58 protein-coding genes and 1 tRNA gene (1 of these 59 running past the window's edge) are annotated in these 57,671 nt (G+C 43.1%); 47 read left to right on the plus strand and 12 right to left on the minus strand.

Features of this window, described 5'->3' with window-relative positions; translation table 11 throughout:
• The first annotated feature begins 373 nt into the window (after positions 1-373).
• The 3 genes from Q1Q15_RS17210 (at position 374) to Q1Q15_RS17220 (ending at position 4,326) form a co-directional block, all read left to right on the plus strand.
• A complete protein-coding gene (locus Q1Q15_RS17210; protein WP_300462674.1) occupies positions 374-1,084 on the plus strand; it encodes a PEP-CTERM sorting domain-containing protein in 711 nt (236 codons plus the stop codon).
• A 453-nt stretch (positions 1,085-1,537) separates the two neighbouring features.
• Complete coding sequence (locus Q1Q15_RS17215) at positions 1,538-3,067, plus strand: radical SAM protein (RefSeq protein WP_300462677.1); 1,530 nt, start codon at positions 1,538-1,540, stop codon at positions 3,065-3,067.
• Entirely contained in the window at positions 3,064-4,326 is a 1,263-nt protein-coding gene (locus Q1Q15_RS17220; protein WP_300462679.1) for a CinA family nicotinamide mononucleotide deamidase-related protein, read from the plus strand. Before Q1Q15_RS17215 ends, Q1Q15_RS17220 begins: the two co-directional genes overlap by 4 nt.
• Here the strand turns inward: Q1Q15_RS17220 and Q1Q15_RS17225 are convergent.
• The gene (locus Q1Q15_RS17225; protein WP_300462682.1) at positions 4,285-5,046 is read right to left on the minus strand and encodes an alpha/beta hydrolase; all 762 of its coding nucleotides are present in this window, start codon (positions 5,044-5,046) and stop codon (positions 4,285-4,287) included. The genes Q1Q15_RS17220 and Q1Q15_RS17225 overlap by 42 nt on opposite strands.
• Positions 5,047-5,271: 225 nt before the next feature.
• Here Q1Q15_RS17225 and rlmD point away from each other — a divergent pair, with 225 nt between their 5' ends.
• On the plus strand, positions 5,272-6,660 hold the full coding sequence (gene rlmD / locus Q1Q15_RS17230) for a 23S rRNA (uracil(1939)-C(5))-methyltransferase RlmD (protein ID WP_300462685.1): 1,389 nt from the start codon (positions 5,272-5,274) through the stop codon (positions 6,658-6,660).
• Positions 6,661-6,710: 50 nt separating this feature from the next.
• Here the strand turns inward: rlmD and Q1Q15_RS17235 are convergent, their stop codons facing one another.
• Entirely contained in the window at positions 6,711-8,612 is a 1,902-nt protein-coding gene (locus Q1Q15_RS17235; RefSeq protein WP_300462688.1) for a GNAT family N-acetyltransferase, read from the minus strand.
• A 362-nt stretch (positions 8,613-8,974) separates the two neighbouring features.
• Here Q1Q15_RS17235 and Q1Q15_RS17240 point away from each other — a divergent pair, with 362 nt between their 5' ends.
• A complete protein-coding gene (locus tag Q1Q15_RS17240) occupies positions 8,975-11,407 on the plus strand; it encodes a glycogen/starch/alpha-glucan phosphorylase (protein WP_300462691.1) in 2,433 nt (810 codons plus the stop codon).
• 102 nt (positions 11,408-11,509) lie between these two features.
• On the plus strand, positions 11,510-12,139 hold the full coding sequence (locus Q1Q15_RS17245; protein ID WP_300462694.1) for a TetR/AcrR family transcriptional regulator: 630 nt from the start codon (positions 11,510-11,512) through the stop codon (positions 12,137-12,139).
• Between the two features lie 2 nt (positions 12,140-12,141).
• Here the strand turns inward: Q1Q15_RS17245 and Q1Q15_RS17250 are convergent, their stop codons facing one another.
• Both Q1Q15_RS17250 and Q1Q15_RS17255 read right to left on the minus strand, forming a co-directional pair.
• Positions 12,142-12,681, minus strand: a complete 540-nt coding sequence (locus tag Q1Q15_RS17250) for a hypothetical protein (RefSeq protein WP_300462697.1) — start codon at positions 12,679-12,681, stop codon at positions 12,142-12,144.
• A gap of 175 nt (positions 12,682-12,856) precedes the next feature.
• Positions 12,857-15,139 carry a tetratricopeptide repeat protein gene (locus tag Q1Q15_RS17255; protein ID WP_300462699.1) on the minus strand — a complete coding sequence of 761 codons (2,283 nt, stop codon included), beginning with the start codon at positions 15,137-15,139 and terminating at the stop codon, positions 12,857-12,859.
• Positions 15,140-15,232: 93 nt separating this feature from the next.
• On the opposite strand from Q1Q15_RS17255, the gene Q1Q15_RS17260 reads away from it, so the two are divergent.
• The 20 genes from Q1Q15_RS17260 to Q1Q15_RS17355 all read left to right on the plus strand — a co-directional run bounded on the left by Q1Q15_RS17260 (position 15,233) and on the right by Q1Q15_RS17355 (position 31,013).
• Positions 15,233-16,081 (plus strand): hypothetical protein, encoded by an 849-nt coding sequence (locus Q1Q15_RS17260; protein WP_300462702.1) that lies wholly within the window; start codon positions 15,233-15,235, stop codon positions 16,079-16,081.
• A gap of 17 nt (positions 16,082-16,098) precedes the next feature.
• Positions 16,099-17,532 carry a tetratricopeptide repeat protein gene (locus tag Q1Q15_RS17265; RefSeq protein ID WP_300462705.1) on the plus strand — a complete coding sequence of 478 codons (1,434 nt, stop codon included), beginning with the start codon at positions 16,099-16,101 and terminating at the stop codon, positions 17,530-17,532.
• Positions 17,533-17,553: 21 nt separating this feature from the next.
• The gene (locus Q1Q15_RS17270; RefSeq protein WP_300462708.1) at positions 17,554-18,360 is read left to right on the plus strand and encodes a tetratricopeptide repeat protein; all 807 of its coding nucleotides are present in this window, start codon (positions 17,554-17,556) and stop codon (positions 18,358-18,360) included.
• A gap of 76 nt (positions 18,361-18,436) precedes the next feature.
• Positions 18,437-19,594, plus strand: a complete 1,158-nt coding sequence (locus Q1Q15_RS17275; RefSeq protein ID WP_300462711.1) for a hypothetical protein — start codon at positions 18,437-18,439, stop codon at positions 19,592-19,594.
• 74 nt (positions 19,595-19,668) lie between these two features.
• Positions 19,669-21,420, plus strand: coding sequence for an AAA family ATPase (locus Q1Q15_RS17280; protein ID WP_300462714.1), 1,752 nt, complete (start codon positions 19,669-19,671; stop codon positions 21,418-21,420).
• A 516-nt stretch (positions 21,421-21,936) separates the two neighbouring features.
• Positions 21,937-22,164 carry a hypothetical protein gene (locus tag Q1Q15_RS17285; RefSeq protein WP_300462716.1) on the plus strand — a complete coding sequence of 76 codons (228 nt, stop codon included), beginning with the start codon at positions 21,937-21,939 and terminating at the stop codon, positions 22,162-22,164.
• Entirely contained in the window at positions 22,158-22,364 is a 207-nt protein-coding gene (locus tag Q1Q15_RS17290; protein ID WP_300462719.1) for a hypothetical protein, read from the plus strand. The genes Q1Q15_RS17285 and Q1Q15_RS17290 overlap by 7 nt, the downstream gene beginning before the upstream one ends.
• A 579-nt stretch (positions 22,365-22,943) precedes the next feature.
• Entirely contained in the window at positions 22,944-24,182 is a 1,239-nt protein-coding gene (locus Q1Q15_RS17295; RefSeq protein ID WP_300462722.1) for a site-specific integrase, read from the plus strand.
• Positions 24,183-24,293: 111 nt separating this feature from the next.
• On the plus strand, positions 24,294-25,328 hold the full coding sequence (locus Q1Q15_RS17300) for a hypothetical protein (RefSeq protein WP_300462725.1): 1,035 nt from the start codon (positions 24,294-24,296) through the stop codon (positions 25,326-25,328).
• Between the two features lie 172 nt (positions 25,329-25,500).
• Positions 25,501-25,794 carry a hypothetical protein gene (locus Q1Q15_RS17305; RefSeq protein ID WP_300462727.1) on the plus strand — a complete coding sequence of 98 codons (294 nt, stop codon included), beginning with the start codon at positions 25,501-25,503 and terminating at the stop codon, positions 25,792-25,794.
• A gap of 115 nt (positions 25,795-25,909) precedes the next feature.
• Positions 25,910-26,347 (plus strand): hypothetical protein, encoded by a 438-nt coding sequence (locus Q1Q15_RS17310; protein ID WP_300462729.1) that lies wholly within the window; start codon positions 25,910-25,912, stop codon positions 26,345-26,347.
• A complete protein-coding gene (locus Q1Q15_RS17315) occupies positions 26,326-26,625 on the plus strand; it encodes a hypothetical protein (RefSeq protein WP_300462730.1) in 300 nt (99 codons plus the stop codon). Before Q1Q15_RS17310 ends, Q1Q15_RS17315 begins: the two co-directional genes overlap by 22 nt.
• A gap of 63 nt (positions 26,626-26,688) precedes the next feature.
• Positions 26,689-26,961 carry a hypothetical protein gene (locus Q1Q15_RS17320; protein ID WP_300462731.1) on the plus strand — a complete coding sequence of 91 codons (273 nt, stop codon included), beginning with the start codon at positions 26,689-26,691 and terminating at the stop codon, positions 26,959-26,961.
• 253 nt (positions 26,962-27,214) lie between these two features.
• A complete protein-coding gene (locus Q1Q15_RS17325) occupies positions 27,215-27,745 on the plus strand; it encodes a hypothetical protein (protein WP_300462734.1) in 531 nt (176 codons plus the stop codon).
• Positions 27,746-27,821: 76 nt separating this feature from the next.
• Entirely contained in the window at positions 27,822-28,058 is a 237-nt protein-coding gene (locus Q1Q15_RS17330) for a hypothetical protein (RefSeq protein ID WP_300462736.1), read from the plus strand.
• On the plus strand, positions 28,051-28,653 hold the full coding sequence (locus Q1Q15_RS17335) for a hypothetical protein (protein ID WP_300462739.1): 603 nt from the start codon (positions 28,051-28,053) through the stop codon (positions 28,651-28,653). The genes Q1Q15_RS17330 and Q1Q15_RS17335 overlap by 8 nt, the downstream gene beginning before the upstream one ends.
• A gap of 232 nt (positions 28,654-28,885) precedes the next feature.
• The gene (locus Q1Q15_RS17340; RefSeq protein WP_300462740.1) at positions 28,886-29,434 is read left to right on the plus strand and encodes a hypothetical protein; all 549 of its coding nucleotides are present in this window, start codon (positions 28,886-28,888) and stop codon (positions 29,432-29,434) included.
• A gap of 111 nt (positions 29,435-29,545) precedes the next feature.
• Positions 29,546-29,770, plus strand: coding sequence for a hypothetical protein (locus Q1Q15_RS17345; protein WP_300462742.1), 225 nt, complete (start codon positions 29,546-29,548; stop codon positions 29,768-29,770).
• 43 nt (positions 29,771-29,813) lie between these two features.
• Positions 29,814-30,125, plus strand: coding sequence for a hypothetical protein (locus Q1Q15_RS17350; RefSeq protein ID WP_300462745.1), 312 nt, complete (start codon positions 29,814-29,816; stop codon positions 30,123-30,125).
• A 75-nt stretch (positions 30,126-30,200) separates the two neighbouring features.
• A complete protein-coding gene (locus Q1Q15_RS17355; protein WP_300462748.1) occupies positions 30,201-31,013 on the plus strand; it encodes a hypothetical protein in 813 nt (270 codons plus the stop codon).
• A 334-nt stretch (positions 31,014-31,347) separates the two neighbouring features.
• On the opposite strand, the gene Q1Q15_RS17360 is transcribed toward Q1Q15_RS17355, so the two are convergent.
• A tRNA-Lys gene (locus Q1Q15_RS17360) sits at positions 31,348-31,423 on the minus strand.
• Positions 31,424-31,584: 161 nt separating this feature from the next.
• Between Q1Q15_RS17360 and hemL the strand changes: the two genes are divergently transcribed.
• The 12 genes from hemL (at position 31,585) to Q1Q15_RS17420 (ending at position 43,699) form a co-directional block, all read left to right on the plus strand.
• Positions 31,585-32,868, plus strand: a complete 1,284-nt coding sequence (hemL, locus tag Q1Q15_RS17365) for a glutamate-1-semialdehyde 2,1-aminomutase (protein WP_300462749.1) — start codon at positions 31,585-31,587, stop codon at positions 32,866-32,868.
• A gap of 6 nt (positions 32,869-32,874) precedes the next feature.
• Positions 32,875-34,257 (plus strand): UDP-N-acetylmuramate:L-alanyl-gamma-D-glutamyl-meso-diaminopimelate ligase, encoded by a 1,383-nt coding sequence (mpl, locus tag Q1Q15_RS17370; protein WP_300462752.1) that lies wholly within the window; start codon positions 32,875-32,877, stop codon positions 34,255-34,257.
• Positions 34,254-34,463 carry a hypothetical protein gene (locus tag Q1Q15_RS17375; protein ID WP_300462756.1) on the plus strand — a complete coding sequence of 70 codons (210 nt, stop codon included), beginning with the start codon at positions 34,254-34,256 and terminating at the stop codon, positions 34,461-34,463. Before mpl ends, Q1Q15_RS17375 begins: the two co-directional genes overlap by 4 nt.
• Positions 34,450-34,887 carry a bacteriohemerythrin gene (locus tag Q1Q15_RS17380; protein ID WP_300462759.1) on the plus strand — a complete coding sequence of 146 codons (438 nt, stop codon included), beginning with the start codon at positions 34,450-34,452 and terminating at the stop codon, positions 34,885-34,887. Before Q1Q15_RS17375 ends, Q1Q15_RS17380 begins: the two co-directional genes overlap by 14 nt.
• 208 nt (positions 34,888-35,095) lie before the next feature.
• Positions 35,096-36,457 (plus strand): cytochrome c biogenesis protein ResB, encoded by a 1,362-nt coding sequence (locus tag Q1Q15_RS17385; protein ID WP_300462762.1) that lies wholly within the window; start codon positions 35,096-35,098, stop codon positions 36,455-36,457.
• A gap of 4 nt (positions 36,458-36,461) precedes the next feature.
• A complete protein-coding gene (ccsB, locus tag Q1Q15_RS17390) occupies positions 36,462-37,295 on the plus strand; it encodes a c-type cytochrome biogenesis protein CcsB (protein WP_300462764.1) in 834 nt (277 codons plus the stop codon).
• A 195-nt stretch (positions 37,296-37,490) separates the two neighbouring features.
• Entirely contained in the window at positions 37,491-38,162 is a 672-nt protein-coding gene (gene qrcA / locus Q1Q15_RS17395) for a menaquinone reductase multiheme cytochrome c subunit QrcA (protein ID WP_300462767.1), read from the plus strand.
• 46 nt (positions 38,163-38,208) lie between these two features.
• Positions 38,209-40,338, plus strand: coding sequence for a menaquinone reductase molybdopterin-binding-like subunit QrcB (gene qrcB / locus Q1Q15_RS17400; RefSeq protein WP_300462770.1), 2,130 nt, complete (start codon positions 38,209-38,211; stop codon positions 40,336-40,338).
• A gap of 32 nt (positions 40,339-40,370) precedes the next feature.
• Positions 40,371-41,231 carry a menaquinone reductase iron-sulfur cluster-binding subunit QrcC gene (qrcC, locus tag Q1Q15_RS17405; RefSeq protein ID WP_300462773.1) on the plus strand — a complete coding sequence of 287 codons (861 nt, stop codon included), beginning with the start codon at positions 40,371-40,373 and terminating at the stop codon, positions 41,229-41,231.
• 33 nt (positions 41,232-41,264) lie between these two features.
• Positions 41,265-42,521 (plus strand): menaquinone reductase integral membrane subunit QrcD, encoded by a 1,257-nt coding sequence (gene qrcD / locus Q1Q15_RS17410; RefSeq protein WP_300462775.1) that lies wholly within the window; start codon positions 41,265-41,267, stop codon positions 42,519-42,521.
• Between the two features lie 28 nt (positions 42,522-42,549).
• Positions 42,550-42,708 (plus strand): hypothetical protein, encoded by a 159-nt coding sequence (locus Q1Q15_RS17415; RefSeq protein ID WP_300462776.1) that lies wholly within the window; start codon positions 42,550-42,552, stop codon positions 42,706-42,708.
• Positions 42,709-43,015: 307 nt separating this feature from the next.
• A complete protein-coding gene (locus Q1Q15_RS17420; RefSeq protein WP_300462779.1) occupies positions 43,016-43,699 on the plus strand; it encodes a hypothetical protein in 684 nt (227 codons plus the stop codon).
• 87 nt (positions 43,700-43,786) lie between these two features.
• Here the strand turns inward: Q1Q15_RS17420 and Q1Q15_RS17425 are convergent, their stop codons facing one another.
• The 6 genes from Q1Q15_RS17425 to Q1Q15_RS17450 are packed head-to-tail and all read right to left on the minus strand — an operon-like array spanning position 43,787 to position 47,401.
• Positions 43,787-44,077, minus strand: a complete 291-nt coding sequence (locus Q1Q15_RS17425; RefSeq protein WP_300462782.1) for a hypothetical protein — start codon at positions 44,075-44,077, stop codon at positions 43,787-43,789.
• A gap of 23 nt (positions 44,078-44,100) precedes the next feature.
• On the minus strand, positions 44,101-44,382 hold the full coding sequence (locus tag Q1Q15_RS17430; RefSeq protein WP_300462783.1) for an acylphosphatase: 282 nt from the start codon (positions 44,380-44,382) through the stop codon (positions 44,101-44,103).
• Positions 44,372-45,556, minus strand: a complete 1,185-nt coding sequence (gene dinB, locus Q1Q15_RS17435; protein ID WP_300462786.1) for a DNA polymerase IV — start codon at positions 45,554-45,556, stop codon at positions 44,372-44,374. Before dinB ends, Q1Q15_RS17430 begins: the two co-directional genes overlap by 11 nt.
• Complete coding sequence (locus tag Q1Q15_RS17440) at positions 45,540-45,908, minus strand: PilZ domain-containing protein (RefSeq protein WP_300462788.1); 369 nt, start codon at positions 45,906-45,908, stop codon at positions 45,540-45,542. Before Q1Q15_RS17440 ends, dinB begins: the two co-directional genes overlap by 17 nt.
• Complete coding sequence (locus Q1Q15_RS17445; protein ID WP_300462791.1) at positions 45,892-46,626, minus strand: OmpA family protein; 735 nt, start codon at positions 46,624-46,626, stop codon at positions 45,892-45,894. The genes Q1Q15_RS17440 and Q1Q15_RS17445 overlap by 17 nt, the downstream gene beginning before the upstream one ends.
• Positions 46,616-47,401 carry a MotA/TolQ/ExbB proton channel family protein gene (locus tag Q1Q15_RS17450; protein ID WP_300462793.1) on the minus strand — a complete coding sequence of 262 codons (786 nt, stop codon included), beginning with the start codon at positions 47,399-47,401 and terminating at the stop codon, positions 46,616-46,618. The genes Q1Q15_RS17445 and Q1Q15_RS17450 overlap by 11 nt, the downstream gene beginning before the upstream one ends.
• A 284-nt stretch (positions 47,402-47,685) precedes the next feature.
• Between Q1Q15_RS17450 and Q1Q15_RS17455 the strand changes: the two genes are divergently transcribed.
• The 4 genes from Q1Q15_RS17455 (at position 47,686) to Q1Q15_RS17470 (ending at position 52,036) form a co-directional block, all read left to right on the plus strand.
• The gene (locus Q1Q15_RS17455) at positions 47,686-49,563 is read left to right on the plus strand and encodes an extracellular solute-binding protein (protein ID WP_300462796.1); all 1,878 of its coding nucleotides are present in this window, start codon (positions 47,686-47,688) and stop codon (positions 49,561-49,563) included.
• A 6-nt stretch (positions 49,564-49,569) separates the two neighbouring features.
• Complete coding sequence (locus Q1Q15_RS17460) at positions 49,570-50,550, plus strand: ABC transporter ATP-binding protein (protein WP_300462799.1); 981 nt, start codon at positions 49,570-49,572, stop codon at positions 50,548-50,550.
• A 187-nt stretch (positions 50,551-50,737) separates the two neighbouring features.
• Complete coding sequence (locus Q1Q15_RS17465; RefSeq protein WP_300462802.1) at positions 50,738-50,938, plus strand: cold-shock protein; 201 nt, start codon at positions 50,738-50,740, stop codon at positions 50,936-50,938.
• 132 nt (positions 50,939-51,070) lie between these two features.
• Positions 51,071-52,036, plus strand: coding sequence for an ABC transporter ATP-binding protein (locus Q1Q15_RS17470; RefSeq protein WP_300462804.1), 966 nt, complete (start codon positions 51,071-51,073; stop codon positions 52,034-52,036).
• Positions 52,037-52,135: 99 nt separating this feature from the next.
• Here Q1Q15_RS17470 and cobS read toward each other — a convergent pair whose 3' ends face one another.
• A complete protein-coding gene (gene cobS, locus Q1Q15_RS17475) occupies positions 52,136-52,897 on the minus strand; it encodes an adenosylcobinamide-GDP ribazoletransferase (RefSeq protein WP_300462807.1) in 762 nt (253 codons plus the stop codon).
• Between the two features lie 226 nt (positions 52,898-53,123).
• Here cobS and Q1Q15_RS17480 point away from each other — a divergent pair, with 226 nt between their 5' ends.
• The 5 genes in view from Q1Q15_RS17480 to Q1Q15_RS17500 are tightly spaced (at most 32 nt apart) and all read left to right on the plus strand, a layout consistent with a single transcriptional unit that may run on beyond the window.
• Positions 53,124-53,855: a hypothetical protein gene (locus Q1Q15_RS17480; protein WP_300462808.1), complete on the plus strand. Its 732-nt coding sequence runs from the start codon at positions 53,124-53,126 to the stop codon at positions 53,853-53,855.
• Positions 53,839-54,780 carry a SurA N-terminal domain-containing protein gene (locus tag Q1Q15_RS17485; RefSeq protein ID WP_300462810.1) on the plus strand — a complete coding sequence of 314 codons (942 nt, stop codon included), beginning with the start codon at positions 53,839-53,841 and terminating at the stop codon, positions 54,778-54,780. Before Q1Q15_RS17480 ends, Q1Q15_RS17485 begins: the two co-directional genes overlap by 17 nt.
• A gap of 32 nt (positions 54,781-54,812) precedes the next feature.
• Positions 54,813-56,177 carry a magnesium transporter gene (mgtE, locus tag Q1Q15_RS17490; protein WP_300462812.1) on the plus strand — a complete coding sequence of 455 codons (1,365 nt, stop codon included), beginning with the start codon at positions 54,813-54,815 and terminating at the stop codon, positions 56,175-56,177.
• An 11-nt stretch (positions 56,178-56,188) separates the two neighbouring features.
• Positions 56,189-56,968: a DNA repair protein RecO gene (gene recO, locus Q1Q15_RS17495; protein ID WP_300462815.1), complete on the plus strand. Its 780-nt coding sequence runs from the start codon at positions 56,189-56,191 to the stop codon at positions 56,966-56,968.
• Positions 56,965-57,671, plus strand: partial view of a galactokinase gene (locus Q1Q15_RS17500; protein WP_300462819.1) — the 5' portion only. It continues 334 nt past the right edge of the window; only the first 707 of its 1,041 coding nucleotides appear in the window; its start codon is at positions 56,965-56,967; its stop codon lies beyond the right edge, outside the window. The genes recO and Q1Q15_RS17500 overlap by 4 nt, the downstream gene beginning before the upstream one ends.

Genomic DNA, 57,671 nt, shown 5'->3' on the forward strand with positions numbered 1-57,671 from the left:
AAAAAATCCTTTCATTAGTATTTTTCATGATGATCATATATGTTGCGAGTTGCGCTGTCTATAGCTGATTCTGCTTTTAGAACTTTTTTTTTAAAATGGTCGGTTTATTAATGGCTTTGTGCCTTACTAAGAAATGTAAAGAAAATCCTTAGGAAAATTTTTACCTATATTATTACATTTTTTATATAAGGAAAAAAATATATAAAATTATCGTAAATGTTAATAGTTAAGACTCTTCATGGTTTTTTTTTTAGGTATGGTTTTTGCTTTGTTTATATTAACTAAATTTTTAAATTTTGATAAAGTTAAAACCAAAGGGTCTTATGGGAAGATAACTTGGTTGCTTTAGTCAAACTATAAAGAGGAGAAATAAATGAGAAATAAATTTGTTGTTGGTTTTTTAACAGGATTGTTAATGCTTAGCTCGATATGTATGGCGAGTGCGTCAACAATCTCAGTCGCAAATCATAGCTTCGAGAGTCCAGATATAAGCAATCTTGATAGCTATGTAGGTGTCCTACCAAATATCTGGGTTACATATTTAGATGATTGGTCCTCCGCAGTAGGAACTAGAGTTGGAACCTATCAGCCGGGTGTGACTGGGAAATACGATTCCATACCTGATGGAGATCAAGTCGCATTTACATGGGCTCCGTCTATTACCCAGATTCTAACCGACACTGTTGCGGCAGATACTTCATATACACTAAGTGCATACGTTGGCTGGAGAAGAGACACAATTACGCCTAATTTTTCAATTGAGCTTCTAGGTAATGGTACAAATGTGCTTGCCTCGACTACTGCAGCAAGTAGCTCAGCAACCATGGTTGAAGGTAAATTTACAGAAGTGTCTTTCACTTGGTCATCAACCTCGGGAACACTTAATCAAACTTTAGGAATTAGGCTTGATAATTTGAATACGTCGGATACATTAGGGCCAGTTGAGTTTGATCTGATCTCTTTAGAGGCAATTACAACTTCTAAAGGTCCTGGCCCTGGCGCAGCTGTTCCAGAACCAACTACTATGCTCCTTTTGGGTTTTGGTTTGTTAGGCCTTGCAGGGGTCGGCAGAAGAAAAAAATAGCCATACATTATTGTTGCATGCCTTTTAAAGGCAGGGTCAAAAACGATCCTGCCTTTTTTATTTTCAATTTCCAATTCCGGGGACATTTATGATAGTTTAGTCAAGGAAAAAAATAGAAATTTCTTCACTTTTGTAAAATAACTTCCAAGAAGTTTTAAAACCTCATTGCGTTATCTCATTATCTTCTTAATCTGCTTCATGGTGCCAAAAAGAATAGATCCTTTGACCAGTCATCTATTTGCAGTATCAGGATTCTTATACAAATTCCGCCAATTCGGGGACACAATTCCGCGGATACCAGACCGAATTATTGACAAAATCAAATTTCGAAATGAACGAAATTTAAATCAATCCCAGACATTCTTTTCCCATGAAAAATTATCAGGTGAGGAATTCGTTTAAATATGGTAAAAGCTAAAATTTAATCTTTGATTGAACGCTGGATGTTTGCCCATGTTGTTGATTTTTCCTCCTGTTGCCAAACCCTGTGAGCCGCCGGCCGGGGTGGCACTGTTGTCCGCTGCCCTAAAGGAGCAGGGACTTGCCTGTGAAGTGGTGGATGCCAATGTTGAAGGGCTCTTATACCTGATCCAGTCGGATATCATTCCCACGGATTCCTGGTCCAAACGGGCATTGAAGAACCGGGAACAGATCCTGTCGGACCTGAAAAATCCAGACCTGTATACGAATATGGACCGGTATCACCAGCGGGTGTATGACTTGAACAAGCTGTTGTCCATGAGTGTGGATACGAAGCGGTTCAAGATCAGCTTGAGCGATTATTCAGATGCCCGGCTGTCTTCCGTCAACAGCACAGATTTGCTGAAAAGTGCGTTACACTATCGAGAAAATCCCTTTTACCCGTTTTTTGAAGCCGGTTTGCGGCAAAAGGTCCTGGCTTCAGCGTCCCCCTTTATCGGGATTTCCCTTTGTTACCTGAATCAGGCCCTGGTGAGTTTTGCCCTGGCCGGATGGATCAGGGACAATTTTACGGATAAACGGCTTGTCCTGGGGGGCGGCCTCGTTTCTTCCTGGATGAGCCGGCCCGATTATAATGATCCCTTTAAAGATCTGATTGATTTGAGCATCCCGGGTGAGGGGGAGCAGCCCCTGCTGGAGCTTTTGGGTCGAAAAAACATTTCAAAACGGCATTACGTGCCGGATTATGATTTTGTCAAACCAGACCTGTACCTGGCCCCGGGGAAGATCCTGCCCTTCCGGGCATCCATTGGCTGCTATTGGAGCAAATGCAATTTCTGCCCGGAAAAGGCAGAAACCCGGGCCTATAGTTCCCAGCGGGCATCCAAGGTGGTGGCGGATTTAACCGCCATTGATGAACAATATGCACCGGACTTTGTCCACCTCATTGATAATGCGGTTACGCCGGCGTTTTTAAAGGCTTTATCCACCCATCAATTCGGATTTAAATGGTATGGATTTGTCCGTTTTGAACGGGAGTTCTTGGACCCGGCGTTTTGTCATGGCCTCAAACAATCGGGGTGTGACATGCTCAAGCTGGGGCTTGAATCCGGGGACCAGTCCGTGCTGGACCAGATGAACAAGGGTACGGATTTAAATTTCGTGTCCACCATATTAAAGAACCTACATCAGGCCGGGATCTTAACCTTTGTCTACCTGCTGTTTGGCACCGGGTATGAAGATGAAGCCGCTGCCTTCAGAACCCTTGACTATGTCAAGGCCCACCAGGATTACATTGATTATTTAAACCTGTCCGTGTTCAACCTTCCCAAATTCAGTGCAGATGCCGAGAACCTGGAGACCCAGGAGTTTTATCATGGGGATCTGTCCCTGTATTTGAATTTTACCCATCCGTTGGGGTGGGACAGACGGCGGGTCAAACATTTCATCGATAAAACCGTTAAAAAACAGATGCGGGTGGGATCGGCTGTTCGAAAAAATCCGGCGTTTTTTTCATCCAACCATGCCGCATTTTTTAAGCTTAAGGAGACCATTACATCATGATCGCACACATTCTTTCCACGGGTGATGAAGTCCTTTTGGGTGATATTGTGGATACCAATGCCGCTTTTTTGTGCGGTGCACTCAAAGAATTGGGCATCCGCGTTCAAAAAATATCGGCTGTGGGGGATGAGATAGATATGCTTGCCGCAACCATCAAGCAGATAGCCGTGCAGGCAGACCTCTGCCTGGTGACCGGGGGCCTGGGGCCCACCCGGGATGATATGACGGCCCTGGCCTGCAGCCAGGCAGCCGGGGACCGGCTTGAGATGAACCCGGCAGCCCTGGCTTCCATGCAGTCTTATTTTAAGAAACGCGGGTTTGAACTCACCCGGGACAATGAACGACAGGCCCTGCTACCGTCAACCGCCACCATGCTGATCAATCATAATGGCACGGCCCCGGGATTTTATATGCGCGTCCAGGACTGCCTGTTCGTGTTTATGCCCGGGGTGCCGTCGGAAATGCGAATCATGATGGACAGGGAGGTGAAATCGGTTTTGGCTGCTGAATTCAATCTCAATGATGACCTGTTGATGGAACGGCTCACCGTGTTCGGCCTGGGAGAATCCCGGGTGGGGTCCCTGTTAACCGGTTTTGAAACGAAATTCCCCGGCCTGGGCCTGGGCTTTAGGGCGGATTTTCCCGTGGTTGAAGTTAAAATCATGTTGCCCCATTTGCGCCAGGACAGGCAACAGGCTGAATCTGATATGGCCCGGGCAAAGCAATGGGCCATGGACCAGCTGGGAGATCGTGTGGTGTCTGACCGGGGATGGACCCTGGCCCAGGAGGTGGGGCATTTGCTGACCCGTCAGAAGAAAACCCTGGCCATTGCAGAGTCTTGCACCGGGGGGCTCATTGCCAACATGGTGACCGATGTGGCGGGCAGTTCTGATTATTTTTTGTTTTCAGGGGTCACCTATTCCAATGATGCCAAAATGGCTGTTTTAAAGGTAAACCACCAGACCCTCGTGGATTTCGGTGCCGTTCATGAACAGACCGCCCTTGAAATGGCCCGGGGGGCCAGACAGGTCGCCGGGGCCGATGTTGCCATTTCCACCACCGGGATTGCCGGACCGGGGGGCGGCACCGACGACAAACCCGTGGGTACGGTGTGCATCGGATTGGCCGGGGCTCAAACGGCCATGGCCAAAACCTATCGGTTTTCCTTTGAAGACCGGGAAAAGCATAAAAAAATGTTTGCCATGACGGCTTTGGAGCTATTGCGGCGGCACCTGGTTTCCCTGGTTAAAACAGTGTAAAAACCAGGCCATGGCCTCTTGTTCAAATTGGCGTTGATCGGTTGTGGACGTCATCTGGTGATCCCCGTTCGTGTGGATGATCAATCGTTTGGGCTCTTTTGCCCGGTGGTAAATATCCCGGGCATTGGAAACCGGTACGATGTTATCGGCATCTCCATGGAAAATAAGCACATTGGACAGGTGCTGGGCCTTGTCCAGGATATTAAAGAGAAGGTTTTTTTTAAAAAAACTCAGGGGCAGGCCGGGCCGGCTGTCAGTGGCATCGGTGGGAATGTTTTCAATGGTACGGCTTTTTACCGGTGCCGAGCAGAGTACGGCCCCGCAAACACGGACATCCATTTTTAAAAGGGTTTCCCAGGCATTGATACAGGTGGATCCGCCCATGCTGGAACCGAAAACAGCCAGGTCTTGGCGGGTTACTCCCAGATCCAGGATATGCTGGACAGCAGCAATAAAATCAATGGTTCTTTTTTCAAGGGAGGTGTCGGTGATAAATGTTCCCTGGCTGTCCCCGCACCCCCGGTGATCAAACCGGAAAAACGCAATCTTGTTTTTCACCAGCAGGTTGGCCAGAACCAGCTGCTTGGCAGAGTCTTTTGAGCCTTCCAGGCCATGGGAGCCCACCACCAGGGGCGGGTGTTTGATCTTTGGCAGGTGCAGGACCCCTTTGAGTAAAAATCCCTGGGACAAAAATTCAATATCATGGGCTGTTTTTTCCATACCTTGTCTTTATGTCATTTAATCATTATAATATCAAGTTTTGAAACAAAGGATCAGCAATTCTAAATATCTGGGTGGGGTCAGGCTTGCGTTATTGCACTTTTAGTCTTTTTAAGAAGTGATTTGTATAAAAAGCACAATAACACAAGCCTGACCCCATTATGCCAAAATGAGAATTGCTGACAACGGATAAACTTTAACATTATTAAAAAAGACAACACCCCTATGACCATAAAGAAACGAAAAGCGTATGAACTGGAAATCATTGACCTTGCCTTTGGGGGCAAGGGACTGGCAAAGCCTGATGGATTTTCAGTGTTTATCGACCGGTGTATCCCGGGCGATGTGGTATTGGCCAAAATCATAAAAAAGAAAAAATCTTGGGCCGAAGGAAAATTGATAAAACTGATCAAAGCATCCCCCTTGAGAAACGAGGGCAGGTGTCAATACTGCAATTTTTGCGGGGGATGCAAATGGCAGCAGATCGGATATGATCGCCAGCTTGAGTATAAAAAACGCCATGTCACCGAATCCCTGGACCATATTGGCGGGTTAAAAGACATACGGGTGAACGATGTGATCCCGTCGGATCATATTTATGAATACCGGAATAAAATGGAGTTTTCCTGTTCCTCAAAAAGATGGCTCATGCCGGAGGAGCTGGAAAATGAAGACGTTAAAAAGGATTTCGGCATTGGACTCCATGTGCCCGGGACCTTTGACCAGGTCATTGATATTCACCACTGTGACCTCATGCCGGAACTGGGCAATGAGATTTTGGCGGATGTCCGGGCATTTATCAAGGCCTCCGGTCTGCCGGCCTATCATTTGCGAACCCATGAGGGGTTCTGGCGGTTTTTAATGCTCCGCCATTCCGTGGCCCATGATACCTGGATGGTCAATGTCGTGACCCAGTCTCAACACATGGAGGTGGTTCAGCAGCTTGCCGCCGTGCTCACGGAAAAATATCCCCAGATCGCCTCGGTGATGAACAATATCACCGATGCCAAGTCCGGCGTTTCCCTGGGCAAACAGGAGATCTGTCTCTGGGGGGACGACCATATCAACGAACAGCTGGGCAAATTTGCGTTTAAAATATCCGCCAATTCCTTTTTCCAGACCAACACCAGGGCCTGTGAAAAATTGTATGCCAAAGTATCGGAATATGCGGCATTGACGGGCAGGGAAATGGTGATGGACCTGTATTCCGGAACCGGAACCATCCCCATCTGGCTGTCCGGCCAGGCCCGAATGATCTATGGCATCGAGATTGTGACCAGTGCCGTGAGGGATGCCCGGCTCAATGCCCGGCTCAATGGGATTGAAAACTGTGAATTCCTTGAAGGAGATATCAAGGATGTGCTGCCACGGCTAAACCAGCAACCCGATGTGTTGATCATTGATCCGCCCCGGGTGGGCATGCACAAGGACGTGGTACAGCAGGTGCTGGCCATGGGCCCGGAACGGATCGTGTATGTCTCGTGCAATCCGTCAACCCTTGCCCGGGATCTGGAACTGGTGTCCCGGGACTATGACATCAAGGAAATCCAACCCGTGGATATGTTTCCCCATACCTACCATATTGAATCGGTTGCCCTGCTGTTAAAAAAATAAACCCATTGTCATTGTACCGGCCCGGGAAACGGGCCGGTACGGTAATGCACTTACTCTGTCTGCTCTGTTGACCCGGTGTCAATGGGGTCTGAGAACAGGCAGTTCAGGATAATCATATCTTCGTCTTTTTCTGCTTTGATTTTATAGGGCAGTTTTTGAAATAAGCGTTTCATGCCCTTGTTTTCCGGGGAGGTATAGGCCACAAGTCCTTTGATGCCATTGTCCATGGCGGCCTTTGCCAGGATTTCCTGAAGGATCTGTGCGATGCCCATGCCCTGGTATTCAGCGGAGACGGAAAACGCAATCTCCGCCATATTAATGATGGAGTTTTTAAAGTATTCCCCCACGGCAATTATTTTTTCAAACCCCAGGTCGCCAATGGTGGCCACAATGGTCAGGTCATTGATATAATCAATTTCAAAGGTGGTCTCAATCTGATCCCGGACAAAACTCTTTTTTTCATGGAAAAACCGTGAGACAATATCCCCCCGGTTCATGGTATAATAGTGTTCCTGGATGCACCGTTCATCAATGGGTTTGGCCGGTCTGAACATGATGGGAATCCCCTTGATGGTGACGGTTTTTTCATATTTCAAGGGGTAGACCCCTTTGATGGCCTGCTTGAATTTTCTGCCGATATCAATCAAATCCAGTTCTTTGGCTTTTGAAAAGAGCTCATCCCTGAAATCCGGGTGGGCGATACTGATCAGGGCCATGGCCCTTTCCTGGAGGGTTTTGCCGAACAGGTTCACCACCCCGTACTCTGTGGCCACGTATTGAACATCCCCCCGGGGCACCACCACGGCAATATCGGATAGTGCGGGAATGATCCGGCTTTTTTTGCCATTATCCGATGTGGCGGTCATGATCAGGATGGATTTTCCTCCCTTTGACATGGCCGCCCCCCGGGTAAAGTCCAAGAGTCCGTTAATACCTGTATAATTGTTAAAGGGCAGGGCATCTGCAGCCACCTGGCCTGTCAGATCAATGGCCATGGCCGTGTTCAAGGTCACCATGGCATTGTGTCGGGCAATGACGGCCGGGTTATTAATATAATCTGACGGGTGAAATTCAATGGAAGGGTTGTCATCAATGAATTCATAGAGAAGGTTGGACCCCACTGCGCTGCCGGCCACCAGTTTCCCGTCATTAAATCCTTTTCGCTTGTTGGTAATCACCCCCATGGCAAACAGTTTCATCAGCCCGTCGGATAAATATTGGGAATGAACACCAATATCGTTTTTTTCCGATAAACACAGCATGGTGGCTTCATTGGTGACCCCCAGGCTGGTTTGAAGGGTGGACCCGTCTTCGATCAGGTGGGAAATATGTCTGGCAATGGTATTGGCGGTTTCAGATTCCGGAAGCGGCTGAATGGTCAACAGGTCTTCCTCGTGTTCCACAATATAATCCACATCATTGACATGGATAAAGCTGTTGCCCAAGACCCTGGGCATATTCGGATTGGTCTGACAGATCACAATATCTGCAGATTCACAGGCAGCAAGGGTGATATCCACGGACACCCCCAGGCTCATCCACCCGAAATCATCCGGGGGCGACGCCTGGATCAATGCGGCATTCAAGGGCATCATTCTTGATTTGAACAAATGGGGAATCTGGGACAGGTTGATGGGGGTTATAAATCTCTTGTTCCGATGGATTTTCTGGGAAGAGGCGGATCCCAGATAAAAAGACCGGATATTAAACTGCCGGGAATGGGACCGGTTGGCAATGAGTGTCAACGGCCCGCTTTCAATGCACAATAACCGGACAATTTCAAGGTCGGTAAACCGGGCACACGCCTCGGACAGTTCATTGACCAGGTGCTGGGGCTCTCCGCATGAAGATCCGATAAACACCCGCTGGCCGGGCAGTATGTGTTTTAATGCCTGTTTGGCACTGGTGAGTTTCTGGACATATCCATCCGCCCAATAACTTGTTTTTCGCATATGGTGTATCTCCGTTGTGTATTTAATGATGACCCGTATATTAACACGAAAACGGGTTTAAGATCCAGCAATTCTCATTATGACACACAACGGCAGCTGAAAACAGGGTCAGGCTTGCGTTATTGACACTTTGGCCGGCATGTTATCTCACTCAACTTTCGGAATTGGCCATTTTTTTAACCGTTTCGTTGCGGTTTAAGACCATTAAAAGTTTTGAATTTGATAAAAAAATGATATAACCCACGAATCAATAGAGAGGATTGAAACTATGGATTGAATCAATACATCTTTCGCAGCGGTTACACAAACATTCAGCACACCACTTATGCTTACGGATACAGCAATGGATAGGGGGAACCATCATGTCATATTTTGATTTTACAGGGTTTGAGGCGTCCATTTATCATCACATTAAATATGGACTGGGAAAAAAAATCGACGAGGTGTCAAAGTTTGATTTGATGAATGCGGTATCCATTGCCGTGGGCAAGTATTTGATGGATATCCGCTTTGAAACGAATCAGCGGTACCAGGAGAAGGATGCCAAACGACTCTATTATCTGTCCATGGAATTTTTGATCGGCAGACTGTTGTCCAATAACCTGCTGAACCTGGGGATTTATGACAAATGTGCGGTGTTTTTAAAAAAACTGGGATATGATCTGGAAGAACTCGTGGCCGAAGAACAGCATCCCGCATTGGGAAACGGGGGCCTTGGAAGACTTGCCGCCTGTTTCCTTGATTCCTTGGCCAGTTTGGACATGCCCGGATTCGGATACGGCATTAACTACGACTATGGCCTTTTTCAACAGGTGATTGTCAATGGGTATCAGAAAGAAAAACCCGATTACTGGCCCAATCAGTCCTCTCCCTGGTTGATCCGACGATCCGGTAATAAATGCATGGTTCCCATCTACGGTAAAATTGAAGATTCCAAGGACATGGACGGGGAATATAATCCCATGTGGACGGGCTGGAAACTGCTCATCGGCCGGGCCCATGATATTTTGATTACCGGATATGGGGGGCGTACGGTGAATCGCTTAAGGCTGTTTTCTGCCTGGGCATCAGAAAATTTTGATATGCAGATTTTTAATGAAGGGGATTATTTTAAAGCGGTTGAAGACAAGATAAAATCAGAATCCATTTCCAAGATTCTCTATCCGTCCGATTCAAAGGCCGTTGGAAAAGAATTAAGACTGGTCCAGGAATATTTTCTGGTGGCGTGTTCAGTGAGAGATATCATCCGGATTTATCAAAAAAACCATACCGGTTTTGATCAATTGCATGAAAAAGTCGCCATTCAGCTCAATGATACCCACCCGGCCCTGACGGTTGCAGAGCTGATGCGGGTCCTGATTGATGAAAACCAACTTGAATGGAAAAAGGCCTGGCAGATTACCACCCAGACCCTGGGGTATACAAACCATACCCTGTTGCCCGAGGCCCTTGAGACCTGGCCCCTGTCCATTGTTGAACGGGTGGTTCCAAGGCATTTGCAGATTATTTATGAAATCAACAAACGGTTTATTGAAACCGTTAAAGAAAAATTTGGTGATGCCAGTGCGGCCATGATATCCAAGATGTCCATTATCCAGGAAGGCAAAGAAAAACAGGTCAGGATGGCCAATCTTGCCATCATTGGCAGTCATTCTGTTAATGGGGTGGCAAAGGTTCACTCTGAACTGGTCAAAAACAAATTGGTGCCGGAATTCTACTCCCTTTATCCTGAAAAATTCAATAATAAAACCAATGGGGTGACGCCCCGGCGATGGATTGCAGCGTGTAACCCGAAATTGGCACGCCTTATCACTGAAGCCATTGGAAACAGGTGGATTTCAGATCTTGAACGGATCAGGGAGCTGGAAGATTTTGCAGAGGATCGGGTGTTTCTGGATCGATTTGTCCAAATCAAAAAAGACAACAAGCAGCGGCTTGCCCGCATCATTCAATCCACTGTCTATGAAACAGTGGATCCGGATTCAATTTTTGATATTCAGGCAAAAAGAATTCATGAATATAAACGGCAGCTGTTGAATATTTTAAACATCATCCACACCTATTTTTTAATCAAGGAAGATCATGTGGATATCGGACACCCAAGGACGTTTATTTTTGCAGGAAAAGCCGCGCCCGGTTACCATATGGCCAAACTGATCATCAAATTGATTCACGCCATTGCAGCGGTGGTGAACAAGGACCCGGATGTCAATCAATGGCTGAAAATTATTTTCCTGCCCAATTACCGGGTGTCCCTGGCTGAAAAAATAATCCCGGCTGCAGATGTCAGCGAGCAGATTTCCACCGCCGGCATGGAAGCCTCGGGAACGGGGAATATGAAATTTGCCATGAATGGGGCCGTCACCATTGGCACCCTTGATGGGGCCAATATTGAAATTGATGAACAGGTGGGGGAGGAAAATATCTATATCTTTGGCCTGACGGTCAGGGAAGTCGAACAGATCCGGCACCAGTATAACCCGAAGACATATCTTGAAAAAGACGGGCGCTTAAAGCGGGTAATGGAGGCCCTGCGCTCGGATCTGTTTTGTAAAAACAATCCGGGATTGTTTCATCCGCTGTATCGCTCGCTTGTTGAGCAGGGGGACCAGTATCTTCATTTTCCCGACTTTGGGGCCTATGTCGATACCCAGAAACGGATTGGCAATGATTTCAAGCAGGCCGGCTGGGCCATCAAGTCCCTTATGAATACAGCAAGAACAGGACTTTTTTCCAGCGACAGAACCATTAAAGAGTATGCCCGGGACATCTGGCATATCCACTCACACATTTGATTGGATTTTTTTCATCTTTCATCTTGAGATTTTTGATGGTTTCCTGTATTTATCCTTTCATTATTGGTTGATGAATCATATTCAAAAAATAATGAGGAAATTATGGGTATATATGAACGGAAACAAAGAGAAAAAGAGCAGCGAAAAATAGAAATTGTTAATGCAGCACGAAAAGTCTTTTCCCACAAGGGATTCAATACCGCCACAATGGAAGAAATTGCGTCAGAAGCTGAATTGAGTCCGGGGACCTTGTACTTGTATTTTAAAAACAAGGAAGAACTGCATACCTCTCTTTCCATTGAAATACTGAAACACATTGCCGATGAAATTCAAAAGGTGGTCAACCAGGACATTTCTTTGGAAGAAAAGATAGAACGATTTGGAGAAGTCTTTATTGCCGTATATGAATATGATTCAAGCATTCTCATTAATTTATTTCATCTTCAGTCAGGGGAAACCCTTCAAAACCTTTCAGATGAAGTGTTGCAGCAGATCAAGACCTATTCTGCCATGGCACACGGGGCCATGGTGGATGTGATAAGGGACGGTATCCAGCAGGGCGTTTTTATCCAGGAACACCCTGTGGCACTTGCCGATATCCTCTGGGCATCCTATGCCGGTATCGTCTTATGGGTCGACTCCAAACGGCTGCTAAACGATCAGAAAGATTTTGTTAAGCCGACGTTAAAAACCGCCTTCAAGATCATCAGCAAAGGGTTGAAGCAACAATAAATTTATTTACAGAGCCGGTGAATTGTCTGGGCATGCCATTCGCCTCTGCCGGAAAAAGTGGGGATGCCTTTTTCTTTTAAATACGCTGCTATGGTGGCAAAGGTTGCCCCTTCTTTTCTCATGGTTCCGATGATGGTGATAATATCGTCTTTGGTGTAATGGGTTCCTGAGGCGTAGCTGGCAGTGGCTTTTGGCTTTGAGTCGGAGGAGGAGAAAACAAAATCTTCACTGAAAAGTTTGTTCAGATTGTCAAAAAAAAATGAAATGGCATTGTTTTCACGAATTTTGGCTTCAACCAGCAGCTCATTTTGTGCAATCATTTTTTCTAAAGAAACGGTCACGGCGGACGTATTGTTCACCAGTTTCGGTAATAGGTCCTTTAAGTTTATCAGCAGGGATTCAAGGTTTTGAGACGTGTTGGATCGCCTGTCCTGATAGTTCCTGCGGTCGTTTTGTGGGTAATAACCGCCATCATGATTCGGTGTTGGATCAGATGGGTTTTTTCCATGAGAGCTTCTAAACGGTTTTAAAAAATCATTCATATTCACACCCCCCAAAGTTAGCAAATAAAAAATTAAGCGTTTAAAGAAACAATGGACAATAAAAAATGTTTATAATGAATAAAAAATAGTTTTCACAGATTGAATACGATTCAAAGTATAAGTTATATAAACTGTTTCGCTAATACAAGTCAAGTGCAGGAAAAAAACTATGAACTTATTTTTTAAGTTCCGACAATAATCGTTTGGCAGAATTCGCCTCTTCAAATGTATCGCTCAGTTGAAGGGCTTTTTCTAATGCATGTATCGCCAGTTCTTTATCTTCTTTTTTAGCATAGGCCATCCCCAGATGATAATTAACCGTGGGGTGATCAGGGATTTTCTTTAAACTGTCAAGAAATTGATTCGCCGCGTTTCCATACAGCCCTTTTTTGTAATACACCATGCCAAGCGTGTCCGCCACTCCCGGGTCTTCGGGAAGCTTCTCCTTTGCAATCCTGGCCAGCCTCAATGCCTCCTCAATCTGGTCTGTTCTTGTTAACAGATGGTAGGCCAGATTATTGGCAGCCGGAGCAAATGTCGGATTAATGTCAAGGGCCTTTTTATAATGATCAGCTGCTTTTTCAAACTCCCTGGTGCTGTCATAAATGGTTCCCAGCATCATATGGGGAAGGGGCAGGTTTGGATTTTTATTAACAATTGTCTGGTATTGCTGGATGGCTTTGTCTGTATTCTTCTCTGCCAGAAACAGCTTGGCCTGTGTTTCATAGGGCGCCAGATAGTCAGGATTTAGCGATATGGCCTTGTCCAGGGAAACCCTGGCCTTTTCAAGGTTTCTTTCAGCAAGATATATGCCGGCTTCAATATTATGAACAACCGCCATGAGCGATTTCTGGTCCGCATAGATGATAATTTGTTGCTCACACAAGTCGTGGGCTGTCTTAAATTCTTTTTTCATGACATGGGTTTTAACAATTTGTACAAATACATCGAGCAATTTATTGTTTTTTGCATAGGCAGTATTAAAATACCCCATGGCAGCTTTATGGTCTTTTAAGGCAGATTTCAGCAACCCCATCTGATAATATGCGGTGGGGTTGTCCGGGGTGGTTTCAATGAGGGTTAAGTAGTCTCGTTCAGCGTCATCCCAGTTGCCCAGGCCGATGGATGAACTTGCCCGGATGATTCGGGTCCGATAGTTGTTTGGGTTTAAGTCCAGGGCGGTTGTGGCTTCTTTATGGGCCAGGTCATAGGATCTTTCATGCAGATAAATATCAGACAATAACATCCGGGCTTTAAAATAGTTGGGGCTTAACTCAACCGCTTTTGCAACCGATGATTTGGCTTGATCATAGTTGCCTGTGGCAATCAAACACAGGCCTTTAAAGTAGTAGGGTCGAGGGGCTTTGGGTTCTTCTTTTTCCAGTTCCTCCAGCAGGTGCAGGGCATCGGTGAATTTTTTTTGAGAAACCAGCACTTCACTTTTCAACAGTCTTGTGGGGTAATACCTGGGCCTTTTTGATAAAATATCTGATATCATTTCTTCTGTTGCAGGTATATCTTTGTGTTTATAATGAAATCGGGCAAGGGTATTCTGAACGGCGACGTTATCCGGCTCCATCGTCATGGCGTTATGATACATTTCCAGGGCCGTGTCAGTCTTGCCTGTTTTTTCATAAAACGCAGCCGCAATGAGTACCGGCTTTAAGAGTGATGGGTCGGCTTTTATGGCATCCAGATAAGCCGTTTCAGCCAGGGCTGTTTTTCTTTGATTAAAATAAAAGTTGCCCAGTAAAATATGGGCATCCGGGTTTTCAGGGGTACTTTTAATGGCTTGCTGCAATTGATATTCTACTTTTTCTATGTCGCGTTGTTGAATATAAAACCCGATGAGAATCATCCGGACCGGTAAGCTTTTGGGTTTAATTTCTATTGTTTTTAACAAGAGGGTTTCAGCCTCGGCCATTCGTTTTCCAATGGCATGGAGTTTGGCCATGTTTTGCAGGGACGGGATATTTTCCGGATCAATGTCAAGAATTGTTTCATACCCCTTCATTGCCTTATCATAAAACTGTTTCTGCATGAATATCTGGGCTTTAACGAGCAAGGCTTCGATATTTTTTGGGTCTTTTTCAAGCACAAAAATAATTTTTTCCATGGCCGGTTCTATTTTCTTACCCAAAAGTAAAAATTCAGCGATTTTTAAATTTGCCTCAATATTATTTTCATCCAGTTGAATAATTTTATTATAGGTCGTGAAAGCCCCTTTGATATTTCCAAGCTTTAACATGTTTTTGGCTAAAAGCAGATAGACTTCCACAGAATTGGGATCTATTTGCAGGGCATTTTTAAGTTCGATCTCGGCTTTTTTATATTCATTATTTTCAAAATATTCAGAACCTTTACGAAAAAAGGACTCTTTTTTCTCAATATCAGACTGACATCCCGTCAAAAAAATCGTAACAAAAACAATACAGGTAATTTTCAGCAAAACTCTCATTCATCCCCCGGATTAATATTGGAATACTTGTATATCCATTTATCATGTGCTACTCTTTTTTCAAACAAAAAAATATATTTTTCAGGAATAAATTTGAAATACAAGGTATTTTATTTATTGTTCATCTATACGCTGATCAATTTCAATAATGCGCCGGCATTTTTTTTAATGAATGATCCGTCGGATGAAATACAAATTGAACCCGGAATCATTGACAGGCCAATTCAGGGGAATCCTGTTTTTCAATTGTATGATAATTTTTTTCATACCACAGACAATGACGTTCTTGTGAAAAAACAGAACGGGTTTATTGCTGCTGATCAGGTGGATGTTCATATTCCTTTAACAATATTAGCAAGGGACTCCATATCTCCTGAAAATTCCATCGATCGATTGTTGCTGGCCAATCTGAGAATAAAAAACCTGATGGCAGAGTATAAAAAACTGCAAAAAAAAGCCCGGTTGATACTTCTGGATCAAACTATGATACCGGCAAAAACAGATGATGGACACGGCCATCGTCAGGAAAAGGGGGAAAGTGACGCGATTGAAGATGAAAAAGCGATATTAAATAAAAAATTATTTAATATCAATCGATTGCGCAGATTAACCCGGGACGATACCCAATCAGATGAGATTGTTTTTATTGAGAACTACTCAAACTTAAAAAACAACACCAAGCCATCACCCAGATCCGTTTCCTATGTGGCAGGCGCACCCGCACACATTGATCATCCCCCGGATTTGGCAAGCCAACCGATAAACACCCTGCGGCAAAATTTTACAGGCCAGGAGAACCGTGAGTTGCCCTGGGTGTTCACCTTTTTCATGGCCATATTAAATTATATATTGACCCATCGTGTGGAAATTCTATTGTATATGCTGTTTGTCTGTTTCGCTGGGTTTATTTTCTCACTTTACGTAAGACGACGAGAACTTTAAAGACGATGAGATTTTTTTTGATCTATTTTGTGATGGGGGTATGCCTTTTCGGGTGCACAAACCAGCAGAATGAAGGTATGGATGCCCTGGTGGAGAAAGGGGATATGGCCTTTGCCAGAAGGGACCATGTCACCGCCGCGAATCATTTTAACATTGCATATTTAAAAATCCCGGGCGATATCTCCCTGATCGACAAATTAGGGGCGTGTTATTTAAAAACAGGACGGCTGGAAAGGGCAAAGGTATTTTATAAAAAAGCGATTGAAATAGATCCTGACCATATCGATATCCAGATCAAGCTGGCACAACTTCATATTTTGACAGGCAAGTTGTCCGAAGCACAAAAAATATGTGATCTGTTTGATAAAAAAAAGCCTATCCATCCTGAATTGGATTTGATAAGGGCGGATCTCAGCCTGATGACCCATCAGCTGGATCGAGCAGAAAATTTTTATCGTAAGGCGGTCCTGGATTCAAAGGAGTCGTTAAGACCATTGATGAAACTGGCCATTTTCCTTAAATCTGTCGGCAAACACGCGGAAGCGGCTGGGATTTTAAAAATAGTAAAAAAGAACACTATCGTATCTGTTCAACTATCGCTTCTCATGGCAGATTATTATCTTTTAGACAATGGGTATGACCAGGCCGAGAAATTTATCCTGGATGCCATCGAAAGTGAGCCGGAAGATAATAGCCTGAAATATCATTTGGTTCAATTTTATCTGGCAAGTGAAAACAATGCTAAAGCCGAAACCGTCCTGGAAACTGTTTTGGAAAACCAGAATGACATATATCTGAGGATGATGCTCTCTGACGTTTATATATTAAATGGCAAGCTTGAAAAAGCAGAACAGATGATCTTAAAGCTCAAAAAGGAGATAAAAGAACCCATCATTGAATTTGAACTGCTCCAGGGAAAGTTCTGGTTGTATACAGGCAAGTCTATCTATGCGAGCGCCTATTTGGAGTCTGCTCTTGACTTAAATCCGGGATTAGGGAATGCACAATATCTTTTAGGGCTTACACATTTGATTAACGGGAACATAAAGCTCTCGGAAAACAGCTTGATCAGGACGCTTCAGATTTATCCAAATCATTATAAGGCATTGCTGCTTATCTCGGAACTGCTATATAAAAAAAAAGAATACCATTTATCGTTAACGTATTTAGATCGTCTGTTGGAAAAATATCCTGAAGATTTTACCGGTCATCTCATCAAAGGATTAAACTTACTGGGTCAACAGAAATATTCTCTTGCAAAAAAAGAGTTTAATGTATCGGTACACCTGAGTCAAAGACTCTATATTCCCTATTATTATTTGGGGTTGACAGAAGAATTCATGGGCAATGGCATGGCCGCGTTGACCTATTATGAACAGGTGCTTGGCAGTTATCCTGATTTAACAGATGTTGCTTATCGATATTGCCTGCTGTTGATAAAAACAAAATAAACCAAGGCAGCCGATGCATTTGTGAAGAAAAAACTGGCAGAAAGAAAAAACTCACCGGAACTTTATTATCTGGCTGCCAAGGTCGCCATACAGACGGGGGATCGTTCACGGGGCGAATCCTTTTTGGAAAAAGCGGTTCAACTTGAGCATGTGCCCGGTTTTATCTATATGGCACTTGCAGACATCTATAAAAAGAATCATAACATAAAAGAGGCGGTTGAGACACTCGAACAATGCACCCTGAAAATACCGTATTTCCCGGGAGCCTGGTTGGCCCTGGCAAATCATTATATTGACCATCAGGCGTTCACAACTGCGCTGGCGATACTGCAGAAAGGATATAAGCAGTTTCAAGATGATCCCGTTTTTCAAAGCAATCTTGCCTGGTTGTTATTGGAAAACAATCAGGAAACAAGCAGGGCGCTTAGCCTTGCTCAATCTGCTTATGAAAAGGGGACGGACAACCTTGCTTTTGCCGACACATTAGGATGGGCATATTATCATAAGGGGGTATACTCCCAAGCCGCCTGGTTATTGTCTGCGGTTGAAAAAAAAGCACCGAATAATGGCTTTATTCAATATCATCTGGGGATGACATACTATCAACAGGGGGAGATTGGTAAGGCAATTGAACATTTAAAGATTGCCCAGACCTCTGAGATGTCAAAACATTTTTTCCATGAAATTGATGCGGTCTTCGCTGAGATATCAAAAAAAAAGCAAGTTGGACCTGTCACAGAAATACCTGTGGATCAAGCAACGCTTTTTTCGTCTCCTGAAATTGAGACCACAGAAGACGATATGATTGTGCCTCAATGGAAGAAATAACAACTTGATTCGATATATTTTATAAGATATGGTTTGTCTTCAGACCTATTGTGAATGGATATAAAATGGTATCGAAATGAAATTTTTTCCCATAAAAATAGCCATAATCTGCCTTCTGGCAACCCCTCTTTTATATATTGTCACCCTTTCTTCATACGAGGGGTATTTAGACAAATCATATGCTTATCGAATTCAAAATATTCTCATAGGCGACTCAAAGCCCCTGTTGGAAGGTACTATCAGTTTGGAAGAACAAATTGCAAACAATATTTATGATTTTTTAAGATCGGATTGGCTGATCCAGACCGCTAAACTTGATATCAATATCTTTGTAACCACTGCTCAAAAAAAAATTATTTACCCGATTTATCTTGATGTTGACGGCCTGACTAGAAATTTAAACAAAGAGGTTGATTCCGATATTATAGCCAAAAATAATTTTAATCTTTTAAATAGTGGTTTGGTGGTTAAAATTGAAACCAATTTAAGCCATGGATCAAAGATAGGCAATCTCATTTTAGTCTTATATTTTGGTTTCTCGTTTTTGGTTTTCTTCATTTTTTATAAAATCGGCAACACGAAAGCCACTGCGGAAACGAAAACAAAAGCGCATCTGATAAATGATTTAAAAAGAGAAGAACAAAATTATAAGGAAATTCTTAACGGTTTAAAAAAAGATCGGCAGGGGCTGTTCGAAAATATCAAATCCCTTAACGAAAAATATCAAGAAGATAAAACCAAAGCAAAGATAAATGAAGAAGAAATGTTTAAAGAAATTATTCGTTTGGAAGAAAAATTGAATTCATTTAATAAACTTAAGGCGAGTAAGGAAAAAGAAATTTCTGAGCTCAAATCCGAAATTCAAAAACATAGTCGGCGGAAAAGCTCAAAATTGAGACGAAATGAATATGATTTTATCGCCAAACGATTTTCAACCCTTTATAAAAATATAGAAATGAATAGAAAAGCCTTGTCTGGATTTCTGGAGATGAGTGATGAACTGCAGATAAAGGCAGAGGAAGTCATCCATCTGTTGGACCGGAATCCAGATAAAGTGATGATAAAAAGAAAAGTCTTTTCCGGTAAAAAAAATAGAACAGCGTGTTTTGAAGTTCTGTTCGCTTATAATGGTCGATTATATTTTAAAAATAATGAAAAGAACAGGGCTGAGGTTTTGGTGATCGGGACCAAGAACACGCAAACAAAAGACATGGAATTTATCCATCATTTATAAAGAATACACTTATGTATACTTCATTTTATAATTTAACCAGGAAACCCTTTCAGATAAGCTCAGACCCCGCTTTTATGTGGTTTGGGGAAAAACACAGGGAAGCCCTGGCGACGCTCAAATATGGTATTCTGGACAATAAAGGGTTCCTTTTATTGACCGGCGATGTTGGAACGGGGAAGACGACCTTGATCAATACGCTCCTTCAAAGTTTGAGTGACAATGTTATTTGTACATCCGTCCCGGATCCCGGGCTTGAGAAATTGGATTTTTTCAATTATATCGCCGCCGCTTTTGGTATTGATCAGGAATTTAAAACAAAGGGTGCATTTCTTTCACGATTCAGGCAGTTTTTAATCCAGGCCGATGAAGACAATAAAAAAGTATTGCTCATTATTGATGAATCACAGCTCTTAACGCAAGAAATGCTTGAGGAGATCCGTCTTTTATCCAACATTGAAAAAACAGATGCCAAATTAATCAATATTTTTTTTGTCGGTCAGAATGAATTTAATGAAATCCTCAACAAAGAAAAGAACAGGGCGGTAAGACAAAGATTAACCTTAAATTACAATATTGATCCATTGACTCCGGATGAAACAGGGGATTACATCAAACACCGGTTAAGTATTGCCGGTGCAACCGATCCTATTTTTGATGAGGCGGCAATACAAGAGGTTTTTATGTATTCCGGCGGGTTTCCCAGAAGGATTAATATCCTTTGTGATCATTCCCTTTTATCTGGATATGTCAAAGAACAAAAAATAATCACCCATGCCATTGTCAAAGAATGCGCAAAAGAACTTAGGATACCCGCCCATATCAGGAATCGGGATATCAATGGATTTACAGATTATCCTGAGAGACCTGTGCCTTTTGTTACGCCCCAGGCCTATCCATCCCAACCGGTCCAACCGGAGAAGCGTGAACCCAGGAAGAAAAAAACAGGTCTTGTGTTTTTTTTGACTGGCATTATGGGTGTTTTATTGGTTTTTATGGGTTGGTTTTATCTGTTTCCAAATGCGTATAGCGATTCCATGGCAGGTATCCAAAAAAATGTGACAGCGCTTAAATATAAATTTTTACAGTTTATTCCGGAATCAACGTCTTCTTTTTTAGAACACAAGGCAGAAAGCAAAGAAAGAAGGGAAGAAAAGATGACAGCCATGGTTAAAAAAGAAGATCCGTTTACAGGAAAATCTGACGACCAGACACAAAGCGCCCTCCATGAAGACCCTGCAATCGATGCTTCAATGATGATTATCGGAAAAATACACCCCCTTCAGCAAGACGCAGCAACACAAAATGAGCTCAGTCATATGAATCAACCGCAGGCTGGCGTTAAATCAAAAGCCATTCATTCAGGAAAAGAACCTGAAAATCAACCACAGACAAAAAAAATAAAAACAGGGTTGCATTCTGGGAAAAAAGCCCCTCAAGAACCATCCGATGACCTGCCGGGTAATGCCGTTATTCATGAAATCCTGCCATTGCCCGATGAAAAAATCATTGTCAGGTTCAAATACAATGCCAATGAGTTTACCGAAGAAGGCCATAAGAATCTGGCTGAATTTGCAGATATTCTAGTCACCCACCCCGGAACCAAAATTTTGATTTCAGGTTATACCGATTCTGAAGGATACCAAACCTATAATCAGAAACTATCCGAATTCAGGGCCAGTATTATCAGAAGTTTTTTCCTGGGCAGGGGCATTAAAGGCGAACAGATACAGATTCAGGGCCTGGGGAGTCAAAATCCCATTGAAAGTAATGATACCGCCTGGGGTCGAAAGATGAACCGGCGCGTTGAAATTGAAATAATAAAGTGAGGATAACCAAACACCCAATGGCTTAAAGCCGGTGGGTGTTTCGTGGAATATGTGCTCTTTGATGCAACGCAGAACACGAGCTGAAAACCCTTCGTTTTTATGGTGGGCCGTCAGGGAGTCGAACCCGGGACCTACTGATAATAGTCAGTTTTTTTATTTTTCCTAAAATTTCATCTATAATCATTAATTCCTTGATATTAAAGGCTTTTAAGGCTATTTTATAAAAAATAGTTTCATTTAATTTCACATAAAACCCCATATAATACTCTAAAAAAGTAGGGACTAAGTGGGGACAAAAAAATATATCGGGAAAGTTAAAATAGACTGATATTGAAAATTAGGGGAGGGGGGACAACATGGCCAAATGGAAAAGCACAAAATATCCTGGGGTGAGATAGCCATTTGGCGCCTGATAGGAACAAACGGCAGCCGTAATTCTGGGGGAAATTTTTCAAAAATCAGAACAGGAAGCTGCAAAATCAATCGGTATCAGATAAAAATAGGAGATCTTTAAAAATGAGTAAGGAAAAATATAATATTGAAAAATTACCTTTCTTCCAATCTTTTGTACCAAATTCACCCACAAAGGCTGTGATTGATATCCAGGAATTTCACCTGTGGCTGGAGCGTGTTCAGCATATGGATTTCTTATCCAATGCAGAAGAGAGGGAAAGATATGATGCATACAAGGAACTTGAGAACGTTCATGCATTGGATTTAAAGGATGCAATGAACGAATGGTAAAATATGAAGATCGGGAATTCAAGATCAGCAGCAAGGCCAACAAATTCATAAAAACATTACCAAAGGCCAAACAGGGGAAGATCAAGGAGGCCGTTGGGTGTCTTATAGAAAATCAAACAGAAAACCTGAACATTAAACGTCTTCTCCCTCACCCAAATGAATTCAGACTTAAGGTTGATGATGTGAGGTTGATGATGTGAGGTTGATGATGTGAGGTTGATGATGTGAGGTTGATGTTTAAGGCTGATAAAGAAATGCTTTTTATCTTTAAAGCTGGATATAGGAAAGATATTTACAAATAATTTGTTTTCCATGGGGATAGGCCATCCAACAAGGCCGTTTTCCCGACCGGCTTTCCTCATATGAATGGCTGTCAGATTGTGATAAATTCATTCATAGGATATCCAAAGGTCATGGAATGGATATTTTGTCATGGTCAAGAGTCTGAAGGGTGCTTTCTTCCTGTCCCCATGGGCAAGAAAGTGGGGACTATGTGGGGACAAAATTAAATAAATAAAGGCTCTTAACGAATATCGCCAAGAGCCTTGTCTTTTATGGTGGGCCGTCAGGGAGTCGAACCCGGGACCTACTGATTAAGAGTCTATAATTTTACCCTTCACTTAAAGTCGTTAACTATCAGATAATCTTAAAAAATACTTATAAAATCAGTAATCTATATTATTTTTTTTCATTTTATATCACTTGACATCAATTCGTTTAACGTGTAAAACCACATTAAAAACCACATTAAACTTTTACCGTCTTCATGGGGGGTTAAAATGTCAAAGAAAATTCAATGGCTCAAAACAGGCACAAAAAAATCAGGATTTTTATATTTCAAAAGACACGAATCCAGAAAAAACGGTGTGAAGTTTGATAGGTATTATCGTTCGGAATATCAGATAAATGGTAAAAGGGTGGCTATAAATTTTGGATGGGAATCTGACGGCTGGACAGAATTGGAATGCCTTGGAAAACTGAAAAGATATAAAGAAAATGCAAAAAATGGTTTAAAGCCTATTTCTTTAAAAGAAGAACGAGAAATTGAACAGCAGAAACAAAAAGCAAAACAGCAAAAACTTGAACAAGAGAAAATAGATAAAAAAACCTTTGGTGCTTTCTTCACTGAAACGTATCTGCCGATGGCATCAAAACACAAAAAAAAATATACCGTTGAAAATGAAAAAGGGCTTTTTAATAATTGGATTGATCCTGAAATAGGTCATTTGTCATTTAATAAAATCAAACCATTCAATCTTGAAAAGATAAAGAAAAATATGTTTGACGTCGGTCGGGCTCCCAGAAGTGTACAATATTGTTTTGCTGTATTGAGGCAAGTTTGGAACCATGCCCGGATAAATGATCTTGTCAATGAAGATTGCCCAACTCGGAAGGTAAAACTTCCAAAAATAGAGAATCAAAGGGTGCGGTTTCTGACCCATGAAGAAGCGGGAAGCCTTTTAAAAGCATTGAAAACTAAAAGCCAGCAGGTACACGATATGGTGCTTTTTTCACTTCATACAGGGGTAAGGGCAGGGGAGCTCTATTCCATGACCTGGGGAGTTGTGGACCTTCAAAATGGTTCTGTATTAATTCGGGACGCAAAAGGAAAGCCACGGCATGTTTATTTGACTGAACAGACACAAACTATTCTTGAACGGATGTATCAAGGGCAAGCCTCAAATGAGTTTGTTTTTAAAGACCGTTATGGAAAACAAATAAAATTTATAAGTAAAACTTTTGATAGGACAGTCAAAAACTTAGGTTTTAACGATGGTGTTGATGACGACAGGGATAAGGTCCTTTTCCATACACTGAGGCATACATTCGCTTCCTGGCATGTCCAGAATGGAACAGACCTTTACACTGTCAAAGATTTGTTAGGGCATAGCACCATAACCTTGACTGAGCGTTACAGTCATTTAAGGCCGGATGGATTGAAACAGGCGGCACAAATGTTTGATGAAAAGGTTATCAAAAATAATATTGTAACTCTTGAAAAGACAAAAAAGGCTTGATAGCACTTTCCCCGGGATAGAATCGGCGTAATTAACCGATTTGAACAGGTGGTCACCCTGGATCACCTTTCCCGGGGATTTATAAACCAGGGAGTCAGCAGGGGGTGGTAATTGGATATAAAAAAGCAATTACCAGATATCAAAATAGAATATTTATTTCTGGAATATGCAAATGCGGATTTAAAAACTAACCCTGAATTTTTATTATCATTTCTTAAATGTATTCAAGCACACAATCAGGAAGTTTTTTTCCGGATAAAGGGGTGCACAAGAGAAGATGAAACCAATACATTTATCAAGCGGATGACAGACCCTTATTATATACCTCCTTGGGAACTCGATTCCAATCATGCTGAGTTTGATGTCTCAATGTTAGGATCCCCAATTCCTGAAATTTTCAGTCACATAATAGATACATGTGAGGCTCTTGAGTCAGTTATTAACTCAAGCTATCCCCAAATCTATGCAAATAGTGAGATCCGTTATTGCAATGGTGAACTAAATAAAAAATTCATTCCATTGGGTGAAACGGTCCCGGTTCAATCAATCCCGGTTGATAGTGATATCAGGCGTATATCTTTGGACGGGGCTTTCTTTTGGGCTGCATGTGATGATGGATGTAATGGGTGTCGATATTATGATTGTTATGGACGTGACCAAATAAAAAAGGACAGAGATATCAATTGTGTGGTTTGTGACCATGCGATGGTATGCGATACTCTTGATAAAGTTATTGATGGCGATGACTTGGAATCCATGATGGGCTTTAATGTCCTCATGGACACCATGGATGAAATTATCAAAAAATCACCGTTTTATAAAGAATGTATATGGATTGATTCAAAAATGCTAAGCAGTTGGAACCCGTATGGCGGACAGCAATTTTCTCGTTTTGTCCTTGGTTGTATTGGCCATAGCTTATTGTCATTTTTAAATAAAGATTTAAACAATCGTGAGAAGCTTAAAAGGTGTCAATATTGCAATGATTATTTTATTTCAACAAAAAATGATACCCGACAAGTTCACTGTTCTAAAGAATGCCGTTTGCAAGCGTATAAACCAAAAAAAATAGCAGACCAGAAGGAGAACAGAAAGTACAAAAGAAAGCTCAATCAAAAGAAAAAAGGAAGGTCTTCTACAACGTAGTTTACTACTAAAAAAGAAAGTGAGGATCGCCAAAATCGTTTTTTAGCTTTTTATAAATCTTCACTAACATACTGAAATTACATGGCTTTTCAATAATTGCTATGCTATATCTCTTAATATCACATGTGATGTGTGACGTTAAGAGTTTTTAATTTTAGCATAAAGGTGAATTATGGAAAAAGAAGTCAAAGAAACCCCACCAGAAGAAAACAAAATTCTATCACAAGAAGCTGAAGATTCATTGAAAGCCCTGGAAGTTTTTTTAAGAGAAAATTTTCCACTTGGGATTCCCCGAACAAAAATAGGCAATGCAACCGGCGGGATGTTTCATCCACGAACCATGGCAAATCTTGACTGTCAAAAATGCGGTATCCCTGGACGTTTCAAAATTGGAAGACAGACCATATACCCAATTGCTGGCACCTTGGAATATTTACGAAAAAAGATAGTTTGTACTGAGGCATAGGCTCCCACCATGCCAACCAAGTATAAAATTCAATTTTGCCTGCCATTGTTCGCAATGGTCTTGACGGAGCGCCCGGTCTATCCCCGGCCGGGCGGGGCTTTCAAACGGGGTGATTATGAGTACTTCAAACAGTAACGGATATTTAACAGCATTCCCAGGATATCTGACCCGAGGGCTTATTTTGTCTGATGCATTCCTTGACCTAAAACCGGCTTCAGTAAAACTGTTATTGCTTCTTTTCCTTGAAATTAAAATTGTCTCTAAAAGAAAAGCGGGGAAGTATGTCCCAGTTATCACGAATCGGCATGATATCAAACTCCCCTATGCTCAGATCCGTGAACAACTTGGATATACAGATAAAACAGTCTGGACAGCGTTTAAAGATATCTTTGCCCATGGTTTTTTGGAAGTGGTAACCCATGGCGGCGGTGCCAAAGGGGATATCAATATTTATGGAATTTCTGAGGACTGGAGGAAGTGGGAACAGGGCCAGATTATCAGGGAAATGACACCAAGGAACAGGAGAGCCGGATGGCAAAAAGGGAAAAAATAAGCAGTACTGTAGGAAAGTCAGACCACGGGCCTGTAGGAAAGTTACTCTTGCCAAAAACCATGGGTTACTTTCCTGTAGGAAAGTCGGTTTTAACGGAAAAATGCGGGTCTTGGGGGTTTGGGTTACTTTCCTACAGTACAGCACTATATAATATACCATCTTTTACAGGCGAAGCCGGGGGATCACTCGAAGAAAAAAACAGCCAGAACAGGGGGAAAATCAAGGGCAGAATCGCGGGCGGCTTATTTTTGTCCTTATTTCAGGAGACAAAATTATAAAACGAGTACGGTAGCACTCGAAAATAATCAAATTTTTTTAAACAAGGCAGGAGACTGGACAAAATGACAGTAAATTTAAAATTAGAGCAAGGGCGGGAAGAATATTTAAGAAAATTAAAAGCAGGTGAAATCGAAAAACCTGAAAATATGACCCCGATTGAAAAAGCAAAACAGAATCCCCGAAGTCTCAGGGCAGCGGTAAATGCGAAATGTTTTGATTGTTGTTGTTACTCAAGAACAGAAGTGCGGGACTGTACCGCTGTGAATTGTCCGCTATATTTTTTGAGACCATGGCAGGGTAAAGCCAGGGATTTAAATACAATCGGAAAGGAATAAAAACCATGGGCAATATCATTTTCAAAATACTGATGAATTTAAATTGGCTGATTACGGCGGCGGTCATCATTGGAGTGATAGTTTTTCAAATCATATGAGGCTTGGGTCCTCCCAGGGTATTTATTTTACACGGACAGCCAAGGTGCCTTTTTTCCGCAGTTACAGGCTCCGAAAATGCCTTGTAAATCAATGACTTAATTGTAGGCAACAACAGCGAATAAAGCACAAATACAACTCAAAGGATGAAAAAATCATGAAATACTGCAATCAAAGGGAATACGCCCAACATGCCGGGCTCAGTCAGCAGAGAATCAGTCAATTAATTAAAGGCGGCTATTTGGTAGGCGCTTTAAAGAAATTCGGCAAGCGTCGACTCATTGACCCGGAAAAGGCGGATCAGCTCTTAAACGAGAACATTAGCCAGCTCAGAAGGAAGCAACCCCCGGCCAGACCGACACAGGCCGAGGTGGAAGCGGCCGACTGGGAAGCAGAACAGCAACCGCTTGAACATTCAATCCTTGAATCTCTCCGCTATTTGGTGAAACTGGCCGAGCTGGACCCCAATGCCGTTCGGGTGATCCAGCCGGGGCCTGGGCAGGAAGGAACCATTATCCGATACCGGGAGGTTGACGGGGACGATGATGGTGACGTGGTTCTCATTACAAACCTGAGTATATCCACCATTTTTGAAGATCCGGCAGACCTGGAAACCGAGTGTCAGGAATGTGATGTTCCGGAGTGGTTTCTTGAAATGGATAAAGAAGCCAGAACCCGGCTAAAATAAAACAATGGTGCCGGTCAAGGTGGCCGGGGCACCTCAAAATATATCACATAATTTTTTTTTAAAAAGGATTAAAAAAATGCAAAATGAAGATTGGAAACAAATCTTGTCGGTAATTGGCCCCGGACTATCAAATAGCGAATACGAAACCGCTTTAGATGTGTTCGAAGAATGTGAGAAAAAGACCCTTGCAGCTTTGAAACGGGCCAGGGAAGATAAAGAAAGCGGAGTTGTTATTGATAAATTGAGCGGTGAGGCTGTTGAGTTGCGGCAAAACATCTTGACGTTACGGGAGGTGAGATCCGATCATGAATAAGCTATCAAAAATTCTTTCCGGTGAACAATTCCCTTCTAATGAGATCCAGGCGGAGATTGCTACCATTTCCAAAGATCATACCGCAGCCATGGAAAATCTTATATCCCTGGATGCAGATCTTGAAGCCAAACGCCTTGAAAATCTTGGAAAGGCCATGACCAAAGAACTCAAGAAACTGGAGGCTGAAAGTGCTGAATTAAAGGCCAATATCGAAACTATGGGCATTGCCATTGAAAAGCTTGAAAAAGCCCATACCGAGGCTGTTAACCGTGAAATACCGGCGGAACTCAACAGAATAAGAGAAAAGATCAATGATCTTCATGGTCAAAAGGCAGCATTGATGCCGGAAGTATTAAAAGCATGTGGACAGGCGGCGGCTTTATTCTTCCAAGTGCGCGGACGTATCAATTTTGAGATGGGGCCGATGTTGGGACCAAACAATATAATGTCCCGGGAAGATCAGGCGCTCTATTTTGACACATGGAGGGATGCACTTGAAGACAAGATAATTTTTTCGAATGAGATAGACCGACTCACTACCCGACGTCAAGAGTTATTGATTGAAGGCATGCGGCGGGGTCTATCCGTTAGATAAATCCCCGGGGGCTTTCCGGCCTGCCCCCTTTAAGACAATAAGGCGGACGCTAAAGGCATAGCCTTAGTGTGTGAAATCCATCCATTCAGGGGCGGGAGCACTTTCCCCTGGATTTTCCAAAGGCTGCCCCAGTGACAATAGTGTTCTGGGGTGGTCTTTTTTTTGAGGATTGAACCTTTAAACTGTTCATGTTACGTTACAAGTAACGCTACATATAACAGGAGGGGACAAAATGGATTCAAAGACAGGGGCAGAATATCGGAATCAAACAAAAATACGGGTTCAGAAGTTCAGACAGGAACAGGAACGTCGTGGATATAAATCAATATCAGTTTTTATATCAGAAGATTTCAGGGCGGAGCTGGACCGGCTAAATCATGAACAGAGATTCAACCGGCAGGATGCCATGGATCATATTTTTAATATTTACAAGAAATCCGTTACAAGTAACGCTACAAGAACAAAATCAGATAAAGCAAAAAAGCCCATGGACAAAGGGCATTCAAAGGATGATAAAAAGAACAGTGAAAATAAGCCTGATTTTTTAGACACCATCAAAGAGAAACTTTTGAGCGGGGACCCTGGGGAAATATCCATTGAAGACCGGGACCGGATTATATTTCATTTATATGAAGAATTTCCAGAAAAGACACAAGCACAGGAACGGATTGATTTGTTGAATGGTGCTGATATTCTTTTCAATGGCAAGCCCTGGACAAAGAAACAATTTTCGGATCAATTGAATCTGGCACGGCGGCGGAAGAAAGCCCGGCAGAAATAAAAAAAACAAAACTAAGGGTTTACCCGGATTTACAAGTATGGTTCGGGGTGGTACAGAGAAAGAAACCATTTCTTATAAAAAAGAAAGGATCTATATAAAGGAGTAACACATATGTTTGGTATCGGAGTCCCGGAGCTAATTGTTTTGGCAATCATCGGCCTTGTTTTTGTCTGGCCGTTCTGGAGAATATTTTCAAGGGCCGGGTTTTCCGGCTGGTGGAGCTTCACAATGATAATACCGATTGTCGGCACGGTTACACTTTTTTATCTTGCCTTTGCCGATTGGCCAGCCCTTCATGAGCAGATGCCTTCCAGACGCTACAGAGAAAAAGTTTGACAAACCGTTAAAAAACGCCGTTCCTTCTGAAAAAGGATATGATATGAGAAATTTGTTCACTGAAGATGAAATAGTTGTGTGCACTTATATTGCTAGATTTGGACGTGAAAATTTGACTGAAGATGATGTAGTGAGAATAAAAAGCCGCTCATTGAGCTCAATTAAAATGAAAGTGCAAAATATAGCTGCAATGCTTGATGAAGCTGGTGTTGACACCAGCGATCAAGTATCAAAACTTACAGGCTTACCCACAGGTCAAACAGGTAGAAAAACAAACTGGGACGTAGTGAAACAATACGTAATATTGCCAAAAGACGAACACCGGAGAAGGTGCAATGATATTTTATCAGATTGAAAATAAAAATATTTTGCTAACCAAGCGTTTCACACGGACTCGCTGAAGCTCGCCAGTGAACTCAACGTTATTTTTATGATACACACCGATATTAATAAAGAAATTAAAGCAAGAATTTTTCTTCAAACACAGCATTTGTCGCCAATACTTAATTTAAGCACAGAGAAAAATTCTAAATTATCTGCAGCGACCATCGATGTGACCTTAAAGCTTCAGGCAATGGTTTATCATATTGGGAATTATGGAAATTTAGACAAATATTATCAAAATGATGCGATTAACTCTTTTCATGAATACCCGATCACTTTCAATAATTGTTGTTCACTAATCTATGAATTCGAGGCATTTTTCTTTCAACTAAAAAGTGCATTGGATTTAGCAATTAAGGTCATAGGCATTTTGTTGCCAAACCATTTTAAAACGAAAACGTTTGGCAAAAATGGAGAGAACTTCATTAAAAATCTTGAAAACTTCAAAACAATACAAACTGATCGTGTTCAACTAATAGACTCAATTATAAAAATTATAAAAAGTGATCAAAATGTTTGGCTAAAAGATTCAATTGAGATGAGAAATACAATAAGTCACTATAAGTCTATGCGATCTTTCGTGTATAAAGTTAAGAAAGAAAAAGGTCAGTTAATAGTTGAGAAACCCAAGGTTTTAAATTTAGATCCACTGTGCTTTATGGAAAACACTTTTATAAATTGTATGGAATTCATTCAAGATTTGATTTCATTTTCAATAATTCTGTATTTATCTCCAGCCTTTATATTGACAAAACCCAATGTTCCAAATTCTTGGCATGATGATGGTGTAGGTAAGTACATCAAATATTCATTAGGAATTGATGAAAAGAAAATGAAAATTGTTGAAGCTGATCATTAAGCAGAGTTTGTCTAAAAATATAATCAAAATTAAATTTCCAGATTGTTTTTTATAATATCGAAACAGCAGTATAAGCCATAATTCCAAATTAAATTGTATATAGAAAATATAGCGGCGGTTTATTTATTTGCTCCTCCAGGTTGAACACCTCATAACAAGACCTTGAAAAAATAGATCTGTGCAATGTCAGGAGAAAATTAACCCGGTCATTTATTTAATCGGGTTTTTTATTGGTGGAGCATTGAAAAATGAAAACCACATTAAAAACCACATTAAAAAAACGAACCAAACAAACAAGGCTCCTAACGAATATCATCAAGAGCCTTGTCTTTTATGGTGGGCCGTCAGGGAGTCGAACCCGGGACCTACTGATTAAGAGTCAGTTGCTCTACCAGTTGAGCTAACGGCCCATAAAATTAGTTCGGCAAATCTAACAGGCCATCTTAAAAATGTCAATAGGTTTTTAATTTTTGCGCCTTCTCAAAAATGGGTTGACCCGTTAATTCAAGATTTGATATATTAATTGGTTTAAAATAATTAAATTGAGAATTTTAATGTAAAGGGAAAAAACATGTCTTTATCAAAATCAGAAGCGCTTTTTAAAGAAGCCCGGAAATTAATCCCTGGAGGGGTAAATTCTCCGGTAAGGGCCTGCGGCTCTGTGGGGGGGCAGCCCGTTTTTATAGAAAAAGGAAATCAAAGCAAAATTTATGATGCTGACGGAAATGAATATATCGATTATGTGCTTTCCTGGGGGCCTTTGATTTTGGGACATAGACCGCCCTGCGTGATTGATGCCCTGAAAAAGGTGCTTGAAATCGGTACCAGTTTTGGTGCCCCCACTGAAATTGAAACCGATCTTGCCCGCCTTGTTGTGGATATGGTGCCTTCGGTGGAAATGATAAGAATGGTTAACTCGGGTACCGAAGCGACCATGAGTGCCATTCGTCTTGCCCGGGGATATACGGGCAGGGATATGATCATAAAGTTTGACGGGTGTTATCATGGACATGCTGATACGCTCCTGGTTGCAGCAGGGTCCGGTGTGGCAACCCTTGGTATTCCCGGCAGCCCCGGAATTCCCGACTCGGTCATTTCCAATACATTATCCCTGAAGTTTAATGACATAGAGGGATTTATAAAAGTCATGGAAGAAAAAGGGGACAAAATTGCCGGTGTGATTGTTGAACCGGTTGCTGGAAATATGGGGATGGTACCTCCGGTAAAGGGTTTTCTTGAAACATTACGGGAAGTGACGTTAAAATTCGGCTCGATCCTGATCTTTGATGAAGTGATGACAGGATTCAGGGTGGCAAGGGGATCTGCCCAGGGCCTGTTTGGTATCACACCGGACCTGACCTGTTTTGGAAAGATCATTGGCGGTGGATTACCGGTTGGGGCTTATGGCGGCCGTAAAGACATAATGGATCAGATCGCACCGGTGGGAAGCGTGTATCAGGCCGGGACCCTTTCCGGCAACCCCCTGGCAATGGCCGCAGGAATTGCGACGTTAACCGAGCTTCAAAAAAATGGGGTGTATGCAGCCCTTGATGAGAAAACCGAACGACTAATGCAGGGGTTTCAGTCGGCAGCAGATACGGCTGGCGTCAACTTGAAAACAGGTCATGTCGGATCCATGGCCGGTTTCTTTTTTACGGGTCAGGATGTCCATGATTTTGAGGATGCTAAAAAATGTGATCTGGATCAGTTTGCAAAATTTTACCGGATCATGCTGGAAAAAGGGGTGTATCTCGCGCCATCACAATTTGAAACCTGTTTTGTATCATTGGCGCACTCACATGAGGATATTGATCAGACCATTGCAGCGGCAACATACGCAATGGCAAAGCTTTAACCTGCAATGAAAAAAATACATTTAATTGCTGCCTGTGGAACCGGGATGGGAACCCTTGCCTGTATCCTCAAGGAAATGGGGTATTCGATATCAGGCTCTGACCAGAATGTGTATCCGCCCATGAGTGATTTTTTAAACGAAAAGGGGATTCAACTATTTGCCGGATATGATCCCGCAAATTTAGATCCCAGACCGGACCTTGTGATTATCGGCAATGCGGTTACGCGACAGAATGTTGAAGCCCAGGCCGTGCTGCAGAAGGGTATCCCCTATATATCCATGCCCCAGGCCGTAAATCGATTTATAGCAAAGGATAAAAAAATTATCCTGGTAACGGGAACCCATGGAAAGACCACCACCGCCTCAATCATGGCCCATATCCTTTACACGGCCGGCATGGACCCGTCTTTTATGATTGGGGGTATTTTAAAAGATTTTAATTCCAGCTTCCGAATCGGAAGCGGTGACTATATGGTGATTGAAGGGGATGAATATGACACGGCCTTTTTTGATAAGGGGCCAAAATTTATGCATTATGACCCTGATATAACCCTCATGACAGGCATTGAATTTGATCATGCCGATATTTTCACCGACATCGACCATATCAAGGCTGTTTTTTCACGGTTTGTAAAAAAAATAGAAAAAAAAAGCCATATTATTGCATTTGATAACAATGACAATTTAAAGGAGATCCTTTCCGGTTCCACTGCCGCTATTGAGACATATGGGGACAGGGCCCAATGGTTTTTTTCAAACCATACACAGAAAGAATCAACCACCTTTTTTAATGTGCACGGTCCCGGCAAACAGATTTCCATTGAAACCCACCTGATCGGACAACATAACCTGTTGAATTGTCTTGCCTGCATGGCTGCGGCCCATCGAATCGGCATTACAGATACCCTTGTATCCAGGGCTTTAAAAACATTTTCCGGGATCAAAAGACGTCAGGAAATTCGGGGTGTAAAACATGGCATAACCGTAATGGATGATTTCGCCCATCATCCAACAGCGGTAAAAGAAACCATCAAAGCGGTGAAACCCTTTTATAAAAATGGCAGGGTCATTGCCGTGTTTGAGCCCAGAACCAATACCAGTATGCGGAATATTTTTCAGTCGGTTTATCCGGATGCGTTTCTGGATGCCGACATGGTGTGTATTTGTGAACCCAATATAAAAAAGAACATAAGGGAACAAGAGAAATTTTCCACCCTAAAACTTGTTGCAGACATTGAAAAAAACGGCGTTGAGGCTTATCATTTTAAAAACAGCAACAGGGTTATTCATTTTCTCGTATCAAAATTAAGCGCAGGAGATCTTGTTTTGATAATGTCAAACGGTGGATTTGACAATATTCATGTTCGGTTGCTTGAGATGATTGAATGAAAAAAAAAGTAATCTATCGTATGATTGGCATAGGGCTCTTTCATATGGTGTTATATCTGTATGTTGTTCCGTTTATGATTTATCCAAAATTTGGTGATAATGGATTTAAATTTGCGGTGGCAATTGCCATTTTAGTGTCTATAGCTGTCCTGGGAACAATATTTTTTGACAGAAAGATTAAAGGAGATAAAAATGACCGATATTGAGAAAATAGAGTGGGATCCCAAATATAGTGTTGATATTGAAGAAATCGACACCCATCAGAAAAAGATGTTTGATTTGTTCAACCAGTTGATCGATATGAAACAATCGAAAATGGAGCCCAAAGACTGTATTAATATGATTTCCGAGATAAACGAATACAGTAAACTCTATTTCAGTTCAGAAGAAAAATATTTGAAAAGAAAAGGGTATCCTGATTTCAGTGACCATGCCAAGGCCCATCGCCAATTTGCCCGGAGTTCCATCAGTTTGCGACGGGAGATTTCTGAAGATATTGAAAATTTAACCGATGATGTCATAGAAGAATTAAGAAATTGGCTGATACATCATATTCTTCACTTGGACGTGCTCTATGTCCCGTTTTTACGAATCAATAAGTATATAGAAGAATCAAAAAAGAAAAACTAACGCGTTGTCAAAATTATCAAATGAAGGGTTGTCTGGTATTTTTTTATTTTATTTGGGAATACAGAACATTACCAATTCATCATGTAAGTGAAAATATTTTGTAGCCGGAAGATAATTTTGATATAAAAGAAGCGCCCTTTAATGGGATTTTTAAGGTCAATGGATTCCCCTTATCTTGTTAGAAAAAACACTTAAGAAAGAAAATATTTTGAAAAAAAACAAAACAATTCCCGAACAGATCTGGCAGTTTTTTTGTTCTGTAAAACTGACGGTTTATACACTGGTTGTGCTTGCCGTTACATCAATTATTGGAACGGTCATTCTCCAGAATGGAACGCCGCCACAATACCTGAACCTTTATGGCCAAACGGTTTACAATATCATCAAGATTTTTAATTTTGATGATATGTACCAGGCATGGTGGTTTTTGGCCTTGATTGTTATTTTGTGTATCAATATAGTTGTATGCTCAATTGAAAGACTTTCCTTTACATGGAAAATTATTTTTCCTCAAAAAATCACGTTTAATCCGGATCGGTTCAGGAAATTGAAAAATCTTGAAACCGTTCAGGTGAATAAGGATGTCCGATCCTTATCCAACGACTATGAACGGTTTTTATCCAAAAAGGTGGGACGTGTCATCAAACAAGAGGCACAAACCAGTACCGTCATGTATGCGGAAAAAGGACGATGGACAAGAATAGGGGTGTACGTGGTTCATGCCAGTATCCTGTTGCTGCTCATCGGTGCATTAATCGGGTCCCTTTTCGGGTTCAAGGCCCACCTGCAGTTGGATGAGGGACAGACATCGGATACCGCCTTTATTGCCAAAAAAAGACTGCCCATAAAACTTGATTTTTCCATCCGATGTAATGATTTTGATGTCAAATTTTATGATACAGGCGCACCGGAAGAATTTAAATCAAACCTGACCATCATTAACAATGGTAACGCGCTTTTTACCCGGGATATTCGTGTAAATCATCCCCTCAGATACAAGGGCATCAATATTTTTCAAGCATCTTACGGCACGGCTCAGCCGGACAGCGTTGTCATTGATATGATTCGGCTGTCTGACAAGCAGGTTGCAAGCAAAACCCTGAAAATCGGAGAAGAAATTCAATTGCCGGACGACCAGGGCATGTTTAAACTCGAAGGATTTTTACCCCACTTTGATTTTAAAGGCCACAACCTTGGGGAAGCCTTCGTCGGGAGGATTACGCCAAAAGATGGCGCCGCTTTCCAAATCGGTCTTCCCGTAAAGTTCCCCACATTTGATCGGATGAGGAAGGGAGCGATTGCCGTTGTCATAAAAGACTTTGAACAAAAGCATTATACAGGCCTTCAAATCACCAAAGATCCTGGCATATGGTATGTCTATTCAGGCTTTATCTTGTTGATTATCGGTTGCTGGATTACTTTTTTTATGTCACACCAGTCCTATTTTATTGAAGTTGAATCTTCCGGGGACAATGACTCAACAGTTTCTATTTCAGGCACCACCAATCGAAATAATCAGGGAATGAAACTTAAAATTCAAAAAATTGTAACAACATTAAAGGATAAGTAATTCTATGAACAGTTCTTTTGCATTATCTTTGGCCACCTTTATTTATGCACTGGCTTCGGTTTTTTATATCGGGTCCTTTGCCTTTAAAAAGCAGTCCCTTTCAAAGCTTGGATTTATGGTTCTTGTCCTGGGGTTTTTAAGCAATACCACTGGTATTATTTTGCGGTGGATTGAATCCTACCAGATGGGATATGGACATGCCCCTTTTGCCAATATGTATGAATCGTTAGTGTTTTTTTCCTGGACGGTTGCCATCCTTTATATTTTTGTTGAACTCAAATACAAAGAAAGTATTATTGGCGTATTTGCATCCCCCCTGGTATTCCTGGCCATCGCCTATGCATCATTGTCTCCGGATATCAGCAGTAAAATCAGCCCTTTGATCCCGGCACTGAAAAGCAATTGGCTCATTGCCCATGTCATTACTTGTTTTTTAGGGTATGCCGGTTTTGCCGTGGCATTCGGGTTCAGTCTCATGTATTTTATCAAACCGAAAACGTCTGGGGAGACCTCTTTATTTGCTAAACTTCCCTCATGGGAAATGATTGATGAACTGACCTATCAGATGGTGGTTTTCGGATTTCTTTTCCTTACCATCGGCATTATTACCGGTGCGGTCTGGGCCAATTCAGCCTGGGGGAAATACTGGACCTGGGATCCAAAAGAAACCTGGTCCCTCATTACCTGGTTGGTATATGCCATTTTTATGCATTTAAGAATGATGAAAGGCTGGTATGGTAAAAATCTTGCCTGGGTATCCATTCTTGGTTTTTTAGCTGTTTTATTTACTTATTTTGGTGTCAATTACGTGCTCAGTGGACTTCACAGCTATGCTTAGCCATTCCTGAACATCAGTGGTGATGTCTTATTTGTCTTGACAAGAAAACGAGATATTAATATAGATTAACGCTGATTATGGACGGTATTGCATGCCAGCTTAAGATAGCTGTCTGCAAAGGAAATAGTCTTATGTCTCAAGGCGTAAGCTAAAATGGTTAACGTATCATCAACATTTTAAATTGATGGAGTTTTCATGAGCGAGATAGAAAACAAAACTGAAAATGGTTCCACGGAGAGTGCAGGGGAACGCACCGCCGGTGACACAAAAGATGACAAAGGGTTGGGACTCGGGGTCATCTTTTTTATTGTGGCATTTGTTGTCTGCTTTTTATCCGGTACACTGTTGTTTCCCAAATTGCTCTATTCTAAACGAGAGCAACCTTTTAACTTTGATCACAAGCTTCATGTTGGAGAAGCAGGTGATTGCGATTCATGTCATTACCTGAGAGAGGACGGTAGTTTTGTTGGAATACCCAAACTGGCGACATGTCTGGACTGTCATTCGGAAGAACCAATGGGTGAGACAGAGGATGAAGCCATATTCGCAGAAGAATATGTGTCCAAAGAAAAAGAAGTCCCCTGGTTCATCTATTCAAGACAACCGGATTGTGTTTTTTTCTCCCATGCTGCCCACACCCAGTCCGGCGGCATGGATTGTGTAACATGTCATGGTCCGATTGGAGAATCAACATCGTCAAAACCCTACCAAGAGAACAGAATAACAGGTTACAGTCGTGATATCTGGGGTGAAAATATCTGGGGGTTTAAAAAGAATTCCTGGGATCGTATGAAGATGGATGACTGCGCTGAGTGCCACAAACAGGAAACCGGCCACCAAGGATATTGTTTCCAGTGTCACAAGTAAAAAACCTAAAACACAAGAATTCAAAAACTTTATAGAGGAATAATTTATGAAAGTTGATCGAAGAAGCTTCTTGGGATTGGGACTTGGTGCTGTTGCGGGTATTGCAGTTTCCCCTGTGGGGATTAAGCTGACAGATGATTCTTCCATCTGGACCCAGAACTGGCCATGGACTCCTGTCCCTGTTGACGGAGAAGTAAGTTATGAAAGTTCGGTCTGCAGCCTCTGCCCTGGAAGCTGTGGGATCAGTGTCAGGAAAATAGGTGATCGGCCCGTTAAAATTGAAGGACTGGCCGGACACCCCATAAATGACGGGGGCGCCTGCCTCCATGGTATTGCCGGTCTTCAGTATTTATATGACCCTTCCAGGGTTAAAACGCCACTGAAGAAAAACGGGAATACATTCGAAGCCATATCCTGGGAGGATGCCATTTCACTGGTCGCGGCAAAACTTGCGGATATCCGGAACAGCAATGCACCGGAACGGCTGGCCGGCATCATGGACAAAGACCTGGGATCGGTTTCCGCCTTGTTCAAACGATTTTTCAACACCTTTGGTTCCCCCAATATATATACCCTGCCAACCCTTGAATCCAATCTCCAAGCCACAGCTGCAACAGTGCATGGTAAAGGGCAGACCATTGCCTTTGACCTTGAGAACGCTGATTTCGTGTTGAGCTTCGGTGCCGGGCTCATTGAAGGGTGGGGGTCTCCGGTGAACGGCTTCAAGGCCAATGCCTCCCGGAAAGAACGACACGCAAAACTTTATCAGATTGAACCCCGGTTGTCCAATACTGCGGCCAATGCTGATAAATGGATACCGGTTAAACCGGGTACGGAAGCAGACCTGGCCCTGGCAATGTGCGCTGTTATTTTGAAAAAGAAGTTGTTTGACAGCAAAGCAGTGGCCAACTTTAAAGGCGGGGTGAACAAACTTAATGCCCTGCTTCAAAAGACGTATGCACCGTCGAAAATGGCTGAAACCACCGGCGTAAAATCGTCTGATATTGACACCATTGCCACCTTGTTTGCCAAGGCAAAAATGCCGGTGGCCGTGTTTGGAAAAGGCCGGGGCGACGGGGCCCAGAGCTTAAAAGAACTGGTTGCGGTGCATACCTTAAATTGTCTGGTGGGCAACATTAACAAAAAAGGCGGCGCTTTTGTTCAGCCGGAAACCGCCTATCTTGAATTCCCGGCTGAATCCATGGACAGTATTGCAACGGATGGCCTGACAAAAGCAAAAGCAGGACGCTATGCGCATCAGGTGTTTGAAAAGATCAATGCCGCTTCCCAGCCGGTTGTCGAGGCACTTTTTGTTTACAATGCAAATCCGTGTTATACGCTGCACGGTGCCGATAACATTAAAAAAGCCCTGGGCAAAATTCCGTTTGTCGTGAGTTTTTCTTCATTCCTTGATGAAACCGCAAAACAAGCAGATATTATCCTGCCGATCCATACCTTTGTTGAACGGCTGGAGGATGTCCCCTCCTGTGCCGGGCTTGCAAAGTCGGTGGTGGGACTTACAAAGCCCGTGAGCCCACCGATATTTGATACCAAAAATCCCGGGGATGCCATCATCCTGATTGCCAAAGCACTGGAGGGAGATATTGCCCAGAGCTTTGAATGGGACTCCTATGATGACTGTCTGGAAAGCGTGACCCCAGGCATTTGGGACGATTTATCAGAAGAGGGGGTCGCGGTTATATCCGAAGGGATACCCACAGGATCTGTTGCCGTTAATGTGTCTTTTCTTGCCGATAATCCTGCAACGGTTCAGGCCCAGGGAGATGATTCGCTCACCTTGATTCCCATTGACAACATGAGATTACCCAGTGCAGGAACGGCGGCCTCTCCCTTTGCGGTTAAGACGGTTTCAGATACGATTTTAAAGGGCACGGACAGTGTTGTAGAAATAAATCCTTTAACGGCCAGGGGCCTTGAAGATCGAGGGTATGCCACATTGACAACCCCCATGGGCACCGCCCGGGTGAGGGTTAACTTGAATGAAGGCATGATGCCGGGTGTCATCGGAATGGTGGAAGGGCTGGGCCATGACTTTGATAATAAGTATGTGTCAAACAAGGGTACCAATATAAATGACTTAATCGGCCCGGTAATTGAATCTGGTTCAGGACTGGATGCTGCCTTTGGAATTAAAGCAAAAATTTCCAAGGCTTGAAATTCAAGGATAAATTGCTAAAGAGGTTTTCAATGAAACAAGAAAATAATAAAGCACATAAGTTCGGAATGGTGATTGATCTGGACAAATGCACCGGATGCGGGTCTTGCATGGTGTCGTGTATGTCTGAGAACAATGTTCCATTTAAGGAGGATGAATCCAATAAAAAGGATAGTATCACCTGGATGCGTGTTTATAAAATAACCAATGGTAAATCCTTTCCTGATACTGAAATCGTATATTTGCCAAGGCCTTGTCAGCACTGCGGTGGAAAAGGGGATCATGGTCACTCACCCTGCGTTTCCGTCTGTCCTGCTACGGCTACGGACTATGGTTATGATACGGGAATTGTCAGCCAGATTTATACACGCTGTTTTGGATGTCGATATTGCATGGGGGCATGTCCCTATCATGCACGGTATTTTAACTGGTGGGACCCCAAATGGCCCGAGGGGATGGAAAATTACCTGAGTCCCAATGTGTCTCCCCGAATGAGAGGGGTGGTGGAAAAATGCAGTTTCTGTTATCACCGATACCAGGCGGCAAGGGATAAGGCATACGTTGACGGGCGGGATGATATTGAGGAACAGGAATATCAGACAGCCTGCACCACGGCCTGTCCAGCCGGCGCCATTGTTTTTGGGGACCTGAATAATCCCGCTCACGCGGTACACCAGATTGTTAAACCGGATCCCCACCCGGACCCGCGGAATAAACATATTGTCGGAAAATCAAGAAATCCCAACGTATTCAGACTTCTTGAAAGGCTTGGAACCAACCCCAAAGTCTATTATCTATCCGAACGGGAATGGGTCAGAAAAGCCGGGGATAATTACCTGGAGGGTGAATGGGATGAAATTAAGAATCATCATGGGTCTTCATCCCATGATTAAGACATTCAATTTTTATTTTAGGAGTGTATAAATATGGATTCTGCATTAATACCTGAAGGTGCAAAACGGTGTTCCTTTCCAAAGTTTGCCATTGGCATTGCCATTGTGGGTGCCGTACTGCTTTGGGGCGTTTATGCCATGTTCCTTTGCTGGTTTAAAGGCCTGAACCAGACCAATATGAACGATTACTATGGGTTTGCCCTATGGATATGGGCGGATCTTGCGGTTATTGCTGTTGGTGGGGGCGCATTTTTTACAGGTCTGTTAAAGTATATTTTTAAAGTTGATGAGTTGAAAAATATCATCAATTTTGCCGTGATCATTGGGTTTATCTGCTATAGTTCAGCCTTGTTAATCCTTGCCATTGATATTGGACAACCCCTGAGGGGCTGGTTCATTTTCTGGCATGCCAATGTTCATTCGATGTTGACAGAAGTCGCCTTTTGTCTGTCCTGTTACTTTGCGGTATTGACCATTGAGTTTATCCCCAATATTCTTGAGAACAGACAGGTCAACCGAGTGCCGTTTTTTCATCACCTTGCCCATAACATGCATGGTGTCATGGCCATTTTTGCTGCAACAGGTGCCTTTCTTTCCTTTTTTCACCAGGGATCTCTCGGCGGTGTTGCCGGCGTTATGTTCGGTCGGCCCTTTGCCGTCAGGGAAGGCTTGCTGATCTGGCCCTGGACGTTTTTTCTGTTCACCTGGTCGGCTGCTGCATTCGGCCCTTGTTTTACCCTTCTGGTGGCAAAAATTACCGAAACGATTACCGGCAAGAAACTGGTAAAAGACAATGTCGTGCATCTCCTGGCTAAAATATCCGGGTGGATGATTACCACGTATATCATCGCCAAAATTATTGATACCATTTACTGGGCAACGGTTACCATACCCAGCCTGGGATTTAAGCTGAGTCATTTCTACACCAACAACAGTTTTTATGGATACTGGATACTGATCACGGAAGTTGTTTTATGCGGTGTTGTTCCCGGCGCACTATTGATCATAAAGTCTACCCGGGAAAACCCGACATTGCGCCTGATTGCCATTGTCCTGGGTGTCATTGGCGTCTGTTTGAACAGATGGGTCATGGTGCTTCAGATTATGGCGGTTCCGGTAATGAGTTTTGATACCTGGGCCCTGTATATTCCCAGCTGGCAGGAAATTGCCACCACCATTCTGCCGGTGGCCTATGGCATCATTTTGATTGCGATTACCTATCGTTACCTGCCTGTTTTCCCACAGGAACAGGAACTTAACTCAATAGAACCGGCAACAGAAGCCGAATAACCTCAGGGGTGTATAAAGGAGAAAAATTATGTTTCCATTTAATTTTGAATGGGCATGGGATATCGCGCATGTAGTCTTCTTTGGTGGATTCTGGTACGCCATTGGCATCCTGGGTGCCGGCATGACATTCTGCATTTTAAAGGCAGCCTATGACACCATGAAGGGTAATGGCGCGTCTGATCATTAGCAACTGATTGTATCATTTACAGGTTTAGCTTGAACAAAGCGCATTCTGGAACGTTTCTTAACGGTTCCGGGGTGCGTTTTTTTTTGAACTGTCTGATCCCATGTGACATATCATGTGTCTGGTGACATATCATTAACCGGATCATTCAATTGCCGGGCTGGAGGGAATTGTCGCTTATGTAAGATCCCTGCCAGAAAGAGCGCTCAAATTATTTATTGAATTAGTGGCAAAAAATTCCCTTTTGCATGGTTTTTGCACTTCTTAAATTTACAGAAAAAATACCCTGTACAACAAGGAGACAACCGCCATGAAAAGAACACTTGACCCAACCCGGAATCGGCCGGGATGCCTTCTTTTTTCCATGTTTTTTATCATCATGGTCCCTTCGATGTCTTTTGCCCAGGATCTTGAGAGTGATTTCAATCAGACGGTGATTGTTTCAGCCAATGTCTTAACTATCTCTGCCAGGAACCATTTTCAATGGATGTCAATTTCTTATAATGGCCGCCCGGGAAATAACAAATACACGGTTCAATCAACTGCATCGGGGGGGGATGGTGAAGAACGAGATCAAGGGGGACCCCTGGATAAGTTCGGCAAGACGGCCAAACAGATGAGCCTGTACCTTTTAAGATATTTTAAGGTTGAAGACGTTTCTACTGAAGATCCGGAAACAGCCGTTTTGCTAAAAAGCAAAGTAAATACGGTCAAGATCAATCCAAATGATTTTGAATTAAATCTATTTTTTAACGTGGGATATGACAGCAGCAAAAGTCTGAAAATGGATGGGCTGAAAATAGATGGTCTAAAAATAGAAACTTTTTGGCGCAATACCTTTGTCAATGCAACGTATAATTATGAAAACAAAGCGGTTGAGCTTGGCCTGAGCAATGCCCGCATAAATGACTATTTTATAGATGGTATGAAACTGGAATTTCAGACAAATTCCAAGGCAGGGTTAGGGGCACTGCTGCTGTCAATGAGTTTTTAACAATTCACCTGCTGGGGAATGCCAACCGGCCGGTGCCGTCATTGTTTTTTTCTTTCATAAATTAATTGTTAAGAGAAATAAAACCGATTATTTTTTTCCAGCCAGTATCCAGGCCACAGCCCAGGCAAGAAAGACGGGTATCATGCCATAGGAAATATAACGCATCAGATGGTCATCCCACGGCTTTAGATAGAGGGCAGCGGCCAAAGGGTAAACAAGGGTAAGAATTATGGCGAGTCGGGTTTTAGCCGTAAACTTATGTAAGATTTTTTTAGGAGAAGACCCCTTTTTTACAGGATCACCCTTTAACATCCGTGGCAGAATCACGATACAGGTAATCAGCAGCACTAAAACAAGAATTTCACTTATTCCGGTCAAGAGGTCCTCCTTTAATCATCCGGTTAGTATCTGATTTCAAACGTTTTAAAATTCGATAAGGCATCTGCCGTTTCGGCCTGGACTTGCTCAACCACTGCAGCAGCAGGCCCTTTGCGGCACCAGTCCGTCATTTGACGAACCGTCTCGGCATCGCCTTCAAACACGGCTTCCACGGAACCATTGGAAAGGTTTTTAACATATCCTTTGACCCCCAGCCGATCCGCCGTATGTTTGGTTTCAGCCCGGTAATAGACCCCCTGGACCCTGCCGGTAATCGTCACTTTTAATTGTATGTTATTTGTCATTGAATTTCCTCCTTGGGGTTATTTGGCTTAATGATGCTTTTTTAACGATATGACTGCCAAATTTTTCCGACAAAGAATCCACTGCAGAATCCACAGATTCCCATTGTTCTTTGTGATTGTCCGGATCTTGCAGCAATTGAAGCTGGACCGGGGTATGTTTGTCTTTGAGTGCGGTAACCCCCACGCCGATCAACCGTATTTTCTTTTTTAACAGGATTTTTTTATACAGGGAAAGGGCTTCATTAAAGATCGCAGCGGAAGAACAAATAAAGGTATCCAGCTTTCTGCTCCGGGTAATCTGGGAAAAATCGGAAAATTTGAGCTTTATAAACACATTTCCACATACCAGATCTTTTTTTCTCAAGTCCTTGCCAACTCTTTGAGATTGGCCCAGTATGATCTGCTTTACGGCCTCAAAGTCTGATATGTCTTTTGAAAGGGTTGTTTCACCGGAGATGGATTTTCTAGTGTGCCGGGGTTCGACTTTTGATGGATCAATACCGTTGGCAAGGGCTAAAAGCCGGGGGCCCATTTTACCAAATTTCAGGGTTAACAGATGCGGATTATATTTTTTGATGTCTCCAAGGGTTTTGATCTGTAAACACTTCATCTGGTTCATTGTATTTTTTCCAATCCCCGGCACTTTCTGGATGGGCAGGGTAGAAATAAAGTCATCTACCTGGGCGGGTTCAATACGGGTCAATCCATCGGGTTTGTTCATGTCCGATGCGATTTTCGCCAGAAATTTAATCGGGGCAATGCCGATGGAGCTGGTTAAGGACAATTTCGCATAGATCGTTTTTTTTATGGCCCGGGCAATCTGTTCTGAAGACCCGAACAAACGTTCACATCCGTGAATATCCACATAGGCTTCATCAATGGAAACCGGCTCCACCAGTGGGGAAAACTGAACGAGTATGGCCATGATTTCTTTGGAAACAGCCTGGTATTTTTTCATATTTCCAGGAACAATAATCAGGTGGTCACATTTTTGTTTGGCCGTAAATACCGGCATTGCGGATCGGATACCAAATCGTCTGGCTTCATAGCTTGCGGTGGACACCACGCTTCTGGCTGAATTACCGGAAACAATGACGGGTTTGTTTCTCAGCGCCGGGTTGTCCCGCTGCTCAATCGCCGCAAAAAAGGCATCCATATCAATGTGCAAGATCATTTTTTTGCATCTCAAGAACATATTTGTGGATCAACTCATGCTGTTCCAATGTGCAGCGTTCAAAAATACAGTGACAGATATTGTCTTGATCAAGGGTCAATATTCGCAACCCCACTTGAAAAGTGGGGGGTTTCATCATTGTTGGGATGTCCAGGGTGAAGGTAATATCATCAACGTCAAATTGCCTGAAACCTTCATTATAAAAGGATATCCCGCCGGCACTGATATTGAGAACCATCACCTTTTTTCCTTGAAATTCAATGGTAAATCCTTGATCTGTTTTAAAATGATATCGAAAGGATTCCCTCTGGTCTTTTGAATCAAAAAAGATGGTATCAGTCGTTGGTGTCATTTTTTTCCAGAACAAATTCAACCCTCCTGTTTTGCGCCCGGTTTGCTTCAGACGTATTGGGTATCAAGGGCATAACGTCGCCATATCCAGTGGCAGTAAGCCGCTGGGGTCGGATCCCTTTTGACACCAGATATTGTAAAACAGTGGTGGCCCGAACCGCCGATAATTCCCAGTTGGAAGGAAAAATGGGGGTGGAAATGGGAATATTGTCGGTATGCCCTTTGATATTAATATTATATTCAGGGTAATCATAAAGGATGTGAATGATTTCATCAAAAATGGAAATAGCCGTCGTGTTCAAAGCGGCGGAACCCGAATTAAACAATGCTTTACCTTTGATGGTAACGATAATTTTGCCATCCAGAATCTGGGTGGAGATGTTTTGTCGTTGCCGGCTGGATCGAACAAATTGATTGATATTCTCCACCAATGATTTTTCCCTTGAACGAAGGCCTGTAATCTCCTCAATAGTGATCTGGGTATCTGCGGTTTCCGGTATTTCCATCAATTCCATTAATCCGATCAGGGCATTGCTTTTTTCTACCTGGATCTTAATGGTTTCCACAGCGGCTTTGTATTTTTCTTTTTCAAACAACGCAAGGGTGTACAACAGAACGAAAAAGACCAGCAAAATGGTCATGAGATCGGCATAGGTTACCAGCCAGGTGGCATCATCATCATAGGTGATAAACGTGTTGTTGTAAGTGTTATCTCTCATTTGTCGGCTTTAGCTTCATTTTTGCCAGGGGTTTGCGTAACCTGGAAGAAATAAAGCTGGAAAGTTTTTCATAGATGATCACCGGGTTGCTGTCGTTGATAATTGAAATGGCACCTTCCCGCTTGATTTCAAGGTTGATGATTTCAATCACCGTTCTTGATCGAAGTTTTCCAGCAATGGGGAGGAAAAATAAAGTGGATAATAAAGAACCGTAAAAGGTTGTCAACAATGCCACTGCCATGGCCGGCCCAATATTGGACGGTTCCTGGAGTCGACTGAGCATTTGTACCAGACCGATTAAAGTGCCCAGCATACCAAAAGCCGGTGCATAGAGCCCCATTTTTCTGAACACATCCTGGACAATAAAATGTCGCATCTGAAGGGATTGAATTTCTGTGGTTAATGCGGCCCGGATAACCTCTTCCGATGAACCGTCTGCCAGAAGGCCGCAGGCTTTTTTTAAAAAAAGAGAATCTGTTTTGATCTTACCGAGCTCAAGAAGTCCCTGGCGCCGGCTGATGTGACTGAGCTGGATCATTGTGGCCACCGCGTCATTGGGATCTTCTTTGTCTTTGGAAAAAACAAAATAGGCGGCTTTAAAAGCCGCCACGACATCCCTGAATTGAAACGTGATCAAGGTGGTGGCAATGGTGCCGCCAAAGACAATCATCAAGCCCTGAATATTTACAAAATTGTGAAGGTCCCCGCCTAAATAGATGGCACTGAGAATTAAAGAAAGACCGGAAATAATCCCTATAAAAGATGCCATATCCATATCAAATAAATTATCCTTACAAAAAAATACCCAAATCCTTTAAAAACGATTCTGATCCTGATGTATGCCCATGCTATATGATAATATTTCCATGGTCAAGATTTACTTGACCATGGGATGTTTGACCGGCCTGAACCAGTGTCCGGCGGCTATTGCGTTTGATAATGAGAATGGTCGGGCAAACAAAAGAAACGTTGCGTATCACCGCATTAATCTGGTATGGGGGGGATATGAAATCCCTAGCAAAAACGATAAGCGCATCAATTTGACATATCGGAGCAACAATGAAAGTTAATGCAATGATGGCGGGCATCATTCTGGGATTGTCCGTTTGTCTGCCGGGGTGTCAGAACCATCCTCCAGCAGAAGAAAACGCACCGGTCGTCCAAACAAAAGCAGACAGCAGTACCGCTTCCAGGGCAAAAACAACCCTGGCGGTTTTGCCCGAAACTGTTCAATGGCTGACCAATGAATCTGACCCGGTTTTTTCATCAAAAAAGGCCCAGAAAGGCGGAATTTTTCATGGGGCGATTACCAGTTTTCCCATGACCTTTCGGGTGGTGGGACCGGATTCAAACGGTTCGTTTCGAAGTGCCATTTTAGACAATCAATTGTCCTTGATTAATATCCATCCCAATACCGGTCACATCCTTCCTGAACTGGCCACTCACTGGGCGTTTGGAACGGATAAAAAAACCATGTACTTCAAGCTGGACAAGGATGCCAGATGGTCGGACGGCACACCTGTTACGGCCTGGGATTATACGTATACCCTTGAATTCATGCGCTCGGAACATATCATTGCCCCCTGGTATAATGATTACTATACAAAAGAAATCGAGACGGTCATTGTGTATGACGCGTATACCATTGGCGTTAAAAGCACCCGGGCCGTTCCGGATCTTCATTTGAAACTGGGGATTGCCCCCACACCGAGACATTATTTTGGCATGCTGGATACCACATTTGTTCAGCACTACAATTGGGCGATTGTTCCCAATACCGGTGCCTATCAGATCAAAGCGTTTAAAAAAGGAAAATTCATTAAATTTGAACGGAAAAAAGAATGGTGGGGTAAAGATAAACCCTATTTTAAAAACCGGTTTAATGTGGATACGGTGGTGTTTGATGTGATCCGGGAAGTGACGCTGCAATGGGAATATTTTAAAAAAGGAAGACTGGATACGTTTGCACTGACTATGCCCAAATATTGGCATGAAAAATCAAACACGACGTTGTTTCAAAAAGGGTATATTCATAAAATATGGTTTTTTAATGATCAGGAGCGATCTGCCCAGGGGATGTGGCTTAACCAGGATACAGGCCTGTTCAAAGACCGGCGGCTGTGCTATGCATTTGCCCATGCCATGAATACTGAAAAAGTGATCAACAAAGTGTTGCGGGGAGATTATTTCAGGCTGTCCCAGGCATTTTCAGGGTATGGGGAATATACCGACTACACGATAAAACCCAGGCTGTATGATATCACACAGGTGGAAGCCTTAATGATGTCTGCCGGGTGGACAAGGGGACATGACGGTATCTGGCAGAAGGCTGGGAAAAGATTTTCTGTCAAGGTCACCTATGGGTACGAAGACCATACCCCCCGGCTGGTGGTGTTGAAAGAAGAGGCATTAAAGGCCGGGATTGAGCTGCTGCTGGAAAGACTGGATCCCACGGCCATGTTTAAAAAAATTCTGGAAAAAAAGCACGACGTCGCATGGATGGGATGGAGTACAAATATACGACCGTCTTATTGGCAGGGATGGCATTCCGATAATGCCCATATCCCCCAGACCAATAATATCACCAATACGGATGACCCGAACCTGGATGAATTGATTGATCAATACAGGGCAAGCCTGAACACACACGAAAGAGTTGCGCTTTCGTTAAACATACAGCAGGCCATCCATGAAACCGGTGCCTTTGTGCCCACATTCATGGTGCCCTATGTCAGGCAGGGGTATTGGCGATGGCTTGAACTGCCGGATACCCATGGCACAAAACGATCTGACAACCTGTTCGACCCTTTTTCCAGTTCCACGGGGGGGCTTTTCTGGGTGAATGCCGCACGAAAGGATGAAACGCTGAAAGCCATGAAACGCAAAATTACGTTTCAACCGGTTGTGATAATCGATGAACAGTTTAAAGTAGAGTAATGCAAAATGGATGCGCAGACGATATTGGATGTCCGGGATCTTAAAATTGATTTTCACACGGAGATGGGTGTTACCCGGGCCGTTGACCAGGTAGATTTTCAACTTAAAAAGGGGCGGATCCTCGGCATTGCCGGTGAGTCCGGGTGTGGTAAAAGTGTTACGGCTTTAAGTATCATGCGGCTTTTACCCAAACCGGTTTCACGGATCGTTCAAGGCAGGATCATGTTTGACGGTGTCAACATGGTAACCCTTCCCATCAATGAGTTGCACCGGATAAGGGGCAAAAAAATTGCCATGATTTTTCAAGAGCCCATGACAGCCCTTAATCCGGTTCATGGTATCGGCAAACAGATAATGGAGGTGTATCGGCTTCACTTTCCTGACTTCTCCCCCCGGGAAATGACAACAGCAGCTGTTCGACTGTTGGAAAAAGTGGGGATTTCTGACCCACACCAGGTGATGAAAAAATATCCCCACCAGCTTTCCGGAGGCATGCGGCAGCGGGTAATGATTGCCATGTCGCTGGCCTGTGAACCCCAAATCCTTATCGCCGATGAACCCACCACAGCCCTTGATGTTACTGTCCAGGCCCAGATTTTAGCCTTGATCAAAGACCTTCAAAGAACCTCGGGAATGTCTGTGATATTGATCACCCATGATTTAGGGGTAATTGCAGAAAATTGTGATGATGTGGTGGTGATGTATGCCGGAAGAATTGCGGAAAAAGCACCCACCACAACCCTTTTTAAACATCCCCTGCACCCTTATACCAAGGGCTTGTTAACCTCCATCCCGTCGCTGGCCAGGGAACCGAAAACCATCCTTCCAACAATAAAGGGTGCGGTCCCGTCATTGTTGAATATGCCCGAAGGGTGCAGGTTTGCATCCCGCTGTCCCCGGGTTGAGAATATCTGCAGAAAAAAAGTTCCCCAAGAACGAAGAATGGATCAAAATCACACGGTGGCCTGTCATTTGGCAGATGCATGAATTCACGAAAAAGCGATTTTATTTAAAATAATCCTTGATTTTTTAATTCAAAGTGAATATTACAAAAAAAAGCTTCTTGGACTAAGGCTTCGCAGTTTCGTTCTAAAGGCAAGACCCATCTGTTAGAGTGGCACGACCTGAAGTTTGAAACTATCATTATACATCATTAACTAAGGAGAAAGTCACAATGGCAAATGGGATTGTAAAATGGTTCAATGATTCTAAAGGGTACGGGTTTATTGAGCAGGAAAACGGACCGGACGTATTTGTCCATCATTCTGGTATTGACGGGACTGGATTCAAATCACTGAATGAAGGCGATAAAGTTACGTTTGATGTGGAAGAGGGACAAAAAGGACCTGCTGCAGTCAATGTAAAGGTTGTATAAGATTTTAAAATTTAAAAGGGTTTTTCTTCTAGAGAAAAACCCTTTTTTTGCGCACCATTTTCTGTTTGACAGTATTTTTCGCCTTCCCAAACCATAACAACCGTTCCCCTCTTTTGTTTCAATAAGGATAAAATGGTCATTCTTCAGGTAAGCAATCTTAAAAAACATTTTCCTGTGACCAGTGGCGTGTTTTTAAGGCGCACCGGCTGGGTATATGCCCTTGATGGTGTTTCGTTTACCGTGAACAAAGGAGAAACACTGGGAATTGTGGGAGAATCGGGATGCGGTAAAACAACGTTGGGAAGATGTATCATGGGACTTTATGCGCCATCGGACGGGCAAGTCATGATACAGGATCAGGACGTTTCCAGACTCACCGCAAAGCAGAGAAAACATCTGGCATTAAACCTTCAGATGATTTTTCAGGATCCGTTTGAATCATTGAATCCCCGGCAGACGGTCAAGGACATCCTTGAAGAAAAATATATTATCCATGGTAAAAAAACAAAGAATTTAACGTCGGAAATTGCGCGATTGATGGAAACGGTGGGCCTGTTGCCGGAGATGCTGTCGAAATTTCCCCATGAGTTTTCCGGGGGTCAGCGCCAGAGGATTGGCGTGGCCAGGGCCATCAGCCTGGAACCGGAAATCATCGTCTGTGACGAACCCGTGTCTGCCCTGGATGTGTCCGTTCAGTCCAAAATCCTGAACCTGCTTCTGGAACTCCAGCGGACAATGGGCCTGACCTATGTGTTTATCTCCCATGATTTATCTGTTGTCAAACATGTTTCAGACAGAATCGCGGTCATGTATCTGGGAAAAATTGTTGAGATGGCCGATGCCAGAGACATTTATAAGAATGGACAGCATCCCTATACCCAGGCACTTTTGTCGTCTATTCCCCTACCGGATCCTGCATCGAACCGGGACCGTATCATCTTGAAAGGGGAGGTGCCTTCTGTGGAGCATCCGCCTTCTGGGTGCCGTTTCAATACCCGATGTGTCCATGTCCAGCCGATTTGTCGTCAAACAGAGCCGGAACTGCGTAAAAACGCAACAGATCCCAACCATGTTACGGCGTGTCATTTTTTCATCTAAATGGGTTTACTTTCATCCGTTGTTGTTCCCGTCTGGGTATTGGCCGAAACGATTATCAAGCCCGGGATCATGAAGGGTTGATCCTGTGGTTGTATCCGTTTAAACCAATATCGCCCCGGTACCCAAGAACAACACGGCTTCCAGAATCTCGTTCATGGCACCCAGCATGTCTCCGGTAATGCTGTTCATTTTTTTCTTGTAAAAAAACAGGATTGAACCGGTCATTATAATGAATAACAGGTTCAACACCAGCCCTTTATACCCTAAAAACAGGGAGCTGGCTACCGGAAGGAACATCCAGGAAAAATCTTTGGCCCTGATTTTTTTTTCAAATAGATCAAGGCCGGTTCCTGTTCCCTTCCTGCCATAGGGTAAAAACCGGATACCAAAAATCATGGCAGCCCTGGAATAGGCAGGGACGAGAAAGAGCAGCAATAGAATTTGAGCATGGGTTCCCGTTGTTTTGATTGAAAATATGCCGGCCGTTTTGAGTGCCAGAACACAAAACACAGCCACAAGCCCCATCATTCCGGTCCTGCTGTCCTTCATGATTTCAAGGGCTCTTTCCCTTGGCCGGTGACTGAAAATACCATCAGCCGTATCCCCTAATCCATCTAAATGAAAGGCCCCTGTGACAATGACCAGGAACACGACATCCAGAACGGCTGCCACTGATGGCGGCCAAAAAAGTGAGCCGGCCATATCCACGCACACGAGAAGGGCACCCAGTAAGAGGCCCACCAAGGGGAAAAACCGGATCATGCCCATGGGGGAATAGGGAATATTTTTTCCTGCCGGCAGAATAGTGATAAACAACAGGGCTGATCTTAAGTCTGAAAAAAAAATGTGGTTTGGTTTCATTGATATCTTAGTTCTCCGCTTACATCTGATTCAAGAAATATCATGACCCTTCTTTAGGGGGTGTATTTGCCCTACCATATCAAATATAGGGTCCGATAGAAAGAGATGGGTAGACAAATTCAATTTGAATTTTCTTGCACAAATCAGATGGTAATGCTATTTTCACCAATTACGGTAACGGTGTATTTTTAGATGAAAATTGAGAGTGGGGTAAGTGGTATTGACGGTGAAGGTAAAACAAATTTTTATTTGCTGGGCGGTTATATGTGCTGCTTTTTATCTTTTGGGCTGCACGGAACCGGAGCCGGACAACGCCCTGGATTTTTTAATCAAAACGCCCTCCATGAGGATTACCAGTGGCGCGTTTTCAGAAGAACTTGATCTGAAAAGGGTGGCCTATCCCTACAATATCAATGAAAATCCGGCAGAATACAATAAAATGGTGATTCACCTTGTCACCATGCTGTCAGAAGAGCTTGTTCTGCTCAGTGCGGCTGCTGATAAGGGGGTGTCGGTTACGGACCAGGAGATCCAGTCTGCCGAAGATGAATTTAAACTAGATTATCCAGAAGACAGTTTTGATCAGATATTGTTAAAAAATGCCATATCGTATTCTTTCTGGAAAAAACGGTTCAAAAAAAATATGATCATGGAGAAATTCATTGATCAGGATCTTAAAAAAAAGATTGAACTTACCTCCCGGGATATTGTGGCATTTTATCAAAAGAACCTGGCCGATACCCAGGGGGCTGACAAGACGGCAGTGGTTTTAAAAAAAATCGAAGATGAACGAGAACTGGTCTCCCGCCTTCGCACACAAAAGACCCAGGATCAGTACAGTGAATGGATACAGGCACTTGAAAAAGAGTATCCGGTTGAAATCAATAAGGAAAAACTGAAAACTTTTTTAATTGATATTGAAAAAAGCAAGGAACGTGAAAATGAAAAAGAAAATTAATGGGATTGTTTTTTCACTGATGATCTTAGGGCTCAGCATTTGTGGCTCGATATCAGCAGAGGTTATCGACAGAATTGTCGCCATTGTGGACAATGATATCATCACCCTGGTTCAGCTGAACAAAGAATCCGCCCCCTATATGAAAAACATTGAGTCTGCCGGGTATTCAGATGAGAAGAAAAAAGAAATGATACAGGATATCCATAAAAAACTGCTCACAGCATTGATTGACAGATCATTAACCCGGCAGGAAGCCATGAAATATCATATCGAGGTATCTGACATTGAGATCAACACTGCCGTGGAAAGCGTCAAACGAGACAAGGTACTGAGCCAGGCGGAATTTGAACGGGCTCTGGAGCAAGAAGGGCTCACATTAACGGAATATCGTGACAATATAAAAAACCAGATATTGCAAACCCGATTAATCAACCATGCGGTCAAATCAAAGGTGATTATAACGGAATCGGACATAAAAAAACAGTATGACGCCAATGCCGATAAGTATGCCGGCAAAAAAAAATATCACTTGAGAAACATCCTGATGGATAATGAGAGTGAGATCAACGCCATTCGGAAAAAGCTGGATAACCATATGGATTTTGCCACCCTGGCAAAAGAAACCTCAATGGCACCCAATGCTTCAGATGGCGGTGATCTTGGGGTATTTGACATCACCAATTTTTCTGAAACCATCAAAGCCAGTATCTCCCAGTTGAAAAAAGGGGAGTATACCAATGTTATTTCAACTGCCCAGGGATTTCAAATTTTTTACATACAAGACATTGTCTTGGAAAATGGTAAAACCTATGCCCAGGCCCATGATGAAATTCAAAACAGCCTGTATCAGGAACAGGTGGCTGAAAAATTTAAAACCTGGCTTGAATCATTGAAAAAAAAGGCGCACATAGAAATCAAACTTTGATGATACTTTTGTTTTTTTGAATGGGAAATACCATGCGCAATGAACAGATAAAAATTCTGACGGCCAGTTTAAAAAGACTGTTACGACGTGGGGCAACCAAGCAGCTGCTGAACATTTTTAAAAAAACCCACATGGCGGATCTTTCCATTGCTTTTAAAGAGTTGTCTGCCGATAACCGGGATAAGCTGTTGCAGCTGATGGAGGATCCAGAGCAGATTGGACTTCTTTTTTCCATGCTGGACGAGACGCTTTTTCTGGAGTCGGTAAAAAATATATCCCTGGATCAGCTGGTTGATATTTTTAATCATATGCCGTCTGATGATGCTGCTTCCCTTCTAACGCTTCTGGATGAAGAAATTTCAGATCAAATCCTTTCAAAGATGCAGAAAGAAGAGTCGGATAATGTTGAGCAATTGATGAGCTATGGTGAAGATACAGCCGGCAGCATTATGGTCACCGATTTTATCGCTTTGGAAGAGGATGTGGGGGCAAAACAGGTGATTGAAGCATTACAGAACAAGTATCTGGATGTTGAAATGCCCTTTTATATCTATGTGGTGGATGAATATGGAAAACTCGTCGGGGTCAGTTCGTTAAGGCAATTGGTTGTGGTTCACCCGGAATTACCCTTAAAAGAATTTATGGCCAAAGATCTGGTTTCGGTAAAACCGTATACGGACAGGGAAGAAGTAGCCCGGTTGGTGGCCCGGTATGATTACCTGGCTGTTCCGGTTGTGGATAATGATAACCGGATTGTGGGTATTGTCACCGTTGATGATGTCATTGATATCCTCCATGAAGCCGCAGACGAAGATATTTTAAAAATGGCCGGTGTGGGGGAAGAATATATTGAAACCCAGACGGTTTTCAGGGGAACCCGAATTCGCCTGCCCTGGTTGTTTGCCAGTTTTCTGGGGGGGGTGGCCGCGTTTTTCATTATCGGGGGATTTGAAGAAAACCTTATAAAATTCACAAGCCTGGCCGCATTTATACCGGTGATCATGGGCATGGGGGGAAATATCGGCACCCAGAGTTCCACCATCGTGGTCCGGGGTATTGCCACCGGAAGAATCAATGTTCAGGACTTTTTCAAGGTCGTGTCCAAAGAACTGGCTGTGGGTACGATTCTCGGGGTCATATATGGCGTTTTTATTGGGATTGTCGCCCAGGTGTCCTTTGCAGCAGAGCCATTTGCTTTGCCCCTGGCATTTTCCGTGGGGCTTGCCATCATATCGTCCATGTCCATTGCAGCCCTTGTGGGCTCCATGGTCCCGCTTATATTTGAGCGACTCAATATTGACCCTGCGGTTGCCACCGGCCCCTTTGTAACCACTTCCATTGATATTGTCAGTGTGTATTGTTATTTCACCATCGCCACTCACCTGCTGGATCTTTAGGGTTTTCAGGTATGCCGGGTTTTAATACAGATGCCATATTGCTCCGAAAAATTGAATATGGGGATCATGATTTTATTATCAGTTTTCTGACGCAATCCAAGGGGAAAGTATCTGTCATGGCCAAAAATGCAAAAAAGAGCATTAAACGGTTTTCAGGTGCGTTGGATTTATTTTCCCTGAATCATATTTATTGTACCTTTCCCAAAAAAAACAAAGATGCCCTGATTATACTTGCCCAGACAGACCTGGAAAATCCCTTTGCCAATATCCGGTGTGATGTATTCAAAACTGCCTATGCCTGTTACTGGATGGAATTGATTTTATTCTGGCTGGAGGAAGACAAGGCCCAGCCCGATGTATATGCGCTGCTGTTGTTTTCCCTTGATGCATTAAATACCGATATCCTGTCCAAAGAAGTGGTCAGCCTTGTTTTCCAGATCCGGTTTATGAGCCTGTCCGGGTTTTCTCCCAATATTGAAACTTGTGGTACGTGTAAAACACCGGTTGATTCCATTGACCAGAATACGTTTTGGTTCGATTTTCAAGACGGTCGAATGATGTGTCAAAATTGTGTTCAAAAAAGATCAAAATATGGTATGACAGTTTCAAAAGGCACTTTAAAGCAGCTTTTCTGGATAAACAACAATGATATCGGCAGGGCGGAAAGAATAAAGTTTTCACATTTTGCCGTAACAGAAGGGGCCAGGCTTTTGGAAGCCTTTATTGCATTTCACCTGGGGCGGGAGTTTAAAACCCTGCAATTTCTTAACCGCTTAAGACAGGAAAAATGAATTTAGAAAAAAAACTGACGCACCAACAGATCCATGCATCTGTTCCCTGCCGGGTGGATTTCGGGGGTACCCTGGATATCAGTACCTTTTACCTGCCCTTGCATCACCTGTCGCCATCCACATTTAATATTGCCCTGGATCTGCGAACACACGTGTGTCTTTCCCCCTGGCAAAAAGGGTTTGTCAAAGTCTCTTCCAGGGGATTTGATGATGCCGTTTTCAAGAAAGATGATGCATCATTCCATCATCCCATGGGATTGATGTTTGCCCTGGCAATGTATTTTGATGCCCATGGCGTGCATATTCATATCGAATCTACCTCACCCCCCCGGAGTGCGTTAGGCGGATCTTCTGCTGCGGCCGTTGCTATTGTATCGGCATTTCATACCGCACTTGACATCCCGATGGACCCCGAAAGGATTGCCTGGCTTGCCCATTATATAGAAGCCGGCGTGGCCGGGGTTCCCTGCGGTCTGCAGGACCAGCTTGCGGCTGCCTTTGGAGGGGTAAATCAATGGGCCTGGAAAATGGGACGGACAGGTCCTGAATTTGAACAGATGCCGGTCTTTGACACGGCAGCAGCGGTGGATGCATTTAATTCAAATATCCTGGTTGCCTATTGCGGCATTCCCCATGTATCAAAAGATATTAATAAACAATGGGTTCACTCGTTTGTCAGGGGTGAGACAAGATCGGGTTTTAA

The sequence above is a fragment of the Desulfobacula sp. genome, assembly GCF_030145145.1.
Lineage (GTDB): Bacteria > Desulfobacterota > Desulfobacteria > Desulfobacterales > Desulfobacteraceae > Desulfobacula.

Excerpts from the sequence above, each read along its gene's own strand:
- Q1Q15_RS17420 (WP_300462779.1), top strand. The coding sequence starts at position 43,016 with ATGAAAAGAACACTTGACCCAACCCGGAATCGGCCGGGATGCCTTCTT.
- Q1Q15_RS17250 (WP_300462697.1), bottom strand. The coding sequence starts at position 12,681 with ATGAATGATTTTTTAAAACCGTTTAGAAGCTCTCATGGAAAAAACCCA.
- Q1Q15_RS17295 (WP_300462722.1), top strand. The coding sequence starts at position 22,944 with ATGTCAAAGAAAATTCAATGGCTCAAAACAGGCACAAAAAAATCAGGA.
- rlmD (WP_300462685.1), top strand. The coding sequence starts at position 5,272 with ATGACCATAAAGAAACGAAAAGCGTATGAACTGGAAATCATTGACCTT.
- dinB (WP_300462786.1), bottom strand. The coding sequence starts at position 45,556 with ATGATCTTGCACATTGATATGGATGCCTTTTTTGCGGCGATTGAGCAG.
- Q1Q15_RS17220 (WP_300462679.1), top strand. The coding sequence starts at position 3,064 with ATGATCGCACACATTCTTTCCACGGGTGATGAAGTCCTTTTGGGTGAT.
- Q1Q15_RS17305 (WP_300462727.1), top strand. The coding sequence starts at position 25,501 with ATGGAAAAAGAAGTCAAAGAAACCCCACCAGAAGAAAACAAAATTCTA.
- cobS (WP_300462807.1), bottom strand. The coding sequence starts at position 52,897 with ATGAAACCAAACCACATTTTTTTTTCAGACTTAAGATCAGCCCTGTTG.
- Q1Q15_RS17255 (WP_300462699.1), bottom strand. The coding sequence starts at position 15,139 with ATGAGAGTTTTGCTGAAAATTACCTGTATTGTTTTTGTTACGATTTTT.
- Q1Q15_RS17280 (WP_300462714.1), top strand. The coding sequence starts at position 19,669 with ATGTGGTTTGGGGAAAAACACAGGGAAGCCCTGGCGACGCTCAAATAT.
- Q1Q15_RS17355 (WP_300462748.1), top strand. The coding sequence starts at position 30,201 with ATGATACACACCGATATTAATAAAGAAATTAAAGCAAGAATTTTTCTT.
- Q1Q15_RS17215 (WP_300462677.1), top strand. The coding sequence starts at position 1,538 with ATGTTGTTGATTTTTCCTCCTGTTGCCAAACCCTGTGAGCCGCCGGCC.
- Q1Q15_RS17325 (WP_300462734.1), top strand. The coding sequence starts at position 27,215 with ATGAAATACTGCAATCAAAGGGAATACGCCCAACATGCCGGGCTCAGT.
- Q1Q15_RS17245 (WP_300462694.1), top strand. The coding sequence starts at position 11,510 with ATGGGTATATATGAACGGAAACAAAGAGAAAAAGAGCAGCGAAAAATA.
- Q1Q15_RS17315 (WP_300462730.1), top strand. The coding sequence starts at position 26,326 with ATGGCAAAAAGGGAAAAAATAAGCAGTACTGTAGGAAAGTCAGACCAC.
- Q1Q15_RS17290 (WP_300462719.1), top strand. The coding sequence starts at position 22,158 with ATGGTAAAATATGAAGATCGGGAATTCAAGATCAGCAGCAAGGCCAAC.
- Q1Q15_RS17415 (WP_300462776.1), top strand. The coding sequence starts at position 42,550 with ATGTTTCCATTTAATTTTGAATGGGCATGGGATATCGCGCATGTAGTC.
- Q1Q15_RS17210 (WP_300462674.1), top strand. The coding sequence starts at position 374 with ATGAGAAATAAATTTGTTGTTGGTTTTTTAACAGGATTGTTAATGCTT.
- Q1Q15_RS17285 (WP_300462716.1), top strand. The coding sequence starts at position 21,937 with ATGAGTAAGGAAAAATATAATATTGAAAAATTACCTTTCTTCCAATCT.
- Q1Q15_RS17445 (WP_300462791.1), bottom strand. The coding sequence starts at position 46,626 with ATGAGAGATAACACTTACAACAACACGTTTATCACCTATGATGATGAT.
- Q1Q15_RS17460 (WP_300462799.1), top strand. The coding sequence starts at position 49,570 with ATGGATGCGCAGACGATATTGGATGTCCGGGATCTTAAAATTGATTTT.
- Q1Q15_RS17440 (WP_300462788.1), bottom strand. The coding sequence starts at position 45,908 with ATGACACCAACGACTGATACCATCTTTTTTGATTCAAAAGACCAGAGG.
- Q1Q15_RS17470 (WP_300462804.1), top strand. The coding sequence starts at position 51,071 with ATGGTCATTCTTCAGGTAAGCAATCTTAAAAAACATTTTCCTGTGACC.
- Q1Q15_RS17455 (WP_300462796.1), top strand. The coding sequence starts at position 47,686 with ATGAAAGTTAATGCAATGATGGCGGGCATCATTCTGGGATTGTCCGTT.
- mgtE (WP_300462812.1), top strand. The coding sequence starts at position 54,813 with ATGCGCAATGAACAGATAAAAATTCTGACGGCCAGTTTAAAAAGACTG.
- qrcB (WP_300462770.1), top strand. The coding sequence starts at position 38,209 with ATGAAAGTTGATCGAAGAAGCTTCTTGGGATTGGGACTTGGTGCTGTT.
- Q1Q15_RS17375 (WP_300462756.1), top strand. The coding sequence starts at position 34,254 with ATGAAAAAAAAAGTAATCTATCGTATGATTGGCATAGGGCTCTTTCAT.
- mpl (WP_300462752.1), top strand. The coding sequence starts at position 32,875 with ATGAAAAAAATACATTTAATTGCTGCCTGTGGAACCGGGATGGGAACC.
- qrcD (WP_300462775.1), top strand. The coding sequence starts at position 41,265 with ATGGATTCTGCATTAATACCTGAAGGTGCAAAACGGTGTTCCTTTCCA.
- hemL (WP_300462749.1), top strand. The coding sequence starts at position 31,585 with ATGTCTTTATCAAAATCAGAAGCGCTTTTTAAAGAAGCCCGGAAATTA.
- Q1Q15_RS17310 (WP_300462729.1), top strand. The coding sequence starts at position 25,910 with ATGAGTACTTCAAACAGTAACGGATATTTAACAGCATTCCCAGGATAT.
- Q1Q15_RS17275 (WP_300462711.1), top strand. The coding sequence starts at position 18,437 with ATGAAATTTTTTCCCATAAAAATAGCCATAATCTGCCTTCTGGCAACC.
- Q1Q15_RS17345 (WP_300462742.1), top strand. The coding sequence starts at position 29,546 with ATGTTTGGTATCGGAGTCCCGGAGCTAATTGTTTTGGCAATCATCGGC.
- ccsB (WP_300462764.1), top strand. The coding sequence starts at position 36,462 with ATGAACAGTTCTTTTGCATTATCTTTGGCCACCTTTATTTATGCACTG.
- Q1Q15_RS17450 (WP_300462793.1), bottom strand. The coding sequence starts at position 47,401 with ATGGATATGGCATCTTTTATAGGGATTATTTCCGGTCTTTCTTTAATT.
- Q1Q15_RS17380 (WP_300462759.1), top strand. The coding sequence starts at position 34,450 with ATGACCGATATTGAGAAAATAGAGTGGGATCCCAAATATAGTGTTGAT.
- Q1Q15_RS17335 (WP_300462739.1), top strand. The coding sequence starts at position 28,051 with ATGAATAAGCTATCAAAAATTCTTTCCGGTGAACAATTCCCTTCTAAT.
- Q1Q15_RS17485 (WP_300462810.1), top strand. The coding sequence starts at position 53,839 with ATGAAAAAGAAAATTAATGGGATTGTTTTTTCACTGATGATCTTAGGG.
- Q1Q15_RS17320 (WP_300462731.1), top strand. The coding sequence starts at position 26,689 with ATGACAGTAAATTTAAAATTAGAGCAAGGGCGGGAAGAATATTTAAGA.
- Q1Q15_RS17225 (WP_300462682.1), bottom strand. The coding sequence starts at position 5,046 with ATGGAAAAAACAGCCCATGATATTGAATTTTTGTCCCAGGGATTTTTA.
- Q1Q15_RS17465 (WP_300462802.1), top strand. The coding sequence starts at position 50,738 with ATGGCAAATGGGATTGTAAAATGGTTCAATGATTCTAAAGGGTACGGG.
- qrcA (WP_300462767.1), top strand. The coding sequence starts at position 37,491 with ATGAGCGAGATAGAAAACAAAACTGAAAATGGTTCCACGGAGAGTGCA.
- qrcC (WP_300462773.1), top strand. The coding sequence starts at position 40,371 with ATGAAACAAGAAAATAATAAAGCACATAAGTTCGGAATGGTGATTGAT.
- Q1Q15_RS17430 (WP_300462783.1), bottom strand. The coding sequence starts at position 44,382 with ATGACAAATAACATACAATTAAAAGTGACGATTACCGGCAGGGTCCAG.
- Q1Q15_RS17330 (WP_300462736.1), top strand. The coding sequence starts at position 27,822 with ATGCAAAATGAAGATTGGAAACAAATCTTGTCGGTAATTGGCCCCGGA.
- Q1Q15_RS17240 (WP_300462691.1), top strand. The coding sequence starts at position 8,975 with ATGTCATATTTTGATTTTACAGGGTTTGAGGCGTCCATTTATCATCAC.
- Q1Q15_RS17350 (WP_300462745.1), top strand. The coding sequence starts at position 29,814 with ATGAGAAATTTGTTCACTGAAGATGAAATAGTTGTGTGCACTTATATT.
- Q1Q15_RS17340 (WP_300462740.1), top strand. The coding sequence starts at position 28,886 with ATGGATTCAAAGACAGGGGCAGAATATCGGAATCAAACAAAAATACGG.
- Q1Q15_RS17235 (WP_300462688.1), bottom strand. The coding sequence starts at position 8,612 with ATGCGAAAAACAAGTTATTGGGCGGATGGATATGTCCAGAAACTCACC.
- recO (WP_300462815.1), top strand. The coding sequence starts at position 56,189 with ATGCCGGGTTTTAATACAGATGCCATATTGCTCCGAAAAATTGAATAT.